Source organism: Mesorhizobium sp. P2_F8 (genome assembly GCF_056403655.1).
Genome location: NZ_JBFUFB010000005.1, coordinates 287,731 through 345,401, shown reverse-complemented (window position 1 = coordinate 345,401; position 57,671 = coordinate 287,731). Strand labels below are relative to the sequence as shown.

Here is a 57,671-nt window from a genome sequence, read left to right as displayed (position 1 = left end):
CGCAGCCAGAAGCTGCCGACGACCGGCATGATGCTGAAATGCGAATCGTCGGTATGGGAGGCATTTTCGCGTGGCGACGGTTCGTCCTATCTGAGGAAAGTCAAGGACACGCTGACCGAATCCGCAGGTCAGGCCGAGCAGCAGGATCCGGCCGATCCCGAATGCAAGGATCCGGTCAAGACCCAGTCCTATGCCGACTTCGACGCGTTCAACATGGCAGCTTCGGAGACGGTGCGGGTGCGAGACGTCCCTGGCCCGGAGAACCTTACAGTTCCCGGTTTCAGCCGCACGACCCAGACAGACTACGCTCAGTCGCGCACCGATCTCGCTGCGCTCGGCATCGTCAATGCCGCGTCCGAGCGGCGTATCCTCGCCGGGACGCGGCTGCTCAGCCGCGAGAGCTTCACCTACCTGCCGAATTCCGGCGGCAGGATGGGATCGCGCTCGCTTGAGGTCCTTTCAGGCCTGGGCGCGCTGCCGCCCGCACTGGAGCAGTTCCGCAGCGCCAGCCGCAAGCTGGCGAAGACGATGGGCTATGATGTTTTCGGCAACAGCATTTCGGTTGCCGACGAACTCGGAACGACCGAGCTTGCGGTCTACGACGCCACCGGCACGCTGCTGCTTAGCCACACCAAGCCGTCCGGTGTTGCACCAGAACTCGACCAGACGACGAAGATGACCTATGACGGCCCGCGGCAGGGTGCGGTCGCGACAACTACCAGCCCGCTGGGAATGGTCGTCACGACCAGTTACGACGCGCTCGGACGCAAGACCCGGGAAGCGGCCGCAGACGGCGCCGAGAAGTTCTATACCTACAAGATCGGCGAGAATGGACGACCGTCGCTGATCCTGACTGCCCGCCGGCGCTACGCGAGCGCTGCCGAGACACCGGACGGTGAGAGCGAGTTCATAGCCGATCTCGCCGCCTATGATGCGCGCAGCCAGAAGATCGCCGACCTCGAGAACGTTGCGGAAGGCGGCGTGCGGGTGTTCCATTTCTCACTCTACAACCGCAACGCGAAGCAGGTCTTCCGCTGGACGCCCTTCGTGGTGAAGAGCTTCGGCGGGGTCGACGACTTGAACCTGCAGAAAGTTTTCGATCTTGGCGAGATTCCGCGCCCGGATCACGAAGTCGGCAACGCATACACCTACGACGCAGCCGATCGGATGGTCCGTGAAACCCACCCTTCGGGAAAGACATCCGACATGGATTTCGGTCCGTGGGGCACGCACACCGTCACAACCTACAATGATCAGTTCGACGGCACCGTTCACAGCGGTGAGTACTCCTTGCGCAACGAGAATGGTGTGACTGCCTTCGTCGCCACCGACGGCAATGGTACGACACATATCTCCCGTTTTGTGCGCGATACATTTGGCTATTTGAGCGAGATCTGGCTACCAGGCGAAGCAACGCCTCGGAAGCTTATCTACAACTCGGTCGGCGATATCGAATTCCAGGCGATCCCCGGGATGGGCGACCGATACGCCTTCTATGACGGGCGCGGCAGGCAGTCGGTGATCGCTCGCGTGGGAACCAATGGCGAAAGCTCGATCCAGACTTACACCTACGACTTCCTCAACCGAAAACTCACCGAAGTGAACGACGGCGTCCTTCACCTCGAATATCAGTACGACAGAGGTGTCCAGGTCGCATCCGCGGCCGGTTTCGACACGCCGATCGATCTTCCGCTCGGAGACACGACGCAGATTACCATTCACGATCCCAACGGCGCGTTCGATGCGATCCAGCGTTACGCGTATGACCGGAACGGCCGGATGGTGACGCACGAAGTGGAGATTAACGGCGCGAAATACGCCGACCATTTCCACCATACGCTCGACGGACGCATCGATTCGTCCGAGGGTCCGCGCGGCCTGGCGTCGAAATTCGCGCTGGGGCCCGACAAGAACCTGCGGTCGGTGACGGTCACGCATCCCGATTTTTCGGAGTCCCAAAAAATCATCGAGAATATCACCTACAATGCCGAGTCGCGCATCGAGCGGGTCGATTACCGCCTCGGCGCATTCACGCAGATGTCGTACGACCCGGCGACCCTGTTCCTCACCCACATCGTAACGCAGGCCGGAGACAAGCCGTTGCAGGATCTGACCATGACCTTCAACGGCAATGGATCGATCACCCAGATCGTCGATGGACTGCCGCAAGGCGCGGGCGATCAGGGGCATGTCGACCGGTCTGGAACGTTCCACTACAATTTCAAGAACGAGCTCGTCCGCATCGATCGCTACGGCCAGCCGGCCGAATTCGCCTATTCACCCGCCGGAACGTTCGCGCGCAATGACGAGTTGGAACCTGGCGCGCCAATCGCGCCAGCGACCGGTTCGGCAACAGGGCTCATACCGACTGGAACCGYGGCAAAGCCCTATGCTTTCGACGGTTTCGCGCAGTTGGCAAAATCGCCGACATTGACCGGGACGGTGTTCGACATCAACGGACGGCTGATCCGCGCGCAGACGGCAACGAACGAAGTGCTCTACGGCTACGACCAGACCGGTCGTCGCCTCTACAAGAAGGTGACGCCGACGAATGGGCCGGAACAGCTCTATCTCTACCCGGTCGAGACGTTCGAAATCGGCCCCAAGGGCGAGGAGAGCTACGTCAACATCGCCGACTCCAAGCTTGTGCGGCTGGAACATGGCACAGGCAAGTGGTTCTACTACCTGAAGGATCACATTGAGAGCAGCGACTACGTCATTGCTTCAGACGGCGTCCCGGTCGAGCAGATGCTCTACAAAGCCTACGGCACGGAACATAAGCCCGAGATGCTGTCTCCCGCCTGGGCGACGCATCTGACGGATGTCGCGGCCGACCTGCCGCGTGAAAAGACCCATCATCGTTTCACCGGCAAGTATCTCGATGACGACACAGGCCTCTACTACTATGGTGCCCGATACTACGATCCGGCGCTCGGACGCTTCATCTCGCCCGATCCGCTGTATGTCGGTGATCCAGAGCGATGCACGAGCAACCCAACGTCGTGCAATCTATTCGCCTACGCCAACAACAACCCGATGGCCTTCGTCGACCCAACAGGTCTCAAGGAGATCGTGGCCGACGATGCCGCCTACAAACGCCAGGTGGAGCAAGATCTACAGCGAACCGACCCAACTGCTCGTGTCGACAGCAAGACCGGCGAAGTGTCGCAAAGCTTCCTGCATGGCGTTTGGCTGGACGTGAAGGGCTTCGTTACCGGGTCGAATTCGTTCGACGCGGGCCGTGAGCTCACGCGCCGGGTGATCGACGACCCGCAGACGACCACGATTACGAATGTCGCTGGCCACACTGAAGCCGACGTGAAAGATCCGAAAACCAACCCGGAGACGACCGCCGGGGACGTCGTCATCAGGTATGACCCGGCGACAGCGAGAACTCGAACCTCGGATGAATTCGACAAGTCGACGGGCAAAGTTGTGCTCGATGCGCCGGCAGATCCGGGTATCGTGCTGGCGCACGAACAGATTCACGCCACGCACATGATGGCCGGTAAGGACACCGGCATGGCAGAAGTCCGCTATACCGGTGTCGACGGCAAGCCATACAAAGCCCCTGACGCCGAAGCTCGCACCGTCGGAGTCGGCGGTACGATGCGGACGGACGACATAACAGAGAACCAGTTGCGGGACATGCTCGGTATCAGGCCGCGCAACAACTACTAGTAGTGGCTGGTCGCCATAGAGGAATGGAGGCATGACATGCTCAAGAACCGATGGCTTCCGGCCATTCTCGCCGGGGTCACACTCATGACCGCAGCGACATTTTCGACGCAATCCATGGGCGAGGAAGTTCGACCGCCGGCTGCTGTGCCATTGGACTTCCTGGCCTGGATCGATCGCGATCGGGCCTGGCTGGAGCAGCAGATTCTCGCGATCAGCGGCTCCAGCAGTATCAAGATCGGGGCTACCGCTCTTGAGACCACGGACCTTGACGCGCTGAAGGCGGCCAACCGCATACGGACCTTCGCCTACCTCGCGGCCAAGGGGCTGCGGCCCCCCTATTTCGATCTGCCGGTGGCGGCCGCGGATAGAACGGTCCGGTGCATTACAAAGTATCCGACTAGCATTGCCCCCGACATCGGGCCGATGGACTTCGCGAGGGCGTCGTTTCCGGCGGAGGCCGCCGACCAAACCGAACTGAAATCCTGCACGGTCGCAGGCAAGGGCGGAGACTATGCCGAGCTTAACCGGGCGGCCTTTCGCGATCGCTACTTCAACGCGTCAGGCACATTGAAGCCGGAATTCCGGGACCTGCGCGACGATTCTGCTTTCAAGGCGAAGGCGATCGACGAGGGCTTCTTCCTGACGACGGAGGACTATAGCGGCCTGCTGCAACTGGATCTGCGGTAGGCGGCCAAGACGTAGCAGGCACAATGGCCGCGCCGGTGAAGGCAAGTCGGACAGTCGCTCCGTCCCACGGCCTGGCTGCTGAGCAGCCAGGCATCGCATCGCGAAAGCTGGGGCTCCGTCATGACTTGACCAGGTGTCGAGCGCCAGTTGCCCGTTGCGTGCGCCGCAGCGGCGATTGTCTGGTGCCTGAAGGAGACTTGGTTGCCCGAGGGAGACTTGGCGTAAGAGTGTCTACTCCACGCCTGTGGCCGGCACCCCGAAGACGCACCATACCCCGGCCTTCTTGGTCGCTTCAAGCGGATGCACCACAGTCGTGCGCGCGCTGAACGTGACGACCGCGAAGGAGCCTGCCGCCCCCGGCCATTCAGTGCGGGTCCAATAATCGGTTTCGCTGCGCGCGAGCGGCGGCAGCTTGTATTCCGCGAACGCGTCGTGCTGCCTTGGCCAGTCCGCCGAATCGAGACTCGTCAGTTCCGCCATCGTCGGAAGCTGCCAGCCCATGTCACCGTTCGGACCGCCTTGTCCGAGGGTAGCACAGTGCCCCATCGCATCGCTCAGCGTAAGCGGCTGATCAACTCTGTCCAGCCTGGCGACAAGGCATGTGCGCTGGTCGACGAAAGCCTTGCCGTCATGTTCAGCGAGCAGCCAGAAAGTCTGGTCACTCAGCGGCTGGCGGGTCAGTTTGTGGACGGTGCCACATGGTTCGGCCTGGGATGGCGGCACTGACACCATGGCGAAAAGGGCAAGCGCAGCGTTGAAAGTCGCAAGAGACGCGATCCGAAACATGCCTTCCTCCTCGCTGGTTTGGCATCATGACGGCGTTCGATATGGCAACCGGATAAGTATACTTTAAGTGACGAACAATGGAAAGTCCTGTCACTTCCCGATGCGTCAACTTTTCAGGCAGATTTCCGCCCGCGGGCCGCTAATTTACATTAAATCATGGTGAACAACGCCGCAGCCACTACCCCACACGCGACTACGAAAATCAAGAACCTGATCGGCTCGACGTCTCGGTCTCCATTCGCCCTTCAACATGAAGCGCCTAGGCAGACCGACAATGACGATCGTCGTCGTCACAATCATGGTCACGATGACAAAGCGAATTTACTCTAAGTTTGGCTCTGGTTGACCAAAAAATGGTCGTCGACGGTCACGGCGTTCGTCCTCAGGGTGCGACCGAACAATCCCACAATCATCCTTCGGGCTGGAACCTCGGCCAGATGCAGTGCGGTTGATGCGGCGAGAACCGTAATCAGAAAGACCCCAATCGCCGTCCGCTGCGACACCCCTTCCAAGATCTGTGGGTGCATGACAAAAAACCTGATGACGAGTTGGTGTGTCAGGTAAATGGCGAACGAAATCTCGCCAAGGAACCTCACGGGGCGGCAGGCGAGCACCTTCGCCAACGGCCCGGTGCTCGATGCGAGAATAATGAGCAGCAAGGCCGCCGGAACGACAGGAGAAAGTGTCTGGGCCGTCCAATACTGCATCGCACCCGAGCCCATGACGGGCTGCAGGATCGCGTTGATCCAGCCAGATCCCCAAATCAGCAGCAGGACGCCGATCAACTCGATCGCCGCCCATGTGCCAAAGCGAAGATGGGCAAGACGGTCGCGGAAGCGCGTCCACAGCAACGCCGCCGTCATGCCGAGGCAGAATTCGAAGACCCTTGCGACCGGGTTGACCATCACGATGCCCTGGATGACAGCATCTTTTCCGCCACTGTAAAAAGGCAGCCCGAGTTGCCAGGCAAGGAGACCCATCGCCGAAGAGGCGACAAAGCATGCGGCGAGTTTCCAAGGCCATGTCGATTCGAAATTGCGGATCAGAAACGGGAAGGCGAGATAAAAAGACATCTCGGTAGAGATGCTCCAGCTGACCGCATTGTAGCTGAAAAAATAGTCGCCGGTTGGAAACCAGCTTTGCAGCAACAAGGCATTTGCGAGGAAATACGGAGCCGCAAATGGCACGCCCAACGCGACTGCCGCCAGCAACGTCACCAGATGAGCCGGAAAAATCCTGGCAATTCTGCCGATATAGAACTGACGTGTTTCACCCGGTTCATTGAGAGCAGGATAGGAATAGGTCAGTACGAACCCTGATAAGACAAAGAAAACGGTGACGCCATTGGCGAGGTTCCAGCCTTGAAACACAGTGGGCGATACACCGAAACTCCCCTGGATGTGGTGGAGTACAATGGCAAAGGCGGCGAAGAACCGCAGTCCAGTGAGCGGAAAGATCAACGCCTTCGGATGTATTTGTCCGCCCATACTCGCTCGCATCAACTTGCCTGGCTGGTTCGAACGGACAGCGGCGCGGTCACCGGTCGATTTTGCAGTGCGAGAATATCATGGTGGTTATCCCATGCTCGTTCACTCATCAGGACCAGGCGAGTGCCCTCCAGCCGTTCCGCCAGCGAACTGGCCCAACTTGGCTTCGAGAGCGAGATCCCATATGCGTCCTGACCAGGATAGTCGGCATAGCCATAGCCTTCTGCAAGATACTGCCTCTCGATGTCCTCCCACCCAGAGGCGACGCCATAGTAGTTGAACTGGGGGCCTCGGAAATGGACGAAACGTCCATGCAGGCTGACGATAAGGACGCCGTCTGATCGCAGCCATGAAAGCAGCTTCCTGACCAGACGCTCGGATATGTTCGCGGGCAGGTGCGTCAAAACCGAACCAACCCAGATCAGGTCGTACCGCGAGGGAGCGTCGAGGCCGTCCACATCGGTGCCAGACAGCCACGTCCGCGCACCAAACTCGCGTGCACAGAATTCGAGATCCTCAGCGCGCGTGTCTGTCGCCGAAATCTCGGCGCTGGCGTACGCAGCCCGCAGCCAACGGGTGACGCGTCCGGCACCAGCCCCGAAATCGAGGATTTTTTTTGGCTCTATTCCAGCCAGGCCGACCGCCGCCGCGATAACGTTTAGCGCTGATCCCCCGCAGGTTAGATAGTGCCGGCCGTTCCCATGAAACATCCCGTCGTTCTCATGGAGGTTCAGCGACACCATTTCATGCAGTGTCGCAGCGAAGCCGCTGAAAGCAGCACGGTCCTGTCGGTCCAGGTTTTTCATTTTTGCGCGAAATCGCCGCTCTCCATAACCGCTGACGGCATAGCACGCGAAGCACCTAGCATCTACATTACTAAATTATGAACAAGTAAACCATGAACAACTTGCGCGCGAGGACGGTGCAGGCGATGCACTTAATCCGGCGTTTCCGCCCCGGCGCATGCTCTGGCTGGTAGCCGGCAAAAGTTGTCATCTACGACCCAGCCGAACAAGTGCTGAGCGCAATAGCAACACATCCTTCCGTCAACCCGATAAGCTTTGACGCACTCGCGAAGTCAGAGTACGGACCTACTTGGGAATTGCGGTTCGCTATTCTGATTCCCACAACCGCAGTTAACCATATTCGGGAGCGGCCGAGCATATCCGGATGTCATCAAAAACAGAAAAATCGGACATCGTCGAACGACATCTGATTCTCGGTGGAAGTGGCTTCATTGGCCGACATGTTGCTGCAATCCTGGTACAAAGCGGGTGTGAGGTCGTTTTGGCCGGGCGCTCGCTTTCGAAGCCGACATTTACTCCTGCACTTGACGAGCGAGTCGCATGGCGCAGTTTCGATCTTGCCAACGCGCAATGGGATAGCTTGATCGACGGGGTCACCGTCATTCACCATTATGCATGGTCATCCGTCCCTGCCAGCGCCAACAACGATCCCACCCTCGATCTGTCGACCAATGTCGCGCCGACGCTGGGTTTGCTGGATGCGCTTCGGAAAAAAGGGGCGCAGGCGCCAAGGCTGATCTTCGCTTCGTCCGGCGGTACGGTTTATGGCAAACTGCTACGCGTTCCGGTGCATGAAGATCACCGTCTAAACCCGATTACCGCCTACGGTGCCGGCAAAGCCGCTGTTGAACTGTATCTGGGCACCTATCGAGCTCTCTACGGGCTCGATTGTCGTGTGGCGCGTCTAGCCAATCCTTTTGGAGCAGGGCAGAATTTGGCTAGAGGCCAAGGCGTGGTAACGACGTTCCTACACCGCGCGTTGTCGCAACGGCCAATAATCGTCTGGGGCGATGGGGAAGTCGTGCGTGATTTCATTCACATCTCCGATGCCGCAGCAGGCTTGGTTGCACTGGCACGCGCAGCACCGCTCGACGGCCATCAGGTTTTCAATATCGGCAGCGGTGAGGGAATCAGCCTTAACGGTGTCATTGCCGAACTTGAATCAAAACTCTGCCAAAGACTGGACGTTCGCTATGAGCGCGGACGGAAATTCGATGTTCCAGTGAGCGTGCTCGATATTTCGCTCATTCGGGAGGCGCTGGGGTGGCGACCTACTCTCTCATTTTCCGAAGGCTTGAGCCAAACACTCGCGGATCTTGGTGGTAGCGTAGCGCATCGTGACAGGTCAGCGGTAAGTGGCGCCGCCCATTAGACCAGTGAGAGGGATTGGCGACAATCAAATGGGAGAAATATTCGAACGGGTCCTGCCGCGGCAAGCACTAGAGTGGACCGGCGAACGGTTGACAACCGCTACGGCGGGTCAGGTGGAGATCGAGCACCTTCATCGCTATTTTCTTGCCCGGGCTCTTTGCCGCGACCTTGATGTTGTCGATGTCGCCTCAGGCGAGGGCTACGGCTCCGCTCTCCTGGCCCAGGTCGCGCGATCGGTTGTTGGCATCGAGTTGTCCGAGGAGGCGGTAGCGCACGCCCAGGGGAGCTATGTCGCTCCCAACCTTCGCTATCAGCAAGGAGACGCTCGCAAGTTGCCTTTGGGAGATGCGAGTGTCGACGTGGTCGTATCGTTCGAAACGCTCGAGCATTTTTTTGAACATGATCTGTTTATCGCAGAGGTTCAGCGCGTTTTGCGGCCAGCCGGTCTTCTCATCCTTTCGTCTCCTGAACGAGACGTCTATTCCCCACTCGGAAGCCCTGCCAATCCCTATCATGTGCACGAACTCTCGCGTGTGGAGTTCGAGGCCCTGCTGAAGGGGGCGTTCCGCAATGTCTTGATACTCCTTCAAAGACCGCTGCTCGGATCAACGCTTATCGTGGACGACGAGGCCGGAATATCGAGAACGCTAACGTTCGAGCGACGAGGAGAGACGCACTACGAGGTCAGTCATGGCTTGCCTCGACCGCCTTACAATATTGCGATTGCGTCCCAATCAGAACTTCCAGCTATTCCCAATTCGTTGTTCATCGAAACAAGCGACATCGGTGAAATCCTGGCGCGAGCAGAAAGTGCCGCTGCCGCTCGCGCGGAGCTTCGCAATCACGTGGAGCAGACGGAATTGCTGGCTTCCGGTCTCCGCCGGGAAATTGAAACGGCTGGTGAAACCATCAAAGCTCAAGTCGAACGGGCCGAAAAAGCGGAAGCCGCTTTGACATTGGCCCAGTCTGGAAGCCATGCCGCTCAGGCAGAGCTTCGCAGTCACATGGAGCAGACGGAATTGCTGGCTTCCGGTTTCCGCCGCGAAATTGAAACGGCTAGTGAAACCATTAAAGCTCAAGTCGAACGGGCCCAGAATGCGGAAGCCGCTTTGGCCTCGGTTCAGTCGGAAAACCGTACTGTCATTGACGACCTGCGATCCGAGTTGACGCAAGTAAGCTCCGAACTGGCCATTGCAGGCGTGCAGCGGGACGTGTTGAGAACGTCGTTCCGGGGCCACGCCAACCTCCTCACTGAATCGCGTCTCAGACAAGATGCCGAGGCCAAAGAACTGCGACAGCGAAATGCCGAATACGAAGGTCGGATTGCGGAGTTGGAGCGCAAGGCCGCCGAATGGGAGCAACGCTACTTGAGCCTGCGCAACCGCCTCGAGGCCATTYTGAGGCGCTTTGGGATACTTGGCGCGTCGCGGCTCTTTCCTCGCCCCCTCCGCGCCTTTGTCCGCAATCGTGTCCTTGGACCGGGACGCACACAATGAATAGTCGYGAGAGCGTAATGGCTGATGAAATTCGCCGTGAATTCGTCGCTATGCTGGAAATGACGGGGTTCGTAGATGCCGACYATTACCGCTCCTCCCTTAATCGGCCGGAACTGCGGGATCCAGTGGGGCACTATGCCGAAATYGGCTGGCGGATTGGGTTGGAGCCAAATGCGCGATTCAACGGTGATTTCTTGCGTCCCTTCTACGAGACGGCAGGGATGTTCAAGCCGCCTGCTTATGTCTGGCTGGAACTTTCGGCTCTRGGGGAACCGCTGCCCGCGAACAAACATGAAGCCGAAGAACTTGCTGCAGCCTTCCGACGGTCGCCGTGCTTCGATGCTGAATTCTACGCTGACCGTTTGCCGGCCGGTATGGACCCAGCGTTGCACTATGCAGTGGTCGGTGAGCCGATGGGCTGGCGCGCATCGCCTCTTTTTGATTCGGCTTATTATCGGGAACGTTATCCAGATGTCGCGAGCGCYGGGATTTCGCCTYTACTGCATTACCAGCACGATGGCAGGCGCGAAGGTCGGCGAGGAGTTTCTGTCGTTGAYAGGCTAGAGTTTTCGCCCTTGCCGCAGTCGGAAAAACCGGTTGTGCTTCTGATTTCGCATGAGGTTTCGAGGACGGGCGCGCCGATGCTGGGCTGGAACCTTGCCCGGGAACTCGCGAAAGGGGCAACGCTGGTCTCCCTGATGATGCGCGGTGGAGAACTGGAAAGCGACTTCATCGCCATTGCCGCCTCGTCCGTCGGTCCGTTGACTTGGGAAGATTGGAACCCTGTGGATGCGGCCCGGCTGGCCAAGCGGATCACAGAGGAATTCAGGCCGCTTTATGCCATCGCCAACAGCATAGAAACGCAGATCATGGTGCCTGCCTTGGCGTCTTGTGGAGTGCCGAGCGTCGCTTTGGTGCATGAGTTTGCCGCCTACACTCGCCCTGTGGCCAAGATGCGTAACGTTTATGACTGGGCGCATCATGTCGTATTTCCTGCCGAGATCGTTGCGCAGTCTTCGTACGATGCCTTTCCTGGCCTCGAAAGGCGCCCCGGAATTCATATCATGGCTCAGGGGCGCAGCGATCCGCCGCCAGCGTCCTCAGTCGATCAGCCGGCTGACAAAAAAGGCGACGAGTTCCTGCTTCGTTTGCGGCCCGAGGGTGAGGAAGCTTCCTTTCTCGTGCTCGGCGCCGGCTCGGTGAACATTCGCAAAGGCGTTGATCTTTTCATAAGCGCTGCCGCCACGGCGAAACGACTGCGACCGGATGTTCGCTTTCGATTTGTCTGGATCGGTGATGGGTACGATCCGGAGAATGACAGTGGCTACTCCGCGTATCTCGCCTACCAGATAGCCCAGTCGGATCTGGGAGATAGCCTGGTGATGCTTGATCCGGTATCGGATTTGGAGCCCGCATATACCGTTGCAGACGCCTTCTTTCTCAGTTCCCGCCTGGACCCGCAGCCAAACGTGGCCATCGATACGGTTGTGCGCGGGATACCGACCGTATGCTTCCAGGGAGCCTGTGGAACGGCGGAAATCTTAGGGGCCGACGCTGCAACACGTCCTCTCATTGCACCTCACCTCGATACCCATGCCGCAGCCGTCATCTTGTGCGGGCTGGCGGACGACCGCGACAAGGCAAAGGCCCTGGGAGCGGAAGTGGCGCGAGTAGGACATGCGGCCTACAACATGAGTGCCTATGTTCAACAAATCGATGAGTGGGGCAAAACATCTGCGGCGGCACTTCATGAGGAGGACCTTGCCACCCTGATGGCGGCCGCYGCTGTCGATCTCGAAATGGTTCTTCCTCCARGTACCGCGCCAATTGCCGAGTTGGAAGCCGGGCGGCGCACGCTCCAGCAATGGAGCATCATGGGCCTTTCGGCCGATTCGACMGCCAAYCCACAGTTCCGCCGTCCTTGTGCAGGCTTCAATCCGCAAAGCTATGCACAAGCCAATCCRGACGARTGCGGACCGGGAAAAGCCCATCCCYTRGCCCAYTGGSTCCGCGCCGGGCGCSCSSCCGGCCCCTGGTCSCGGGACGTTTTCAATCCYGTCAACRGCACTKACCGRCCGTCGGAGCAGCGTGTGGCCCTTCATGCCCATTTTTACTATGAAGATCTGGCTGATRATCTGGCCTTCCGGCTCAAGCGTAACCGCACGCGCTGCGATCTGTTCCTGTCCACGGACACCGACGCCAAAGCCAGACATCTTCGAGCSGTGTTTGAYGACCACCACGGKTCCRTYGAAATGGCAATCGTTCCCAACAGGGGGCGCGATGTCGGACCGCTTCTTACTGAATTCCTGCCACGGCTGCTTGATGGCCGCTACGATCTGATCGGCCATGTGCACGCCAAGAGGAGCGTGGGCACGGACGCGGCTATGGGTGAGGCGTGGCGCCACTTCCTTTGGGAGAACCTGGTTGGTGGCGAACACGCGATGCTCGATCTCGCTGCCGAGGTCTTCGCATCGAAACCGGCGATAGGTCTTTTGATGGCGGAGGATCCACACCTCGTCGGTTGGAACGACAACAGGGAGATCGCTGAAGATTTGGCGAGACGGATGGGCATCGCCATGCCGCTGGCGGACTTTTTCGACTTTCCGCTGGGAACCATGTTCTGGTGCCGTCCAAGCGTGTTGCTTCCGTTACGCGAACTGGGTCTCGATTGGAATGATTACCCATCGGAGCCCGTTCCTTATGACGGCACCGTCCTCCATGCGGTCGAGCGCTTGATGCCGTTTGTTGCGCGCAAGGCCGGATTCGATACCGCTGGTTTGCGCGCGCCCGGCACGAGTTGGTAACAGGCGAGGCGTGCTCACATGTTCGATGCAGGCGAGAATGAGGGGAGTGCCCCGGTTTGTATTCTGAGGTGGGATAGCGTTCCGGTTGAGTAGATCGGATCAACCCTCAGCGTCATGCCGGCAAAATCCTCCGGCAATACAAGCCAGAAGTCGCGCGGTCCCGGCGCGTCGGTGAGCATCAACGAGAACCCTTCGAAGTATGGCCCGTTCTGATTGACCTGGTCTTTGATCGGTAAATAGACATAGGTGTTCTGTCTTGCCGTAGTTTCGAACGAGATCCGCACGCAAGGCCTGCCATGCTCAGCCAATCGCACGAGGATCTGGGGATCGACTCCCGCGGTGAAATCGCCCGACGGCTGTTTGCTCAGGTTCTCGAATTTCAGCCCATCTTTCGCAGCGTCCGCCATTTTGCACCCGCCAGCAGCCTTTGCGTTGGCGTCCAGGAACGCCTTGCCGAGCACTCCTGTCCAGGACATCTCACCGTGGAGAATTTTGGACAGCATGTTCCGCTCGACGGTGTTCACCAGGACATGCTTGGGGGATTTCGCCAATGCATTGCGGACTTCCTGTTCGATATTCTCGTTCCCGTAGGATAGAAAAAGGGGATTCAGGAAGACATGCTTTAACAAATCATAGCTTACGCCATAAAATGAGTCGTGAAGTATAAACGTATCTGCGATCTTTTGATTGCTATCATCAGGAAATGTTCGAGATACGTAGTCGTCATAAGTTTCTTCGGCTTCCTCGTGGTCGATTCTCAGCAGCCTGTTTGGCATGTCGGTGGCGTGCATGACTTGGCCGCTTGCGAGGATCGGGCCGTCCACTTTTCTGCCGGTCAACTCGAAGACGAGTTGCCTGACGGCTTTGAGTTTCCCAAGCTCGTTCCAGTGGGTATCCGTTCTGAAGTAGAGCAGGTCATCGGTTACGTCATGACGCATCACATCGAAATGGTCTATTATGCTCGATTTGCTGGTCTTTGCGATGCGGCGCCACAAACGCGATGAAAGGATCTTACAGCCGGCAGCGGCTGCGGCGGCAGGCCCAAGTTTCTCGGGATACACAACTTCCTTGTCTGGTGAGACCGACGTACGAAAGTCTATGCCAATCCCCTTCGCTATCATTCGCAACGCTTCAACATGCCCCAGCATGACGCCAATATCGTGCTCTGACATACATGCGCCGTTCTGGAACCCAGGCTTGTAAAACAGCCATCCATCTGCGCCGGAGATGACTTGGGATGTATTGACGAAGCCGAACACTTTGACATCCAGGGCATTCTTCGCGCGGATGGCGTCCATTCCGACTGGAGAATTGCTGACAAGCCTTCTGGCTACGTCGTTCCGATACTTCTCGTCATTTGGCGTCAGCAGTTTTGCCGACGTGAGTTCGGTCAAGGTGATCGCTCTTTCGGCGGCCGGGTCGAGTCCCATCGTTACGAGGCTGCCGACGGGCGCAGCGAGAAAGACTGCGAAGGCTCCGATGGTTGCGAGATTCGCCAATTTCATACTCAGAACCTGAAATAGAGGAACGGTGAGAAGGCCTGAGGTACGATGTATATCGCGCAGATGATTGCTGCGACGCTGACGAAGACAAGCCGGGCGAAGCACGCGGCACTGCCCGTCGCTCCGGCTACGACCACACCCAAGGGCCTTACCTGCCCCTGGATGACTATGAGGAGGCAGGCCAACAGCATAGCAACTTTGCCCTGAGGCGAAAGCGCGAGATCCATCGACCCGGGCAGCCCGAACGCCCCGTCCGCCAGCGGCAACAGCATGGCGCGTGCATGGTTGGCGAAGACTGCCAGGTCGTTTGCGCGGAACAGGACCCATCCGAAAATCACGACGGGAAAGAAATAGATCATCCGAACGACCTGTGATGAAAACGCCCTTCCTCCAAGGATCAGGCGTTCCGCAATAAGAAAAATTCCGTGGTATGCGCCCCACAAGACGAACGTCCATGCCGCCCCATGCCATATCCCGGTCGCAAGGAACACGATCATCAGGTTTGCGTAAGTTCGCACCAGGCCCGCCCTGTTTCCGCCCAGAGGGATATAGAGGTAGTCGCGAAACCAGCTCGACAGCGAGATGTGCCAGCGACGCCAAAACTCGGTGATTGTAGACGCGGCGTAGGGGTGGTTGAAGTTCTCCTTGAACCGGATTCCAAACATCATGGCGAGGCCGATCGCCATGTCCGAATAGCCCGAAAAGTCGAAATAGATCTGGATCGAATAGGCGATTGCCCCGAGCCAGGCAGAGGCAAAGGTTTGCTCCGCGCCGGCAAGGGCAAAGGACGCGTCCGCGACGCCCGCGACGCTGTCCGCGATAAGGACCTTTTTGCAAAGGCCGACCATGAACCGACCGGCCCCGGCGGCAAAGATATCCGCGTTGAGATCAGGATGGTGGAAGTCCTTCTCGACGTCCCGATACCGTACGATCGGGCCGGCAATCAGCTGCGGGAAGAAGGCCTTGTAGGCGCCAAACAACACCAAGTTGCGCTCAGCCTTTACCTCGCCACGCCACACGTCGATCACATAGGAGATGCCCTGGAACGTGAAAAACGAGATCCCTATCGGGAGAATGATGGTTTGCGCGAAGTGTTGCAGACTCTCGGAACCGAAAAATCCGACAGAGCCAAGAAGGAAGGCCGTATACTTGTAATAACAGAGGACCAACACGTTCAGTGTGACGACGGCGGTGACCACTAGTTTGTGATGCCAGCGCTCCACCGCGATCGCGCCCGCGAAATTCAGCACAATGCTGAAGAGCAGCAGCAGAACGTAAAGGCCAGAAGACCAGTAGAAGAAGATCAGGCTTGATAGGAAGATAAACGGCGAGAATAATCTCGTTCGATTAAGGATCGAACCTAGCAAGAGCGTGATCGGCAGGTAAAGGAAGAGAAATGCCTGGTCGGAAAATACCATTGCGCGCCGATCGGTTTCGCCCATTTGTCCTTCCGGATCGCAAATGGATGGATTGAAGTCAATACGCAGGACTTGGCCTGAATTCCTTCCCGAACCGGCGCCGCGCTCCCCTGTGACGACGGGCTATCTGCGAATTGAGTTCGGCAAGTTGGCCGGCGCCGCTTGGGAGTTGCCTCGCGATAACCCAAGCCGGGCGGAATCAGGTCCACCGCAGCAAGAAAATAATCGATTTGCTGGCGCAGTGCATGGCGATTTCGTGCCGAAGCACCATTGGATTCGACAGCACGGATGCCGCGGGCACGGTCACCACCTACACCTATCCCCGCGGCATGAACCACCTCAGACAATTGGAAAGTTTCGAAACCACGCTGTGCATGATGGCGATAGCCTGGTCCAGCGGCGAACTGCTACTATTATACGTCTGGCCCTCTGCGCGAATGCCCTGAGTATGTGCCTTATGGAGGATTCCTTTGTTGGCGTGCACAGTTTGCGGGAATGATGAGTTTCGGGACAGCAAAGTTCTTTGGCCTCGGCTGATCGCTGAGTGGAATTTATCGTCCGCCGAGGTTGCCAATATCGACCGGCAGCAAGGCACGCAATGCACGCATTGCGGCTCAAATCTAAGGGGGATTGCTTTAGCCAATGCAATTCGCGAAGCCGTCTCCACCCCCAACACTTTGGTCGAGTTTGTCAATACAAGTGAAGCGCGCCGTCTCCGCATTCTCGATATCAACGGCTCGTCATTGTCTGAGACACTTTCGGTTCTCCCACTGTATATCCGTGCCGACTACCCCTCAGTCGATATGCAGTCCATGCCCTATGAGGACGATCGGTTTGATCTCGTCGTTCATTCCGATACGCTGGAACACGTGCCATTTCCGATTGAAGCTCTGAGGGAATGCGGGCGCGTTCTCTCAGATGATGGATGCCTATGTTATACTGTCCCAACGATTGTCGGTCGTTTGACGCGCGACAGAGAAGGGCTTCCGCCAAGTTACCATGGGGATTCGAACCAAGGCGGGTATGACTTCATGGTGCACACCGAGTTTGGGGCCGACGCTTGGACATTTCCAATTCGAGCCGGCTTCGCGTCGGTCAACATAAATACGGTTTCATACCCAGACGCCACAGCAATAACTGCTCGCAAAAAACTATTTACTACGTAGTATTACTTCTAAGTTCGTATAGTCGCCTTCCTCACGCGACATATCGTTTGTACAGCAAGCTTATTGATCGAGCTTGCGGACGACATAAAGGTCTTGGTGCCCCCACCAAAACGCCTGCTGGAAGCGGATCAAGTCGACCCCTTCGACGTCGGACACTGCTTTTTGAACATAACCAAGGGAAACGGCGCTTGTTCCATAGTCGCGAGCGTCCAGATCGCGCTGATCGCTTTTCGAGTTCCAATAGAATCCGGTGCCATCAAATTGCGCAGGCAAACCCCCGGCTCTCATGTTTCGGAGAGTGACGGCTCCGTGCGTTGTGAAAATCAAGATACCCCCCGGCTTCACCGCCGTGAGAACGCGAGAAAGCCACGGCGCGAAGGTGGCGTCTGGCATGTGCGAAAAAAACGATAGGGCAAAGACAACATCAAACTCGTCGTCGATGCTCCAGTCCTCCGGTTTTGTCGACGAGAGGTGTGCCCTGACGCCGATCTTGTTTGATAGGAATTCGACGGCATTTGGGTGAACGTCGCTGCAAACCCATGCTGCGTCCGGCAGAACGTGCATCGCATAACGTGCGACGCGGCCATAACCCGACGCGAACTCAAGGACGCTGGCTGGGCCAGATGAAAGGTGCTCGCGGCAAAGGTTGGCGAAGCGTTTGGCGCAATCTTCTCCCCCTGTGAAATAGGGTTCAATCGCTTTTCGGTGATCTGTCGGAAAGACGGCCCGGACGAAGAAATCGAGCAGCATGTCATCCTTGCTGATCTCATAGGCGACCTTTTTCGCTTCGGCGATCGACCGGGCGAGTGGTTCATGCTCTGCCAGTATGCCGGCAATATCGATATCTGACATCGATTCTCTCTGAGCCGTCCGCCGCCAACCCACAAGCCGCCCTACCACCAACTTACGATCTGGAGACAATTAAACAATCTGCAGCCTGCCTTTTAGGTCGCGTTTGTGCCGCATGCCTGGCGTCGAGGAGCTCCGACACGAATTTGCGTCGCGGCGAGTCCGGGGCATCCGAGCCCTGCGGGAATCGCTTGTCGGTCAAAGCGGAGCGCGAGAACGGACAGGCAGCATCGACCGTTGCTCAACCGGGCCGACTAGGCGTAGGAAGAGTGAACAAGTCCTCCATAGAGCTGGCACTCATGCCCAGGGCAATCCTTCATATCGGCCTCGCCAAGACTGGAACCACGTTCCTGCAGAACTGGCTCCGATACAACAGTGTTGTCCTGCAGCCGGCCGGCTTCTACGTCGCTCCTGACATGGCCTCGCATCAAGTCGCCGCAAGCCTGGTCCAGGACGTGTCGCGGCGCGCCTTGGACGACATCAGGGGTCTCGCCAACCTTCCTGACGAGAAGGAGACGCTGTTCTCGTCCGACCCCGATCTGGTGTCGATCATATCGTCAGAATACTTTCATATCTGCGAGCCGCTGCATGTGGCGGAATATTTCAGGCAGGAGAATGTGGACGTCGTCATGATCGTCTGTGTCCTGAGGCGGCAGGACATCCTGTCAGCTAGCGGCTACGCGCAGGACATCAAGTCGCTCGGGCGCAGCGATATTGTAGACGGCGCCGAATATCATCCCCATCTTGACTGGAATTGCCTCTACGAGAGCTGGACCGGCGCATTTCCCGATGCCGCCATGCGGATGATCAACTATAGCCCGCGTTCGCTGCTGAGCGCGTTCAAGGTGCGGCTGGGTATTGGCATCGAAACGATCGATCAGGTGCAGGAAATTCATGCCAACCGGAGCCTTAACGCCGAAATGACCGAGGTTGCGCGAATGCTCAACGAGCGGGGTCTGCCACCGATGTCAGAAGCGCTTTTGGCTCTTCAACGACACCTGCCAGGGCCGCCGTTCGGGTTGCCGGCATATGTCGTAAAGCAGTTTGAAGACGCCTATCTCGTTTGCAATCGCAGGCTGGCCGACCGGCTGCGGGATCCTGAATTCGAGGAAATGTCACGGCCCGGATGGCATACGGACGGCGTGTGCATGGCCGGACAGATCGACGACGCCAGATTCGCCGAAATCATCAAACTGGCAGAACGGGAAGGCGCCGGCATTGGCGATCTCGAGACATCGACCTGAAATTCGGTCGAGCTTCTTAGCGCTAGCGGTCGCGCTGTTGGTAGGTTGGCGGCAACATAAATAAAGACAGTGGCGTTGTGAATTGAGCCGCCTAGCTGGGCATGGCGGGGCGACTAATGTCGGCAGCGGCACGTTGCTCGTCAATGGCGACCAGACCGGCGCGGCAGGCCTGACGTCGGTGGCTAGCGGGGCAACGCTTGGCGGCAGCGGCACCATCGCTTGCGCTTTGCGCATAGTTGGCGACTCACGTTCCATCGAGACTTTTGTGGATGCTTGCCGAAACCCATCCCGATGTTTCTCGTGCGAATCTGGCTGACTCGCTAAGTAGCTCGATGAGCGGCTGGGTCACGTGTGGATTTCGCGTTTGGCATGCTTGGCCAGTAGCTCGTGAACCATATCCAGTCGGCGGCAGTGTACTGTCCTTCGCTGGGTGCCTGGACCGATGCCTATCCAACCCCGCCTGGTGCCTGGGTTGAAACGTTGACTGCCGCCACGGCCCGGTTCACGCTCAGAATCAACCCTTGGCCGTAGGGCAGACAATTGCCAGCGCACCCTGATCGAGGACTACGCAAAAATGAGGCGGAAGATATTGTGAGGCAGCCCGCAAAAAGCGGCGAACGGCATTCTATTGCGGCGGAACTGATTGCAGTGCTGGTCGCGGTGACGATTGGCCAGCCGCGCGTCATGACCATCGAGCGAGGTCAATCCCTGCCTTCCGGCCCGTTCGAACTTGGACATCGTTCGCTACAGTCCGGTCTAAGGGATTGGGTCGAACACCAGACACGCCACCCTTTGGGCTATATCGAGCAGCTCTACACTTTCGCCGATCGCGACAGGACAGCAAACGGGAGCGCGCAACGCGTGGTTTCCATCAGCTACCTGGCCTTGACCCGGGAGGAGCAGGCGGCACCCGCCGACAAAGCCGCCTGGCGCAACTGGTACGACTATTTCCCCTGGGAAGATCACCGTGCAGGTGTTCCCTCTGCATTGCCGGACGTGATCGTTCCGCACCTGAAGGCCTGGGCGGATGGCGCCGACGATCGCCCTACGCACGATGACCGCTGGCAGCGAGCAGCGATCGCCTTCGGTCTTGATGGTAATGGCTGGAATGAGGAACTGGTGCTGCAACGCTACGAGTTGCTCTACGAAGCGGCCCTTGTCGGGGAAGCGCATCGCCGCCAAGGCGAAAACGGCACTCTATCGGCCTTCGGCCTTGCAATGGCGGCCGATCACCGCCGTATCCTGGCAACCGGCATCGCCAGGTTGCGCGCCAAGATCAAATATCGTCCCGTCGTCTTCGAACTCATGCCGTCGGTCTTCACGCTCCTGCAACTCCAGCGCAGCGTCGAGGCGCTCGCCGGTCGGCTCGTCCACAAGCAGAATTTCAGGCGGCTGGTAGAGCAGCAGGAACTTGTCGAAGAGACCGGATCATCAACAACCGACACAGGCGGCCGACCGGCCAAGCTGTTTCGCTTCCGGCACGGCGTTCTGGCCGAGCGGGCGGTCGCAGGGACGAAATTGCCACTTTCGCGTGCTTGACAATCCTTATGCTCCATATAAGCATATGCCCCATATATACTCAAAACGAGCATATGTGAGGGACAAGAATGACGCTGAGCTCCGCACTCTACGACCGGGTACGGCGAGTCATTCCGCCCATTGAATGGCCGGCATTTGCGGATGATATCGACGCCATTCTCGATCTGAAGCGGCAGCGAAATGCCGTCATCCTGGCGCACAACTACCAGACGCCGGAGATCTTCCACTGTGTGGCCGACATCGTCGGCGACAGCCTGGCGCTTGCGCGCAAGGCGATGACGGCCGAAGCCGATGTCATCGTGCTGGCAGGCGTGCATTTCATGGCCGAGACGGCGAAGCTGCTCAATCCGCAAAAGACCGTGCTCATTCCCGACCTGCGGGCGGGCTGTTCGCTGGCCGACTCGATTACCGCCGAGGATGTCCGACTGCTTCGGCAGCGCTATCCCGGTGTGCCGGTCGTCACCTATGTCAACACCTCGGCCGAAGTGAAAGCCGAGTCCGATATCTGCTGTACCTCCGGCAATGCGAAGGCCGTCGTGGAGTCGCTGGGCGTTGCCCGGGTGATCATGCTGCCGGACGAGTATCTGGCCCAGAACATCGCCACCCAGACCGACGTGCAGATCATCGCCTGGAAAGGGCATTGCGAGGTGCATGAGCGCTTCACGCCAGCCGATATCCGGCAGTTGCGCGAGGACCATCCGGGTGTGACGGTTTTGGCACATCCCGAGTGCCCGCCAGAAGTGGTGGCCGAGGCCGATTTCTCCGGCTCGACCGCAGCGATGTCCGACTATGTCGGGCGGCAAAAGCCGCCCCGCGTCGTGCTGATGACGGAATGTTCGATGAGCGACAATGTCGCGGTCGACCATTCCGATGTGGAATTCATCCGCCCCTGCAATCTATGCCCGCACATGAAGCGGATAACGCTCGCCAACATCCGTACGGCGCTCGAGCAGAACCGCCATGTGGTAACCATCGCGCCCGAGATCGCCGGGCGCGCGCGTCTGGCCGTCGAGCGGATGCTGGCGGTATGAGCATGGACGTCCGCAATCTCGCCGGCCAACCGGTCATCATCGGCGGCGGCATAGCCGGATTGATGACCGCGTTGCACATGGCACCGGAGCCGGTGCTTCTGCTGTCGAGATCGCCGCTTGGCGCGGAAGCGTCGAGTGCGTGGGCGCAGGGCGGGTTGGCCGCGAGCCTAGGCGACGACGATGAACCGGCGCTTCATCTTTCCGAAACGCTCGCCGCAGGCGACGGCCTTTGCGATGCGGAAGCAGCAAGGCGCATGGTGTACGCGGCGCCGGCCGCGATCGAGGACCTGTCGCGCCTTGGAGTTCGCTTCGATCGGACACCCGAAGGCGCGCTATGTCTCGGGCTGGAGGCCGCGCATGGCCGGCGGCGCATCGTTCATGCCGGGGGTGACGGCAGCGGTCGCGAGATTATGCGCGCCCTTGCCGCCGCCGTGCGCTCCACGCCGTCGATTGTGGTCGTCGAGGGCATCGAAGCGCGCCGGCTGGTCGTGGAGGACGGCAGGGTCACCGGGGTGCTGGCGGGTTGTTCTACGGGTCCGGTGTTCGTCGCCACAGGACGGGTCGTTCTCGCCACAGGCGGGATCGGCGGCCTGTTCCACGACACGACAAACCCGCTCGGCAGCTGCGGACAAGGCCTGGCACTCGCCGCACGCGCCGGTGCAATTTTTGCCGACCTCGAATTCATCCAGTTCCACCCGACCGCGCTTGACGGGCCCTGCCGCCCGATGCCGCTGATCAGCGAGGCGGTTCGCGGCGAAGGCGCGACAATCGTTGACGAGACAGGCCGACGTTTCCTCGATGGCGTGCCCGGGGCGGAACTCGCACCGCGCGACATCGTTGCGCGCGCCGTCTGGCGGCATCTTGCCGACGGCCATCGCGTCTTCCTCGATGCGCGCGAAAAGCCGGGCGCGACATTCGCGCGGCAATTTCCAACGATCGCTTCGGCCTGCAGCAAGGCCCGTATCGATCCGGCGCGGGATCTCATCCCTATCCGGCCGGCCCAACACTATCACATGGGTGGTGTCGCCGTGGATCTGGCCGGGCGCACATCGATTCCGGGACTTTGGGCTTGCGGAGAGGTTGCCTCGACCGGCCTGCACGGCGCCAACCGGCTTGCCAGCAACTCGCTGACCGAAGCCGTCGTTTGCGCGCGCTGGGTTGCCGAGAGCGTAGCCGCTTCGCCTGAGCACCGCGGAAAGCCAGCGAGGGCCTCTGACCTGCCTGCGCCAGATCCAGGGCCTGTGCGCCCCCTCCTGTCACATGCCCTCGGCGTCACGCGGGACGGCAAAGGGTTGAAGCAGGCTGCCCGGACCCTGCTGGCGCTGTCGCAGCGACACGAAACGGCGTCGGATCCCGCCGCCGTCGGGCTGATGATCACAGTTGCCGCCTTGCTGCGCCGGGAAAGCCGCGGCGCTCATTTCCGGACGGACTTCCCCCACGATGTTGCCGTGGCCCGCCGCTCCCAGATGACGCTCGACGCAGCCATTGCCGCAGCGCTGGAATTCGAATCCTCCCCAATGCTGGAAAGCGTCGCGTGATGAACCTCTCACCACTTCCCGCAATCATGCTCGAACCCCTTGTGCGTGCAGCTCTGCTCGAAGACCTCGGCAGGGCCGGCGACGTGACCACCGATGCCATCGTGCCGAAGGACCTTTGGGCAACGACCGTCCTTTCGGCACGCCAGGCTGGAACTGTCGCCGGGCTTGATCTGGCGATGCTCGCCTTCCGGCTTATCGACCAGAATGTGGAAATGAAGGTGGAACGAGCGGACGGCAGCGACGTCGCGCAAGGAGAGATCATTGCATCGGTCAGCGGTCCGGCCCGGGCCATTCTCACGGGGGAGCGCACGGCGCTCAATTTCCTGTGCCATTTGAGTGGCATCGCCACGGCGACGGCGTCGGTCGTCGCCGCGGTTCGCGGCCACGGCGCAAAGATCGTCTGCACGCGCAAGACGACCCCCGGCTTGCGGGCTATCGAAAAACATGCCGTGCGCGCCGGTGGCGGCTCCAATCACCGCTTCGGCCTCGACGACGCGATCCTGATCAAGGACAATCATATTGCCATGGCCGGTGGAATTCGTACAGCAATCGAGCGGGCGCGAAGCAGCTCCGGCCATCTCGTCAAGATCGAAGTCGAGGTCGATACGCTGGCCCAACTGGAAGAGGTGCTTGCTCTGGCCCCCGACGCCGTGCTGCTCGACAATATGTCGGTCGACGAGCTTCGCCAGGCGGTAGCCATGGTTGCCGGCCGGGCCACAACCGAGGCGTCGGGCAGGATCACCGCCGCGATTGCGCCAGCCGTTGCCGCAACCGGTATCGATTTGATTTCCATCGGCTGGTTGACTCACAGCGCGCCGATCCTCGATATCGGTCTCGACTATCGTGAGCCTTAACCGTCGGGGCTGACCATCCAGCCGACCCAGCTTCTTTCGACCGTGTCCGCCATTTCAAGAGGCGCCTGTGTCGCACAACGCAAGGAACAGCATGGAAATGCATACAGCGATTTCGGAAAAGACCATGCCTGAGGCTCGATCCTTCGACGGCGGCCGGACGTGGACCCTTGAAGAGGCTCGGGCGCTGCATGATGCCCCTTTCAATGACCTGCTGTTTCAGGCGCAGACCGTTCACCGTCAGAATTTCGATCCGAACAAGGTCCAGCTCAGCCGGCTTCTCAGCATCAAGACAGGCGGATGCCCGGAGGATTGCGGCTATTGCAGTCAGTCGGCGCATCACGAAACCGGCCTGAAGGCGTCGAAGCTGATGGAGGTCAGGCGCGTCATCGCCGAGGCAACCAAGGCGCGCGACGCCGGCGCCACCCGCTATTGCATGGGTGCCGCGTGGCGAAACCCCAAGGCGCGCGACATGGACGCGGTGGTGGCGATGATCGAAGGGGTCAAGGCGCTCGGCATGGAAACCTGCATGACACTCGGCATGCTCGATCTCGAGCAGACAACTCGTCTGAAACAGGCTGGTCTCGACTACTACAACCACAACATCGATACGTCGGAACGCTACTACAGCGAGATTATCAGCACGCGCAGCTTTGCCGACCGGCTCGATACGCTCGAACAGGTTCGCCAATCCGGCATCAAGGTCTGCTGCGGCGGCATTGTCGGCATGGGCGAAGAGCCGGTGGACCGGATCGACATGCTGGTGACGCTGGCCAATCTGCCGGAACATCCGCAAAGCGTTCCGATCAACATGCTGATCCCGATCGCCGGTACCCCGCTTGCCGACGCCAGGCCGATCGAGCCGATCGAATTCGTGCGCGTGATCGCACTGGCGCGCATCATGATGCCGAAATCGCATGTCCGGCTTTCAGCCGGCCGCACCGCCATGACCGACGAGATGCAGGCGCTATGCTTCTTTGCCGGCGCCAACTCGATCTTCGTCGGCGACACGCTGCTGACGGCGGACAATCCCGGCGAGGACAAGGATAGTCTGCTGTTCCGCCGTCTCGGCATCGAGCCGATGGAACTTGAGGCGCAATGAACGGGGTACCGCTTGCCCGCTATGACGCGACCTTGCAGGGGCTGGCGCGCAAGGACCGGTTGCGGACACTGTCGCCGCGTGCCGGCCTCGACTTCTCGTCGAATGACTATCTCGGGCTTGCCGCTTCGAGAAGACTAGGCGACGCGGTTGCGGCGGCGATCGCGCAGGGCACGCCGGTCGGCGCCACCGGGTCGCGGTTGTTGCGCGGCAACGCGCCGGAGCATGAGGCTCTGGAGGCGGACGCTGCGGCGTTCTTCGGAGCTGAACGCGCGCTGTTCTTCGGTAGCGGCTACATCGCCAACTTCGCTCTCCTGACCGCGCTGCCGCAGAAGGGCGACCTTTTGGTCCTCGACGAGCTCGCTCATGCCAGCATGAATGAGGGGGCCCGCGCTGGCCGCGCTGAGTTCAAGCTCGCCGCGCACAACGACGTCGATGCTGTCGAGGATGCGATCACGCGCTGGCGCGCCGAAGGCGGCACCGGGCGCGTCTGGATCGTCGTCGAAAGCCTCTACAGCATGGATGGCGACCGCGCGCCGCTGGAAAGCCTGGTCGCGCTCGCCGATCGGCACGAGGCATTCATCGTCGTCGACGAGGCGCATGCCACCGGCGTTTGGGGACCGGAGGGCCGCGGCCTTGCCGCCGGTTTCGAGGGCCGCGACAACATCATCGCACTCCACACTTGCGGCAAGGCACTCGGAGCGTCGGGCGCGCTTGTCACCGCTCCACGAACGCTGTGCGACTATCTCGTCAACCGGTGCCGGCCATTCATCTACGCCACCGCACCGTCGCCGCTGATGGCGGTCGCGGCGCGCGAAGCGCTCGCCATGCTGTCCGATGAGCCGATGCGCTGTCTCCAGTTGCAGGAGCGTGTTGGCTTCGCGGGTCGCCAATTGGCCGGGCGCTGCGGCGTGATACCGAGCGGCTCACAGATCCAGCCCTTTGTCATCGGCGACGTCAGGCGCACCATGGCGGTGGCGGCAGCACTGCAGGCGCGCGGTTTCGACATTCGCGGCATTCGTCCGCCGACGGTTCCCGAGGGCACGTCGCGCCTGCGCATTTCGCTGACGCTCAACGTCGACGAAGCCGACATTTCGGCCATGGTCGAGGCGCTCGTCGAGGTGTTGGCCTCGGCATGACCAAGCGCATCGTCATCACCGGAACGGATACCGGCATCGGCAAGACGGTGTTTTCGGCCGGGCTCGCCGGCCAGCTCGACGGCTTCTACTGGAAGCCGGTGCAATCGGGACTCGACGACGAGACTGACAGTGAGGTCGTCGCCCGGCTTTCCGGTTTGCCGGCCGGGCGCGTCCTGCCGGAAGTTTACCGTCTGAGAACGCCGCTGTCGCCGCATCGTTCAGCGGAAATCGACGGCGTTGCGATCGAGGCGGCAAAGCTCTCGCTTCCAGCCTTGCCGGGTCCGCTTGTCATCGAAGGCGCTGGCGGGCTGATGGTGCCACTCAACCGACAGACAAGGTTCATTGACATATTCGCGCAATGGCGGATGCCGGTTATCCTGTGCGCCCGTACCACGCTCGGCACGATCAACCACACCCTGCTGTCAATCGAGGCGCTCAGGGCCCGTTCCATCCCGCTCATCGGCATTGCCTTCATCGGTGATGAGGTGGCCGATACGCAAAGAACAATCGTGGAGTTCAGCGGTGTGCGCCAGCTTGGCAGACTGCCGCACATCGATCCTCTGACGAGTGAAACGCTGAGAGATGCCATGGTTGCCGGCTTCGACCTTGCTCTGATCGCCGGAGGCGAGTGATGTCGCAATCTCAAGTCTGGCATCCGTTCACACAGCACGCGCTCGAACCGACGATCCCTGAAATCGTCCGGACGGACGGCGCCTACCTCCACAAGGCCGACGGCACGCGCATCCTGGATGCCATTTCCTCCTGGTGGGTCGTCACCCACGGCCACCGCCATCCCCATATCATGAAGGCCATCGAAACGACCGCGGCGAGCCTCGACCAGATCATCTTCGCCGGCTTCACCCACGAGCCGGCCGAACGCCTGGCCAGGGCGCTTGTCGGCCTCGCTCCGGCCGGCCTTGACTGGGTGTTCTACTCCGACAGCGGCTCGACCTCCGTCGAGGTCGCGCTGAAGATGGCGCTCGGCTATTTCCGCAACATCGGCGCGGCGCGCTCGCGCATCGTCGTCATGGAGCACAGCTATCATGGCGACACCATCGGCACGATGAGCGTCGGCGCCCGCGGTGTGTTCAACGCTGCCTACGAGCCGTTGCTGTTCGAGGTCGATACCATCCCCTTCCCGGCCGCCGGGCGAGAGCAGGAGACGCTGGATCGGTTCGAGGCCGTCAGCCGCGACCGGCACGCCGCCGCGCTGATCGTCGAGCCGCTGGTGCTTGGCGCCGGCGGCATGCTGATGTATCCGGCCTCGGTTCTGACCGAACTGAAGAAGATCGCCGAGGCCTCCGGCACGCTGCTGATCGCCGACGAGGTTATGACCGGCTGGGGCCGCACCGGAACCATGTTCGCCTGCGAGCAGGCATCCATCTCTCCGGACATCCTGTGCACCTCGAAGGGCTTGACCGGAGGCGCCATCCCGCTGGCGGCGACGCTTGCCACCGACGCCATCTTCCGGGCCCATTTTTCCGACGACCGCAAGAAGACCTTCTTCCACTCGAGTTCCTACACCGCCAATCCGATTGCCTGCGCGGCCGCACTCGCCAATGTCGAGATCTGGCGCGACGAGCCGGTAGCCGAGCGGGTCGCGGCCCTGAGTGCAAAGCAGGCCGCCGGGCTTCAACGCTTTCGTGATAACCCTCGCTTCACCGACAGCCGGGCGACCGGGACGATCACGGCTCTCGATCTGCGCACCGGCTCCGCCGGCTATCTGGCCGAGATCGGGCCAAAACTGCGCGCTTTTTTCCTCGAGCGCGGCCTGCTCGTGCGTCCGCTTGGCAATGTCCTCTATCTTCTGCCGCCCTATTGCATCACCAGCGAGGAACTGGACGGTCTCTATGACGCCATCGAGGAGGCCAGCGAACGCTTCGGTTCGGGGCCATGAGCCGGTCGTCGCGCATTCTCGGGTTTGGCCATCATGCGCCGGCGCGCAAGGTCGAGAATCCGGAGATTGAAGATCGTCTCGGGCTCGAGCCAGGCTGGATCGAGCGGCGCACCGGAATTCGTTCGCGCTTCTGGGCGACAGATGAAGACACGCTGTCCGGCCTTGCTGTGCGTGCAGGCGACATGGCGCTGGCGAACGCCGCTATTGATCGCAGCGACATCGGTCTCCTGTTGCTTGCCACCTCGACGCCCGACCACCTTCTGCCGCCCAGCGCACCCCTCGTCGCGCACAAGCTGGGACTTGGACGAGCAGGTGCGATCGATCTGACCGGCGCCTGCGCCGGCTTCATCTATGCGCTGATGTTCGCGGACGGCTTCACCCGCCTGCATGGCAAGGCGACCCTTGTGATTGCCGCCAACATCCTCAGCCGTCGCATCAATCCGGCCGAGCGCGCAAGCTCGGTCCTTTTCGCCGATGCCGCCGGCGCCCTGGTGATCGGTCCGTGCGAGGACCCTGATCGGGGCATTCTCGGTGCCTCGGTGGATTCGGACGGCTCACGCTACGGGCTGATCCAGATCCCGGCGGGCGGAAGCAACATCCCGTTCCATGGCGACCTCGACCTCGGGCAAACCCGCATGACGATGACCGACGGCCGCGAAGTGTTCGCCAAGGCTGTCGAGATGATGACCGATTGCTCGATAAACGCGCTTGCCGCTGCCGGGGTGCGACCACAGGATGTCGGCCGGTTCGTGCCGCACCAGGCCAATGCCCGCATTTTCGACGCGGTCGGGAGGAGCCTCGGCATTGCAGATCAAGCAATCGTCAAGACAATCGCCGACTACGGCAACTCCTCCGCCGCGACGATCCCGCTCTCACTGTCGCTCGCCCATCGCACGGAACCGTTCCGGCCGGGCGAGAAAATTCTCCTGGCGGCAGCGGGTGCGGGTCTCAGCGGCGGGGCACTGGTAGTCGGAATCTAGCTGAGCCATCTACAGCGCGAACCGACTGATCATGAATGGTGGATAGGACAAAGGCATTTGGGTCATTGCGAGTGCGAAGCGGACAACACCTCGCGTTGGCCGGCAGCGAGCGCTCGACTGGCTGCCGCGTTATCCACTTTTCAGGTTTCGGTGTTCAGACGTCCCCGGGGAATGGGGTGCCGCTCGGTTTTCCCAACCCGTTGCCGCAAGGTGCGAATTGGAAACAGGACACCTGCCATCGCCGCCAAAAAGATGATGCCTACCGCAATCAGGCTGGGCAGGTGCCAGAGGATGTTCCCCCAGATCGGGATGACCAGCGACGCCGTATTGAAGGTCTCGCCGCTGAACTGACACATGACGAACGACGCGCGGTTCCGCACCATGTCTGCGTCGATCCGTGATATCAGCGCCTCGACGGCCGGTTTATCTGCCGACATCTCGCGCAGATGCGTCAGCGCTGCCTGCATCGCGGACAGATAGGCATGGCTGCATTCATTGAAGGGGCTTGTTTCATCTACAATGCTGCCGGGCATCAGTCCCCAAAGACAGGCGGCATACTGCAGATTGGCGAAATTCAGCAGCCTGCGAAACTTTTGATCCGTACGATCTTGGTTGGCCGCCAGATCAAGAACTTCGCTGCGATAGTTGGCGATCACGGCCATTTGGCCGTGAGTTAAAGCTGGGATTTGAAGACCTGATCTGTCCAGGTCTGACTTCTGGCGATGCGCCTGCGCCGATTCCGCAATCATCGAGAGCAGCAAAAGACAGAAACACCATGCCGCGGCGCGCGTGGACACCCGGATGCTCCGCGGCATCCCGGAATGGCCTAGCGGACCGCCACGCTTGCCACCGGTCGACCGTCGCGACGCTCGACCAGCCTGCGCTTGGCGACCACTCCGAAAAGCACGCCGATCGCAGTCCAAAGAACCGTCTGGATACCGAGTGAGGCAAAGCGGAAATTCCACAGTACAGTGGCAGAAAACTGCTCCGGAACTTCATTGATCGGCGGCAGCGCATATTCGGCAAGAGACATCACGAGAAAATAGGCACCCCCCGCCGCTATCCAGGCATTCCAGGTTCCGTATCGTGATGCCAAGTGTCTGGCGAGGCCGATCGAGGCCACTGCCGCCAAGATCGACACGGTCAGCAGTACAAAGAAGAGCTGGGTGCGCGCCTGGATCGTTTCGGGATCACCCACGGAAGGTGGGTTGGCCGGATATTTGAACTGCGGCACCAGGATGATCGCGACGAATCCGGCCAGCGCGATTAGTGCTGCCGTGCCGCGCGGTCCAAAGCCACTGACCCGTCCCTGGACATAGGAGAAGACCAGCGCGAAAAGCCCGCCTATGGATGCGCCATAGACGAGAATGCCAGTGAGCAGGCCGATACCGGCCTGGGTAGAGCGACTGACGAGTTCGGGCTCCGGCGCCTCGCCTGCGGCCTGCGCCTGCTGTTCCTCGAAAGCGATCGCGTGATCGACCTGCGGCTCGCCGAACGCACGGGCGAAACCGAATGCAAGCAGGCCGGCTATGATGCCAACCAGCATGCCCCGCACCAAAAGACTCCCAACCATGTCAGTGTTCCTTGGCTAGTGGCAGGGAAAGCCGAGCAGATGGCGGCCGTCGTGGACGAATTCGTGGACGTACATGCCACGGATCAGCGACGTCGCGCCCTCTTCGGCACCGATGAAATAGATCGCCAGCATCAGCATCAGCCCGCCAAAGATGGCCCAGGGCAGAAGCTCGCGAACCGGAATGGGTGCCGGCAGGGCAACGGGTTTAAGAGCGATTTCGGACATGGAAGTTCTCCAGAACGGTGTTTGTTGGAATGACTTGGCAACGAAATGTTCGTCCGCCCCCACTCTGCGGTTGCGGCGCTGCTGCCGGCTTGTGGTTCACGCCAGCCGGGTCGCTGGCGCGCGGCAACTGTGATCGTGGTCATGAGAATGATCGTGATGATGATGGTGGTGGTGAGAATGACCATGATCATGTCCGTCAAGGCTGAGCGGTTCGCCAAAGCTGCGGTGTTCGTCAGCGTGACGCCATTGTTCCTTGCGCGCCATCAGCTCATCGAAGCTTGACAGCTTCTTGTCGGTCACCAGTTTCTCGAGCGCGGCAAGCCATTGATGATAGTAGATCCCGTTGTGGTTTTCCGGGTCGAGGCCATAGGTCTTGCCGAGTTCGATTTCGGCGCTGATGTAGTTCACCCATTCCCGCCACTGAAAATAGCCGTTGCGGTGAAGTGCGAGAACGATCCCGAACGCGGTGAGTTGCCAAGGCTCGGCAAAGAGCGGTCCGCCTTCATTGCGTGGAAGGCCGGGAAGCTGATCGAAACTGCTATTCTGGTCCATGGAAAGATCCTCTTCAAGCCGGAGTGGATGAGAAGCTGGAAAGCGCGCTAGTCCGCGCTCTCGAGGTAATCGTCCCAGGCGTCGACATACATCCGGTCCTGCGGATGGCCGGCGTCGCCCCACAACTCGCGAGCTGTGAAGACCACTGTGTAGACGTGCTGTGGCTTGGGGCCATTCCGGTGGGCGCTGGTGTCCGGGAACACGAACACGCCGTGATCGAAAGTAACGGTTCCGGCCTTGCCCCTGATATAGGCAGGCAGCCGGTTGTGCGCGACCTGGTTCAAATTGACGACCGTTACCCGATCGCCGGCCTTGAACTTCGGCGGGATGTTTGCATCGACGCGGGCCGGATCGCCTGTGGCCAGAACTGTCGGCACCATATCGGGGGTGAGCATGTTCATGCTGCTTTTCCTTTCATGAGCTGGGCATGGCGGGCATCGACTTCCTCGCGGGTAACGATGCCGGCATCGATGCAGTTCTGTTCGACGGTGCAGAGCCACTTCTCGTAGTAGCTCGACATCAGATAATGGCGCGGATCCATCTTCTCGATCGGATGCCGGAACTGGTCCACGTTGTAGATGCCGGCTGCGAAGCACGCGATCATCATCGATAGCATCCGCCCCTCCCATTCCTCGTGGAAATAGGGTTCGTTCTGTTCAACCARCACCGGACCGAAGCCGTGCTTGCCGCCAACGTCATGAATTCCATTCATGGTCTGATCCTTTTGCCAGAGCCTAGTGCGAAGGTGATTGCGCTACGCCGGTTCCGATCATGGAATCGCGGGTAACGAGAGCGGCCAATTCCTGTTCGGTCAGGCTTTCAGTGCCTGCTGGACGCATCGGCAGCACCAGGTAGCGGAGCTCGGCCGTGCTGTCCCAGACCCGCACCTCGACATCATCGGCGATATCGAGCCCGAATTCCTTGAGGACGCTTCGCGGTTCGATCACCACCCGTGCCCGGTAGGGCGCCGACTTGAACCAGATGGGAGGCAAGCCGAGCGTCGGCCAAGGATAGCAGGAGCAGAGCGTACAGACGACGACGTTGTGCACCTTTGGCGTGTTCTCAAGGACAACCATGTTCTCGCCCTGCACGCCGATATAACCAAGGCTCTTGATGGCGGCGGTGCCGTCCTCCAGCAGCCAGTTCCTGTATTGCGGATCGGTCCATGCCTTGGCGACGACCTTCGCACCGTTCTTGGGTCCCATCTGCGTCTCGAAGGTTTCGACGATCAGATCGAGGGTCGCAGGATCTATCGCCTTCTTCTCGGCGAGCAGAGATTCCAGCGCTTTGACGCGCAGGCCGACCTCGGGGATCAGCACGTTAGCATGAGTGTGACTGTTGTTTTTCATGACTTACCTCACTGATATTGTTCGAAGATTTCCGTCTGGGATGGCAGCTTGCGGTCAGGCGACGGCCAGCGCCGGCTTGGTCAAGGCGGCGGCGAGCTTGGCCGATGCGAAACCGAACAGGGCGCCGCCGATCATCGATACCGGAACCACCACCAGCGAGTTCTCGAAAGACGCCGAGAGCAGTTTCGCCAAAGCGAGCCGGTCAGGCGTCTGCAGCAGGAACGCGAATGTGCAGGCATAGCCGAACGTCGTGCCCGGCACGGAAGCCAGGGCCGGAACCTGCGATGCCAGGATGTAGATCACAACCGTGATGAACACCACGATGGCAGGCCAGATTTGGGGCCCAACAAAGTTGCCGAAAGGCAGGCCGAGGATCATGACAGCGCCTAGCCAGCCCATGAAACAGCCGAAGATATTCGAGACGATCGTGCTCTTGAGCGCGGCTTCGTCGCCGCCCGACTGGAAGAAGCAGGCCCAGGCGACAAAAGCCGCCCAGACCAGAATTGTGCCGATGGAAAGAAACGCCCAGGTGCAGATCGCGCCGAGGACGCCAACGCTCAGAGCCGTTGCTATGACAGGTTTCATTGCCGGGTTCCCCATTGTCTTTTTTCAGAACTAAAAAGGCCCGCCACCGTCACCGGTGAGCGGGCCTCATCGCCATAAGCTCGCATTTTCACGAGCTTTATCTGTTCATGCTGCGCCTCTTTTGGGCGCTCGCTTTTTGTTCCTATTTAGCGTCGCTGAGGAATTTTTCTTTGTCAACCGTTATTCATGCGAATTCTGCAAAATCAACAAATCACCTGAGTTTTGTAAAACAAAACAGATACTTAAGTGATGCCCGTAGCGCCGTGACAAACCGTCGGAAATAGAATTTGACATTTTTGCCGATCTGACGGACGATTTGATTGGATTTGCCGGCTAGCCGGTTTGAACTAAAAATTGAGGGATCAGGACGATCCTTCGCGGCAACGAAGCCCTGACGCCTTCCAAGGCCTCAGGGCTTATTTTTTTGGGGCTGAGCTATTTTGGGCGAAAAAGCGAAAATCCCGGTCGGCGTGCTGTTTTCCACGACCGGGCCATACGCCACGGTCGGCGAGGCGATGCTCAATGGAACGCTGCTCGCCGTCGAGGAAGTCAACAGATCGCCGGACTTCGATTTCGAGCTGGCACCGCTTGTTCGAAATCCTGGAGGCGAAACGGCTGAATACGCTTCGATCTGCCGGGATCTCATCATCAACTCCGATGTTGCACACATCGTCGGCTGCTACACCTCTTCCAGCCGCAAGGCGATCGTGCCTGTCGTTGAGAAATACGATGCGCTGCTTTGGTATCCCTCGCACTACGAAGGCTTCGAAAGCAGCGACAATGTCGTCTATCTTGGTGCGTCGCCGAACCAGCACATAGTGCCCCTGGCACAATATATGGCCTCAAGGTTCGGCGCTCGCGTCTATTGTTGCGGCTCGGACTATATTTGGCCTTGGGAAAGCAATCGCGTCATGCGCGAAATCGCCGAGAATTTTGGCGGCGAGGTGCTCGCTGAGCGCTACCTGGCTGTCGGATCGACCGAGGTTACCGGGCTCGTTGAGGAAATCCGTCTCCTACGGCCCGATTTCGTGTTCAACACGCTTATCGGCGAATCCAGCTACGCATTCTTGCGTACTTTTCGTGAAGCTGGACTAGGAACCCAATCTCCAGGCGACGTTTCCATTCCCATCGCCAGTTGCACGCTCTCCGAACCGGAACTTCGCACGATCGGCGATCCCGCAGCGCTCGGCCACATTACCTCCAGTGTCTACTTCCAGTCGCTGGACAACCTGCAAAATCATGCCTTTGTCGAAAATTACAGAACGCGTTTCGGCCAGCAGAAGGTGACCTCGGCAGACGCCGAAGCTTCGTACAATTCCGTTCACATGCTTGCACTCGCGCTTCGGTCTGCAGCCTCGACGAAAGCATCCGACATACTCGCCGTACTCGGCGACTGTGTTTACGATGCACCGCAAGGACGGATCCGCATCGACACGGAAAACAACCATTGTTACCTGACGCCGCGCATCGGCGTATCGAGCGCCGGCGCGGAGTTCACTATCGTCGCGGCCGCGCAAAAGCCTATCAAGCCCGATCCGTTTCTGGCTTCGTTGAAAGGGGCGGCTTTCATGCTGGATTCTCGCGACCAGGATCAGCCGCCAGGTGACCGGCAGCAACTGAAGCTGAGAGTCGTGTCGTGACCAAGCAAGTGATCCCAAACTTCAGCAACAAAACGGCGCTGATCATCCACAGGGCGGATAGCAACGTGGACGCCCTGTTGAGCCAGCTCCGCAGGTTCAACATCGAAGCCATATGCCAATGGCCGCCGCGAGCCAAGGATTTTGGCCCTGTCGATATCGTGTTCTTCGACGTCGACAACGGGTTCGACGGCATGTTCCCGTGGTCGCAGGCGCCGATCCCGCTGATCGCCATCATCGGCTCGGAAACGCCGGGCCGGCTTGCGTGGGCCATCAGCCAGAATCCAAGCGCCTACCTCATTACGCCCATAGGTTCGAAAGGTGTGTTTCAGGCACTGGTCACGGCGTTCCACAACCATAATGACCGTACCGACCTTCAGCGCGAGGTCGCCGACCTGCGCGAACGGCTGCGATGCCGCCCGCTGGTGGTTCACACGATCCTGCGCATCATGAGTGTGTTGGGCATCGATGACGACGCGGCATTTCACCTAATTCGGGACGAGAGTATGCGCCGGCGCATCTCCGTCGAAGCATGCTGCCACGAACTCGAAGCACAAGCAGACAGCTTTTTGTCGACAATTCCCGAAATCAGCAGATCCGCCGCCCGCAAATAGGCGGCACGGCTGAGCCTCAATATCGAAATTGAATACGCACAGCGCCGTGCGAACGCCAGCGAAAGCGGCGCTCGCGCGGCTTTGTCTTTTGGAGGAGAAAAAGATGAATACGCAGACCGCAAAGCCACCCTTGCCATTCACGCATCCATGGGTCGAGGGATCGATCATGGCAACGCGCGGGGTCGGGCGCGGCGAGGCACGAAACACGCACCACCTGACTGAGGAAAAGCAGGGGAAATTTCACTATACGATGGGACCATATTCCGAGCCGGTCCTCAAAATTTCTCCCGGCGACAGGATCGTCGTCGAAACCCGTGACGCCTTCGAGGGCGCCATCAGGCACGAAACCGACAAGCCTTCGCAACTCTTGCGAATGCCGTTTCTCAATCCTCAGAACGGACCGATCATGGTCGAAGGGGCGGAAAAAGGCGACACCGTTGCGGTCTATATCGAGTCGATGGTGCCACGCGGCCAGAACCCGCGCGGCACGTGCTGCATGATCGAGGAGTTCGGTGCCCTGACCGGTACGACGTACACGGCCATGCTCAACGAGCCGCTGCCCGAGGTGGTCCGCAAGATCAACCTCGACGAGGAGCATGTTTACTGGAGCGATCGGGTCACGCTCCCTTACAAGCCTCATATCGGGACGCTGAGCTGCTCACCAGAGATCGATTCCATCAACTCGCTGACGCCCGACAACCACGGCGGCAACATGGACCTGCCGGATATGGGACCTGGCAGTGTCACCTACCTGCCCGTTCGCTCGCCCGGCGCGCGCGTGTTCATAGGTGATGCGCATGCCTGCCAAGGCGACGGCGAAGTTTGCGGCGTGGCGGTCGAGTATTCGGCGACCGTCACCATCCGTGTCGACTTGATCAAGGGCTGGACAATCGATTGGCCTCGGCTCGAGACCGCCGATCTCATTATGGCGATCGGCAGTGCCAGACCCCTTGAGGATGCAACACGCATCGCTTACCGCGAACTGATCCGCTGGATGGTCGCTGAGTTCGGCTTCGACAAGTGGGACGCCTACATGCTGCTGAGCCAATGCGGCATCGTGCGGCTGGGCAATTTTGTCGACCCGAAATATTCCGTCGCGGCGGCTGTAAGGAAAACGATTATTACCTGTTAGGTTGGTTGCTGCAGGCTTTGGCCGCGAAGACAGCTATCATCGAACCGAAACGCGGACGCGCGGTATGAGAGCGACACGCCTGACGCTGGTTTGCAGCGGCATCACGCAGAGAATGCGCAAAGCGGGGTTCCCGCTGTTTGACGAGACACTGGAAAAGCGCTCGGTTGAGCTCGCTCGCGCGCTTGGTCAGCAGCTTTCGAACACGAACCGCGTGTTGGTGGCTCCATCGCTACGCGCCCAGCAAACAGCCCATTTCATGGGGCTCCGCGCAACGGTCCACGACAGCTTGCGAGACCAGAACTACGGCGCCTGGGAGGGCAAGACGCCAGATGAGATTGAAGCCGCGCAGCCCGGTTCGCTTGCCGCATGGCGAGCCGATCCCGCCTATAGTCCCGGAGGCGGTGAAGCGCTGACGGAAGTGGCCACCCGAACTGCAGGGTTCCTCGATTCAATGCTGTCGGCAGGCGGACAACTGATAGCGGTTACTCACCCGGCGGTGGTGCGGACAGCCATGATCCACATATTGGGGGCACCGCTAACTTCATACTGGCGAATCGATACCCCGCCAATTTCCTTGATTGGTCTCTATTCGGACGGTACGCGCTGGGTCCTTCGCACGTGCGGTTGACGCCTCATTTGGGCCGGAACCCGATAATTTGGACTCATCGCTTCATATGTCGTGTTTCGTGGCCAGCGCTCCGTTTGTCTCGTGGAGCAATACAAGGCCCGCGGAGACGGGACCTGGTCCGTCCCCGGCGTCGTATCTGTTCTGAGCGATCCGCGAAGGCGGTGCGATATCCGGATCCAGGACATCGGAAGAGCACATAGAGGGCGTCGATCTTTTCGGCCCGATGCGCTTCGTCGAGACCTTCGAACCGCATGAAGGCGGCCAGTCGCGCCCGCGGCGAAGCCATTGACGGCGTATAGGTGGAGTGCAAGCCGGCATCGGAGGTGCCCCCAGCGCCTAAAATCTCAATACCCAGGCTTCCACTTTTCCCTTGCCTTTGACTTCGATAGCGCCGCGCGGCTCGAAGACGAATTGGTCCTTGAGCTGTTCGTAGACGGGGCGCGTCACCTGAACAGAGTCGGGAACTCCGGCAGACTCCATGCGGCTCGCCAAGTTCACTGTGTCACCCCATAAATCATAGATGTACTTACTCTTCCCAATGACGCCGGCGACCACTGGCCCGCTGTTGACGCCAACCCTGAGCTTCATCGAGACCTTGTGTTCCATCGCGTGCTCGCGAGTAATGTGGACCATGCGGATGGCCATGCGGACCATGCGCTCGGCGTGGTTGGCTACCGGTACGGGTAGGCCGCACACCGCCATATAGGAGTCGCCCACCGTCTTGATCTTTTCGATGCCGAGATCATTGGCGGCAACGTCGAAACGCGTGAAGAGTCCGTTGAGAAACATCACGACATCGTGCGGCGGCATTTCCGATGTCAGTGCCGTGAACCCGACCAGGTCTGCGAAGGCGACCGTGACCTCGGCGAAGCCGTCGGCGATCCTCTCCTCGCCAGCGCGCAGCCGATTGGCGATCGGTGCCGGCAGGACGTTGAGCAGCAGCTGCTCGTTCTCGCGGTTCTTGTTCTCTATCACGAGATTCTTCTTGTGCAGATCCTCAACCATGCCATTGAAGGCCGAGCAGAGTTCGCCAATCTCGTCGCGCGTGCGGACCGGGACGCTGGTCGCATAGTCGCCAGCAGAGAAGCGTTTCACCCCGGCAGTGAGATCGCGGAGCGGTCCGAGCAGCGCGCGCGAAAGCCAGGCGGCGATGGCGGCCACCACGAGCAGCGCCAGTCCCCCGACAAGCAGCAGATCCCGGCGGAGTTCCGCAATCGGTGCGAAGGCCTCGGCGCTGTCGATCTTTGCGACGAGAGCCCACTTGACACCGGAAATCGCGAGCGGTCCCCATGAAGCGAGCGTCGGGACGCCACGGTATCCGATGATCTCGCCCGTGCCCTCGACACCGGCGAGCGCGGCACGGGTGGCCTTGGTGTCGGCGCGCTGATGCAGCACTGGTGTCCCGTAGCGCTGAATGGCGGCGATCTCCTCGTCCGAAGCGCCGGCGAATTTGAGGTCGGCGAAGTAGTTTTCCCGGTTCTCGTAGAACACCCGCGAGCCTGAGCGCGCCAGATAATCGGGTCCGACGAGATAGGCCTCACCCGTGTCGCCGAACCCTTCCTGCCGCCAGCGGCGGTTACCAGTGACAACGTTGTCGATCTCATCATTCGACAGTTGCGCGACCAGCGCGCCGATGACGACGCCCTGGGCAATCACCGGTGCTGCCATAAAGGCGATCGGTGCGCCGCCAGATGGCGCATAAGAGGAGAAATCTTCGAGGCAGATGGCTGACGGATCTGCGATCTGCGAGCAGCGGGCGACGGCGGCCGCGACGTTGGTGCGACGGTACGGACCCAATTGAAGAGACGTGGTGAAATCCACCTCCTTCTCGACCGTATAGATCAGGCGACCTGATTTGGGATCGGCAATCATGAGATCGAAAAAGCCGACCGTGGTCGCCGCAGCGCGCATCAACGGATGATATATGGCATGCAGCCTGGTGTATTCGCTTCCGTCGCCGGCGTCGTCGAGAAGCTTGCGCCGCTCCGGCGAGTTGGGATTATCCACAATGTAGTGATACTGCAGATAGTAGGGGGCACCACCGACCGGCAGGTAGTCCGACAGGGCTGGTTCCCTGCCTAGGGTGCGCGTCATTCCGGGGATGAAGTTCTCAGCGTACCAAACGCCGACCTTCTGCCGCAGGTCAGGCGGCGCGCCTGCCCGGTCGAGTTGGTCGACCGCGATCCGGAACTCGCGTGTTGCATCGACCACCATCTTGGAAGTGGCAAGCAGGCGCAGCTCCGCCTGGATTGTGCGGAAGTAGGTTTCAACCTGGCGCGCCTTGGTCTGACGGGCGGCCGTGAGTTGGTCGAAGACTGCTTTTTCGAGGGCGTCGCGGGCGCGGAAGTAACCGAGCACCCCGGTCACCAGGACCGCGGTCGCGCCAAGAAGGACGAGGGTTGTAAACAGCTTTGCGGCCAAGCCCCAGCCCGCGGGGCGGGATGAGCCGGTCACATCTTGAGAAGACATGAGATCTGACATTGCTTTTGCATCACGTCTTCGGAAACAGGAGCGTCGGCGTCGAGTCGGACGGCAGGCCAAGAATATGTTTCATCTGTTACCCTCTCCCTCGCGTATGCATACCAACTTTACTGCGAGACGTGTGCGGGAATGCGTTGTCGATTTGCCCGTGGGACCGCACTGCGCAGAAACGTCGCGGTCGCACCGACACCGTCCCCTCGTTCGATCGCTGGGTTTAGCAACTATACTCACCAACTGCATAGCGCCGCTCCGTGCGCCGTGCCACCCCGGCGAGCAAACGGTCACGCGGACCATCCGACCAATGGCTCGGAGCTATCTTCCTTTGGCTCGGCAGTAATGCCAGACTGGATGGAGGGAGCACGACATGAGTGAGGCCCGCAAAATTGCAGCGATCCTGGTCTCGGATGTGGTCGGCTACAGCCGGTTAGCCGGCGCAGATGAAGATCGCATCTTGGCACGGTTGCGGGCGCTGCGCAGCGATCTCATCGATCCCACCATCGCTGTTCATCGTGGTCGCGTCGTCAAGCGCACAGGCGACGGGAGCCTCGTCGAGTTCAGCAGCGTGGTGGAAGCAGTGCGCTGCGCGATCGAAGTGCAGAACGCCATGCTTGAGCGCAATGCCGGGGTTCCGGATGATCGCCGCATCGAGTTCCGGATCGGCATTCACTTGGGCGACGTTGTGCAAGAACGCGATGGCGACCTGATGGGCGATGGCGTCAATATCGCCGCGCGCCTTGAAGGCATATGCGAGCCCGGCAATATCTGTCTTTCCGAGCAAGCCTATTGGCAGGTAAAGTCAAGGCTCGATATCGCAATCTACGATCGCGGCGCGGTTCAGTTGAAGAACATCGCCGAGCCGATCCGGGTCTATTCGCTGCAGGTCGGCGTTCCCGCCAAGACCAAGCCCGCGGCACCGGCGGACGCCCTCGTGCCAGAGAAATCTTCGCACCCGCTCGCGCTGCCCGACAAGCCTTCGATTGCCGTGCTGCCCTTCGTCAACATGAGTGGCGATGCCGAACAGGAATTCTTCACCGACGGGCTGACAGAGGACATCATCACCGATTTGTCGAACGTGTCCGGATTCTTCGTCATCGCCCGCAACTCCACCTTCGCCTACAAGGGCAAGCCCACCGACGTCCGTCAGATCGCTCGCGATCTGGGCGTCAAATATATTCTTGAGGGCAGCGCACGGCGATCCAACAAGCGGTTGCGTGTCAATGTGCAGCTAATCAATGCGGCCGAAGGCGGCAATCACGTGTGGGCCGAGCGCTTCGATCGCGATATCGCCGACATCTTCGACGTTCAGGACGAGGTCACGCGACGCGTCGTTGAAGCGATTTCTGGTAAGCTTGGTGACAAGAATATTGTTGCCCATTCCCGACCGTCAAATCTGGAAGCCTATGATCTTTGTGTCAGGTCGCGAGGCAAATGGAGTATTTCCAGATCAAACAACAGCGAGGCGCGTTCAGCTTTGGAACGTGCCGTTGCACTCGATCCAAACTATTGCGAAGCGCACAGCAATCTTGCGCTTGCACTGCTATTTGGCTGGGTTGATTGGGGAGAACCACAGATACCCAATCGCGGAAATGCTTTGATGCATGCGCAACGAGCCATGGAAATCGATCCCGGCGATTCCAACGCTCGCAGGATCCTGGGCTGCGTTCAGCTTTTTGAGCGCAATTGGGATGAAGCAAAATCTCAGTTCGATGCTGCCATTCGGATAAATCCCAACAATGCAGATGCAGTTGCATGGATTGGTGAGCTTCAAATCTACCTAGGCAAGCCGCAAGCGGCGCTGATAGCTTGTGCAGAGGCGCTCCGTCTAAATCCTCATCCACCCGGTTGGTATTTCTGGATCGTGGGAATGGCGCAGATTTCCACCGGTCACTACGAAGAAGCGGTTGTGTCCTTGAGCCGGGAAGAAACCTACGGGACCGGTTCGAGGGAGCACCTGATTGCCGCGCTTGCCCTCGCCGGCCGCCTGCCTGAGGCACAGGAGGAAGCCGGTCTTTTTCTAGCTGGCAATCCAGATTGGGCGATCGGCGAGTTGGCAGCGAACTTGCCCTTTAGGAGCATGAGCACTGCGCAGCCGTTTGTTGATGGCTGGCGTCTGGCGGGCCTGCCAGATTAGGCATGGCAAGGGGCCGTTTTCCAAGGGACCTGGCAATTAAATCTATGCCGAAAGACTCGAACAGTCGCGACTCTTCCCCTTCCACAAGCTCCAGGCCAGTTCCTCGCCGTCACGCGCAAGATTGCTACGCCACGCGTGGTTGAGCCGGCCTGGGTTTGACGACGGTGGCGAGTACGATGCCGGCGACGATGAGGGCCGCACCGACCAGATCGTAATCGTGCAAGTCCTCGCCGAGCAGCAGATAGGCGAGTATGGCGACGAACACCGTCTGCAGATAGAGCAACATGCTCGCCCGGCTCGCGCCGAGCGTTTCCACGCTTTTGTTGTAGAGATAGTACATCAAGGCGCCGCCCGGACCTGCCAGATAGGCGAGCGCGAGAATGCTGTGGACGTCCAAGGCGGAGCGTTCGTCGTTGAACAATTCCCACAAATGGAAAGGCAATGCGACCAGCGCACCGGCGCCGAGCAGCAGCACGACCATCGGCAGGAGTTCGATGCCGAATTTGGCACGGCGCAAAAGCACGGTGTAAAGGCCCCAGCAGAACGCGCTGCCGACGATCCACAATTCGCCGGCGTTGAACTTGAGTTGCAGCAGCGCCGTCAGGTTCCCGTGGGCAACGATGAAAATCATCCCGGCGAGTGCAACCAGCGCGCCAAGCGACTTCCAGAGGCCGAGCGGCTCGCCGAGCACGAAACGGGCGAGCACCATCGTCATGACAGGCGAAAGCGCCATGATGATGCCGGCCGTGGTGGCGTCAGTGTCGTTGAGGCCATGGTAGATCATACCCTGGCACAGCGTGAGGCCGATCGTCCCCACGGCGACGACCTCCACGGCGCGAGTTCGCAAAAGCCCGATCATCGCGTCGTGATGATGGTGCACAATCGGCAGCAGGATTGCGCAAGCGAGCGTCAGCCGCCAGAAGCACAGGCCCCAGGGCGGCATTTCGGGCGCCACCCATTTGGCCGCGATATAGACCCCAGCCGAAAGCAGCCAGCACAGGACGGCGGTCGGATAGCCGGTCAAGGAGGATACGGGCCCGACCACGGGTTGCGCGGCTTGATGCGCTATCGGCATTGCCTGCATGTCATGCCCTCCCCTTCGATGACGTCGGCCCGAGGGGCAATATAGCCTGCGTCGTTGGGTCGTGCATTCGTTTTGAAATGATGGGGTCGAAAGGGAATCTGCGCTCGGCCGCCATATGTCTTTCGAGGGAGCGAAGAGGCTCTTTCCCGCACCATCCTCAGCGGGCTGCAATCACAGGGTCTTGCGCGGTCGCTCTCACAAAATCAAACAGTGCCGGCGTCTGGGCGTGTCGGGTGGTGTCTTCGAGAAGATTGGCATCGGGGCTGGAGTCCTTGGTCTTCTCGATCTTGCCGGCGAGCACATCCTGGTAGAGGCCGGGCACCCGGGTTTCGGCATAGGTCAGCCATTCCTTCATGGTGACCGTGCCATCGCCGTCTGTGTCGGCAAGCTTGTGCGTGCTGGTTCCGGTCGTCAACCCCTCCTTGAGCGCATAGGTCAGCAGCCCCTGGCCGAGTGAACCGCTCTCCAGGGCAACGTCGTCGGCCTGGGTGGCCGCAAGGATGCGCATGCCCTTGTCATAGGCCAGTTGACCAAGCCCGTGATCGCCCATCGGACCAGGCTTGAAGCCTTCCGGCACCCCCGCCGCGGAGTGACAGGCGTCGACGATCATCACCATCTCGCCGGCATCGACATCGCGCAGCCACGCCGTCAGTTCCTCGCTCGAGATCATTCTGTCCAGCTTCGTCAGGTCGTTGCCCGAATCCGACGGCAGGATGTAGAAGCGGCCCTGCTCGTTGTGGCCATGACCGGAGAAGGCAAGGATCACAACATCGTCCGGCGTCGCCTTCGCCAGATGGTCGATGACCGGGCCGATCTCCTGCCGCAGCCGCGACCGTTCCACCTCCCCCTTGCCCGCCAGAAGATACAGCACCGCCTGGATGTCGGCCTTGCTGGCGTGGTCGACCGCGGGGATCTGTTTATCCCCTTCCGTGCGCGCGTAGTCGGTGGTCAGCAGCACCGGCACCACGTCGTAGCCCTTGATTCCCCGCAGCGCCGTCTCGATCGCCCTGGCGTCGGCCACCGCGAAGTTCAGCCGCAGCGCTTCGTTCTCGTACTCGTTCACTCCGACCGTCACCACATAGGCCCGCGGCTTCGCCGGAACGGCTATGTCCTGCGGCACCGTGTAGCTGTCGTCGGTAGCTGTCGCGCTCTTCACCCGGTCCTCGTTGAACCCATAGGCCGTGAACGTCACCTTCTTGCCCTTGTCACCGCCTGCAAGCCGGACCGGGAAGACGTGCCTCGCCAGGATCTTTCCCGGCGTCATCGCCACGCGCGAAGCGCTGCGCCACGCACCAAGATCTTCGCCGACCACCGCCGCATTGTCCTTCGGCTCGGGCCACTGGCCCACCAGTTGCCCTTCACGGAACAGCCGTACGTCGTAAATCCCGGTGCTCGTCTTGCCATTCGGCTGTGAGGCATCTTCCTTGCCCGATGCCTCAACCTCCACCAGGGCAACACCAGGTGTCGGCCCCGCCTTCACACTCACAATCCGTACATCCGGCTGGATCCGATTCAGCGAGGCCAGCGGCCGTACCGGCTTGAACGCGTCGGCGCACGCGTTCGCATTCTTTCCGTTCACCTCAGCCCCATGGCACGCCAGCAGCCGGCCAAGCAGGTTCGGCTCGTAATAATCCCGCATGAATATCTCGGGCAGAAGGGCCTTGAAGGGATCATCGCTGACCACCCAGCTGACCAGCGGCATGGACTCCAGGGCCGATGAATCAAATCGCCCGTCAGCGTCAAAGCTCATCCAACAAGATGTCGGGACCGAACGATCCGCCTGCCCATTGCCTGCGTGGCTGCCCTCCACGTCGCTCCGGCAGGTACCCTCACGGCCAAAGACGATCGTCTGCATCAGCTTGCCGCTTGGAATGTCCCATATTTTCGCGGAGCCATCGTCACTTGCCGAAACCAGCAGCGTTCCGTCGCCGGACACGTTCAGTGAAGAAATCCTCGCGACGTGGCCAAAGAAGGATCGCTCGACCTTGCCGGCGACATAGTCGAAAATTGCGATCTCGCCGTCATCCTTGCCGAATGCAAGTCGCCTGCCGTCCGGCAGAAACGTCAATCCCAGCAACGGGATATCCACGCTCTTGAGCTTCTCCCCCGTGCGTATGTCCAACAGGCTGAAACCTTCTGCAGGACTGACCACCGCAATCTTCGAACCATCCGGTGAAAACGCCACGCCTCCGATGTTGCTCGACAAGCCAGCGAGATTTCTGATCCGCTTTCGGTTTCCTGCATCCCAGAGCGAGATCGTTGCCTTGGTTTCGTCCGAGACTGCGATCATGGCTCCGTCGGTGGAGACGGCGATACAACGGCGTCTGTCGGCGGCACTCTCGTCCAGCATAAGCCGAGCACGAGAGTCCAGATCCCATATCAACACGCGCCCCGCGCTGTCGGTCGTCACCAGTTGATGGGTATTGGGAAGGAACACTTGAGCCCCGTTGCATCCACCGTGATGGTCCAGATTACCTTTTTGAAGGGGTGAACCAATTTTTGAGTCGACGCTCCAGAGACGCGTATCGCTTTTTGAATCGACAACCAGGAGTTGACCGTCCGAGGACAAGGCGATGGATCCCGAATATATCGGCCCATTGCCCAGGTTCTCGAACACGCCTCGGCCATCGTCGTCGCGCCATAGCGCAACCGGGCCTGCCACGGGAGCGAGTATCAGGTGGTTTCTGGAGGGCCGGAACGCCGCAGACCCAATTGGATCGATCGATGCGCCGACGATCTCGTCGCCCTTGTCGGAACCGGCGCTCAGCAAAAAAATCGGAGAGCCGTTCGATCGCAGCCCGACCGCCAGAAGCGATGGTTGCGCAGGCGAGAAATTGAGTGAATCGAGGTCGCCGTCGACGGGAACGGTGCGCAGAAGCCTAAGCGTGCTCGCGTCCAGGAATTCAACAAGGCCCATGCGGTATCCGAGGGCCACGTAGTGCCCATCGGAAGACATTGCGGATTCCGTCGGCACGTTCTTTCGAACCGGAACTCTGGCCAGGACGTGGTTGCTCTGGTCCCTGATCGACACGTCCTGGGACGTGGTTACCAGTATCTTGCCGACACTGTCCGAGAACGACACGCTGGTGGTGTCATCCCCCAGATCAACCTCTGTGTCGTTGCCGCGCCTGGGGTCAAGGAACAGGACCCTGCCGGGGCTCCATGATATGGCCGCCCATCCAGTTCCATGGCGTTCGATCTTGCCGTAACTTATGTCGGGCGTCTTGCGGTAAAAGATCGGCTTTGCGACCGCAATGTCAAATATCTCAATGCCGCCCTCCTCGACGAGGGCCACCTCTTTTCCATCAGTCGAGATCGCAATCGAATAGATCGCCTGGTGTTGCGTCGCGTATTCCTGCAGCACTCGACCGCCCTTCAGGTCCCACAACAGAAGCCGCCCCTCATCGTCTCCTGTCACAGCGGTCAGCCCGTCGTCGGAGAAGCCAAAAGCACTGACGTGCACTCCGATCGAAGCGCTGCTGTTGCTGCCGTCAATAACGCGCAAAAAACGTCCGGTGTCCGCGTCCCAGAGCCTTGCTGCCGGCTCACCATACCCGCCACCTGTGGCCAGCAGCTTGCCATTGGGTGAGAACGTCACGAACGAAGCCTCCTGCGGCCGCAGGTTGGGCACCAGGGCAGCGAAATTGTCTGGGCCGCGACTACCAATGTCCTGTGCAAAGGCGGCGCCGCACAACACCGAACAAATCAGGAAAAAGTACAGGACCTCGAAAATTACCCGGTGTGGTCTCATGCGCAGCCCTCATTGAAAGCTGTCGCGGCCTGCCGCGAACTCTCTTCGCAACTGGGTCGGTGACAGTCGTCGCTTGCCTTCGAAGATCGACACGCCCTACGCCGCGCGACGCGTCGCAGCGTAGGGGCGCCGATGCTCTCGCTATAACCCGTTGCGCGGTACTGCCTCCAGAGTCGGCACGGATGTGGAATGATGCATCCTAGTTTGCCGTCTTTTCGGCAACAACATCGATATTGAGAGGCGACAGATCCTCACCCGGTATGGGCGCCGGCTTCGGAACCGGCTTTCCATCAAAGAACACCTTGATCTCGTCTTTGCGGCGGTTCTTCAATCCTACCAGTTCGACGCCTGCCGCACGTGTCCATCTGAGGAGCTGTTCGGGGACGCGATCAAACTGCTTTTTCTTGACGACCGCGAGAAGGGTCGAGGTCTTGAAGTTGTTGCCGCCAACATTGAAGGTAAAATCGACAAGCGCGGCATAGGCGCCGTCGTCGATATCTTTTGGCACGGCCAGCTGCACAGTGATCTGGGCCTTCGACATGTCCTCGATAAGCAGGTCTTCACCGCGCTTTTTCGAGATGCCTTTCAGGAACTCCACTTCGTTGCCCGTACCGTCGCAGTTCTTCTTCTTCAGGAGATGGCCGTAACCGACGGTGCAGTAACCAACGGCATCATTATAGCGCTTGGGGACCCACCCTTCCCATTTCTTGGTCAATTCAATGCCGGGCCGGTATACCTTGCGCAATTCCACACCCTGCGGCAGTACATCCTTGGTGTCTTCCAGGAGGATGCCCGGCGCATGTTTGTCCTTGAGGGTTTTCACCGCCTGACCGGCTTGGACGTGCGCGATCGAGACTGTTGTCACGCATAACGCCAGAAGAACAGCCTGCGACCAAGGCTTATGCTTGAACCCTTGCCTGTCCGATTGTGCTTTCTTGAAAACTGTCATTGTCTGTCCTTCTCCGACTTGCCGAGTTAAGGTTGAATTTCAATATCCATCCGCATGGTTGCCCAGGAATTCAGATCAAAATCCGGAACCTGGGCGGAGTCCCTGAAACCAGGATTAGAGAGCCCAGCGAGAAGCCAGCCAAGGGGGCCGGCATCTCTGGGATCTATGCCCTGCTGCTCGAGGAAATGGACGTTGACTGGCGAAGTCGTCGCAAGCACCAGGTAGGATTCAAGGCCGGCGGGCGGCCCGACCTTCAGTGGCGGTTTTGTGCTGATCGTGACGCCAGCCTGCAATTTGTCCCCTGATCCGCCATCTCCCAAGACATACACAGATCCGCTGCTCCCCAATCCGATAATTGAATAGTAGAGATCTTGTGATCCTGTATTTGTGAGGCTGAAGCGAAAATATTCTCCCTGCTTCATCGGCTCTATGCCCGATGACACCACCGGAGCCTCGCCCTCCACGCTTGGCTTGCCGTTCTCGGTCTTAACTGTCACACGGACAAGAGAAACCGTGACCGCACCTGCCAGCGGGGAAACGCTGTTCGTCAGCGCGCGCAGGTTTTCCTGTCGGGCTATCTTCTCGAGCGCGCCCGTAATGCCATCGACAGCGGCACCGTCGTCCTTTGCCGAAACCGTGTAGCCATGCATGGCCCCAACCTGGTCTCGCGGCGTGATATAGTAGACCTTGTCGCAGCCGGGGCTGAGCGTTTTGCGTTCCTCCATCGGAATAAGCTTGCCACCGTTCAGGCACCCCATGGCGATCACCATCGTCGCCTGGCCTAAATCCTGCACCGGCCGCACCAGCGCATTGTCGCGTAGTCGATCAGCGAGCGCTGCCTTTATCGGCAGGACCGCCGCAGCGATGCCCAGCTCTGGAGGTGGATCGGCAATAGCCACCGCAATCTTTTGCTCAACGGAATAGGGCGAGACGATTCGAACTTTCGACGCAGTGGTCACAGGCTCGTTCGGGGCTTTGACCAGTTTGGCAACCGAAGTCGCGATGTCGGACGAAATCACGACCGCGTTCGCGATCTTGCCGTCCTCACCGACGAGCTTGGTTGCCTTGCTGGAATACACGGCCAGGATTGCTCCTGGTTGAATCCCCTGCGCCTGGCCAACTGCGACCGAAATCTGGTCCTGCGTCACATTTGTGATCGAAATGAAGGGGGGCTGGCGGGTTCCTATTCCGCCCAAAACCACCCTGTCGAAGTCTCCTTCCGCCTGTGGATGCTGGGATGGCGCACGTTTTTGGACATACCTCTCGGTTTGCATCACTGCTTCGCGATAGGTCAGCTGTGGAGATCGCTTGAGCGTCTGGACCAGATAGTAGGTCAGCAGCCCATGATACTGCGAACCCGATGCGGTACCGACAAGATCCTCGTTGGACACTTCATCGGCCCGGGACCCTTCGATGATCGAGTATGAGCGGCCTGAATCCGCGATCGACGCATCCTTGCCGTGACGCTCAGCAGGCGCATCCTTCAGCAGTCTACCGTCTAGCGGCGCCATGCGGGCAGCAAGTGTGGGCTCTTTTGAAATCGTGCCTGAGTGGCAGCTGTCAAAGATCAGCACGATGTTATGGGAGTATTGCTTGAGCTGGGTCAGCCAGGCCTCGATTTCATCGTCGCGTATGTCGGTGCCACCCGGACCACGGCTGTCCTGTGCAACGATGGTCTCATCATAGCCATCGCCCTCGTCGCCATTGTCATCGATGGCCAGGGAGCCGTGACCGCTGAAGTAAAACAGGAACGTCGCATCCGGATGCGCTTTTGCCTTCTCGATCAATTGCTCCGCAAATGCCTCTCGAATGCCGGCGTGGGTCGCCTGGGCGTCCAGCAAAACCCGGTAATGATCGCCGTCGTCGGGAACGCCGTAGGTGCCGGTCAGCAGGTCCTTAACGAGGGCAACGTCGTTTGCGGTTCCATGAAGGTCCGATGCGTTGTAGGCGGAGCCTGGCGTCTTTGCGTAGCTGTTTATGCCAACAAGGAGCGCGAACACGCCCGGCTCCTCTGCGAATACGACGCGAGGACACACCAAGAGAAGCAACGCCACCAAAAGCGCCCGGCAATGCCGCTTGCCTACTGTGAACATCGTTTCGCTCCAGAGAAATCCACAAAGACCTGGGCAAGGCAGCCCGTTATTCGAAGCCTATTGTGCCGGCCAGTCGCTTGCGCTGAGCGGCAAATTCAGTGCGCTCAGGTCTTCAACCAAATCGCCCCTGCCGCAGCTTACGCCATCCTTGTATTGCACCAGCGCCGCATGGAAGCTTCGAAGGAAGGACCAGTAGACCAATGCCGCATCCCTTGAGGTGACAAATTTGTTGAGTTTGTTCTTGAGGGCGACGCAACTGTCGTGGATTTCCGTCTCGGATGCGGGCTTGGGGGATCCAAGCGGCGCGCCGTCCGTGATCGCCTTTACAAATCCGGCAACCCTGTCGGTTCCTGCCGTTATCAGATCGATCACTGGTGCCCGTGCTGCCCCAACACCGCTCTTCACCTCAGTCAGCGGCAGGCCGAAATTGGAGATCTTGAACCCTTCAGGCGAAAAGTTCGTCGGCAGTTGCGAGTTCAGCGTCTTCAGGTAGATGTTAACCTTGAAGTTGGTCCCGTTATATCGCAGCTGATTGGGAAATCCGTCATCCAGCAACGTGAACGCGCCCGTTGTGTTGTCGACGATCGAGACGTCGGTATATTTGCTCAGGAGCTTGCTGAGGATGGTCGCGAACGGAGCATAGGCATCCGAAACCGCCTGAACACCCGGCGACAAACCGGCCAGAGAGGCGGTTCTAGACAGTTGCGACAGCTCGGTCAGCAACGACATGTCCACCGACGTATTGGAACTATATCTGACCTTCATCGAGAACGAGATTGTATTTGTCTCAGAATCCACGACGATGTCGTCGATGAGGATACCGTTCCTGTTGATGACGATGTTCGACTTCTCGGATGTCGTGACGAAGAGGAATTTGCTCTCTTCCCACGTTGCCGACATGATCGGCTCGGTGGCAATGATCTTGTCGCCAATCGCCACATCGAGACTTACGATGTAGTTTCCCGACTTGTTTTGGAACCTCGACTTTATCAACGATTGCAGGAACGCCGAAGCCGATTGACTTCTTGCAGCGCCGTCCTTTCCAGTAAACGCAAAATCGTAGGTGATCAGCCCATAAACCAGCCGCGGCTCTACGGCTGAGAAGCTCGGGTGCGTTACGGCGGCAAACTCATCGGCCAGTGCGCCAAAAGGTTGGGAAAGTACTAGAACAAGAGCTGCAATCAGTTGCCTGAAGCGCATTTCACCCCCCCGGATGGCTTCTTAAACCGTACTCTCCATTTCTATAATTAGGAAGGGGAACGCATACTAGATGAAGCGATTTCTGTTTGCCTATCCGCACTAAGGATCGGCGGGTTGCCGTCGAAATCTGCGTTCCAAAAGATGAATGGCGAAGCCGCGCCGTCCATGTATCGCTATGTGAAATTGAGCCCCTACCACGAAACGCACTGACGGACGTGCAGGCATCCATGCCTGCGAGGTCAAGGCATTGGTGCCGAAAAAATCTGAGGCGCCGCTTGAAGTGATCCTTTTTCATGGAACTGCGCTTGTGCCCAATCGGATCTGTTAGGCCAAAGGCTGGATGTGGGACGATGACGATCGCGATCATCGACTTGATCCGGCCCACAGCAAACATTGACTAAGCCATACTGCATAGCGTCCCGCCTAGCGACGTTGCCACACTTTGCCGGAACGGCTGCAATGCGTTAGCCTGCAAACATGCGCAGTCGCTGATAGATCATTTCGCTGAGGGGGCGAAGATTCATGGAGATGCAGCAAGTCCGCTATTTCCTTGCCCTGTCCAGCACGCTTAATTTCACCAGAGCAGCCGAAGAGTGCAACGTTACCCAACCCGCGCTGACTCGAGCGATCAAGACGCTCGAAGAGGAGTTGGGGGGCGAGCTTCTCCGGCGCGAGCGCCAGCACTCTCACCTGACCGAACTCGGCAGGCGTATGCTGCCTCTGTTGCAACAGTGCTACGACGCTGCCACTTCCGCAAAATCACTCGCCAAGGCTGTGCAAAGCAGCGACGTGGCGCCTCTTAACGTCACCATTTCCAACAGCGTCAACATTGCGCTGCTGGTATCGCCGTTTACGGAGCTTTTTCGCGCCTATCCCGGAGTCCATCTCAAGATCAACCGGGGCTCGCCGAGCGCTGTCGTTGAGGCTCTCAAGAACGGTGAGGTTGAGCTAGCCGTTGCCGGTCCGTTGGGGCAGGCCTGGGATCGGCTCGACACCTGGCCGCTCTTCCAGGAGGGCATAGAGCTCGTCGTGAACTCCGATCACCCACTTGCCCGCCGCAACGAGGCCGATGTCGCGCTGAGCCAACTGGCGGCGGAACCTGTGCTCAGCCGCATCGATTGGGAAACCAGCGAGGAACTGTCCCGCTGCCTTTCCGCGAAAGGCCTGACGCCTCGCACTGCGCATGAAGTCGAGACCGACCACGATTTGCTGGCATTGCTGGAGGCCAACGCCGGCGTGGGCTTCGTCTCCGTGACGGCACCGCGGACGCCAAATATCCGCAGGCTCAAGCTGCGGGATTTGGAAATCTCTCGGGTCGTCGCCGTCTACGCGGTCGCTGGTCGGCATCGTTCGCCCGTGGCCACGACGCTGCTCAACCTGTTGCGGTCGACGGACTGGTCATCTTTTGGCGTCAGCGAGCCCGCCTGAGCGCCGCGATCAGATCGTCGATGTCCATCCGCCGACGATAGTCGGGATCGACGAAGCGATCGGTGATGATCCCGTCGGTTCCAATGATGAAGGTTGCAGGGATTGGCAGGAACCAGCTGCTGTTGCCCTGATAGTTGGGGAGATCGAGGCCTAGCCCCATCAGCCGCTCCATCTCCGCCCCGACCCAGATCGCAAGATTGAGAGACAGGGCGTAGCCATTGTCCATGTCGGTCAGGAAGGGAAACGTCGCGCCGACGGCAGTCTTCATCGCCTTCGCGAATTTGCGCCGCTCGGGCATGATCACCACGATCTGGCCGCCCAGGGTGGCAATCTCGGGCTGGGCTTCGACGATGCCAATCGCGTTCAAACGGCAATAGGGGCACCAATGCCCGCGCTGAAAGGTGATCACCGCTGGCCCCCTTTGCAGCACGTCGGCCAGACTGACCAGCTTGCCATCGTCGTCAGGAAGCAGGAACGCCGGCATGATATCGCCTGGCATCGGCGCCACTGCGCCTGCCCCTTGTTTCTCCAGGCGCTCCACCAAGCGATCCACCGCATCGGCGAAATTCGCGTCCAGGCGGCGCACCGCGGCGGCAATCACCGCCAGCCGCTCGTTCAGGGGTGCATCAAGTTCTATGGCAGCCTGGACGGACTGTTCAAATGTCATTGCCTGGTCGTCGTCGGCCATTTCTGCACTTTCATGGATTGCGTGCACCCTATCATTGGAGCTCGTCGGGCGGGGTCATGCTTTCCTTGCATCGTTTCGATGCCCAAGATGCATCGAGGCAAGTTGGGTTCGCATTCTGTTCGTGGCTCGTCCTCAATTCGTTACAGTATGACATCGTGTTCCTGGTATCCGACGAGAAGGCCGGGATCACGACCACCATACTTTTCCAAGTCGCCACCTGCACGTGTTCAATGGAGCTTGATGCGAGGCCGGGTGCGCCTCGCAAACATCTCGCTGATCGAGTCCAGGGTGGTCTTCACAAGGCCATGCACCGCCTGGAGATGCAGCTTGTGGAGAGAGCGATACATCAGCCGGGCGAGCAGACCTTCGATCCTCAGCCCGCCAATCAGGCTGCCGAACGAACCGTAATCGGCGAGCGAAACGAGGGAGCCGTAGTCACGGTAGTGGAATGCCGGCGCAGCCTGCCCCGCAAGGCGCGCTGAAACGACTTTCACAAAATGATCTGCCTGCTGGTGCGCTGTCTGAGCTCGTGGCGGCAGGGCATTGCCGTCGCCTGGCAGGACGCAGTTCGCGCAATCTCCGATCGCGAAAACGTTCTCGTCCCCTCTGGCTTGCAGTGTCTCATCCACGACCAGCCGGTTGATGCGGTCCGTTTCGAGGCCATCAAGCTCGTTCAGGAAATCCGGGGCCTTGATCCCAGCGGACCAGACGACGAGTTCGGCCGCCACAAACAATTTCTCGCCAAGCTTGATGCCGTCCTCCGTCACCTCGCTCACCCTGATGCCGCACCGTATCTGCACGCCGAGCTTGACCAGCAGACGTGCCGAAGCGCGTGCTATGTGCTCCGGCAGGGCCGGAAGGATCCGCGGCCCGGCTTCGACGATGGTGATGCGGATCAATCTCTCGAAATCGATGTTGTCGAGATTGTGCGATGCAATCTCCCGCATCGACTTGTGCAGTTCCGCGGCAAGTTCAACGCCAGTGGCCCCGGCGCCGACGATGACGCAATGAAGCTGACCGGGCGAAAGCTGCTCGTATTGCGCGTTGGCGCGCAGGCACGCGTCTATCATGCGCTTGTTGAAACGGGCAGCCTGCTCCGCCGTATCCAGCGAAATGGCGTGACGCGCGGCGCCCGGCGTGCCGAAATCGTTGCTGACGCTGCCGACGGCCAGCACCAGCGTGTCATAGCCCAGAAGACGCGGCGGGATGATCTGCCTGCCATCGTCATCAAAGCTGGGAGCGACAAAGACCTGGCGTTTGGCACGGTCGATGCCAACGACCTCGCCGATGCGATATCGGTAGCCGTGCCGGCTGGCATGGGCGATGTATTCGACAGCATCGTGCGACGCGTTCAGCGCGCCGGATGCCACTTCATGCAGCAGGGGCTTCCAGATATGGGTGCGGTTGCGGTCGACCAGCGTGACGGAAAGCCGCCGCTTGCCGAACTTGCGACCAAGACGCGTCGCCAGCTCCAGTCCGCCCGCACCGCCGCCGACGATAACCACGCGATGCAGCGACGTATCCGCATGGGAAGGCGTCTCCGGAATGGTACGGAAAAGGGCGGCATTGTTGGCAAGCACCGCCTCGGGGATCAGCCGCATGCCGGGGGTGATGATCTGCATCGGTATTCTCCATCGGTTCCGAGGCGCTGGTCCGTCATTCCTGCGATTCGTGGATCACGATGCCCTGCAGCATGTCGACCTCGCATTCCCAAGGCTTTTCCGAGAGGACGCGCTGGCCATGTTCGTATCCCGCCTGCCAGCGCGTGTGGATTCCTGTGCGCGTGAAGTCGATGTCCTTGGTGTGGTCCTCGCCGTCGAGGCGCGGCGAAAGCAGCCGAACGAGATGCATCACCGAAGGGCAGCCATAGGAGGCCAGTTCCTTGAACATCGGATCGTCGCGCCGCTCCTCGGGTACCAGCTTTCCCATTTCGCGCACGACGTGGCGCAGACGATGCAGTTGCTCCTGACGGGCAACGTGGCTTCTGCCGCGGCTGGCGTATTGGAGATCCTTCTGCCGTCCCATGACCTGCCAGATCGATTTCGGCTCCGTCGCGCGCGGCTGCCACATGTTGACGGCGAAGATCAGCGCGTCGCGCCGCGGACGCTCGTCCAGCACGACTTCGATTGGCGTGTTCGAATAGATGCCGCCATCCCAATAGGGCTCGCCGTCGATGCAGACTGCCGGAAAGGCCGGCGGCAGGGCGCCCGACGCCATGATGTGCGCCACCGACAACGGCATCAGACTGCTATCGAAATACTTGAGCTCGCTGGTGTTGACGTTGACCGCGCCGACTGTCAGCCGCGTATGGCGGCGGTTGAGGCATTCGAAGTCGATCAGGCTATCCAGCGTCTGCTTGAGTGGATCGGTGGTGTAGTAGGAAGCATTCTCCACCCCCACTTCGCGATTGACCCCGAACATGGCGCTTGGGTTCGGTTCGAAAAACCCCGGTATGCCGCGCATCACCGTGCCCATATTGGCAAAGATGTTGCTCGGAACCATCATCCGGAAGAACTCGTCGAGCGGGCTGCTGCGGCTGACGCCGTCCCAGAACTCGCGCAGCCTAGGCAGGCGGTCCTGCGGCTCGTTTCCGGCGATCAGCGCCGCATTGATGGCGCCGATCGAGGTGCCTATGACCCAATCGGGTTCGACCCCGCCCTCGACGAGCGCCTGGTAGACGCCGGCCTGATAGGCGCCGAGAGCGCCGCCGCCCTGCAGCACCAATACGGTCTGTCGCTTGACCGAACCGTCAGCCATACGAACGGCCTCCGGCACGGGTTCCGACGTTGAGGGGTTCCGGGTGATCTTGTTCATGGGCTTTGCGCTCCTCGTTGCCGGTTTCAGTGGGCGGTCCAGCCGCCTTCGATCGGCAAGATCGCGCCGGTGATCGAGGCCGCATCGTCGGAGGCCAAGAAAAGACAGAGCGACGCAACCTGCTCGACCGTTACGAACTGCTTGGTCGGCTGTGCGGCCAAAAGCACATCCTTGATGACTTGCTGTTCGGTGATCCCGCGCGCCTTGGCCGTGTCCGGTATCTGCTTTTCGACCAGTGGCGTGAGCACGTAGCCGGGGCAAACCGCATTGACCGTGATGCCCTGCTCGGCCACTTCCAGCGCTACCGTCTTGGTCAGGCCGGCGACGCCGTGTTTGGCGGCGACATAGGCGGATTTGTATGGCGAAGCGACAAGCGCATGGGCGGACGCAACGTTGATGATGCGACCCCATTTGCGCTCCTTCATCGCCTGCAGGGCGCGCCGGATTGTGTAGAATGACGACATCAGATCGATCGCCACGACCGCCTCCCATTTCTCGATCGGGAAGTCGTCGATCGGCGCCACATGCTGGATGCCGGCATTGTTGACCAGGATGTCGATCGCCCCGAACTCCGCGATGGCCTTGTCCATCATGGCGGTGATTGCGCCCCCCTTGCTCATGTCCGCATTGTCGTAACGAACGGTGACCTCGTAGTCGGCGGCCAGCTTCGCCCGCAAGCGTTCGATCTCATCCGCATCGCCGAAGCCATTGAGAACGATGTTGCAGCCCTTTGCCGCGAAGGCTTCGGCAATGCCTTGGCCGATGCCGCTGGTCGAGCCTGTTATCAGCGCCGTCTTTCCTTTGAGCATCGTCGTTTCCTTCTGTTGGAGCCGCAGCAAAACCATCGAGCAATGGCTGCGGGCAACGGGCCTGCACGCGCCCCGGTTTGAAATTCTGGATCAAGTATGGCCAGCAGCCGAAGGCGACGGAAATGCCGTTGAGACATGGATTCGATAGCCGACGGTCTGATCGCTGCCGCGACGATGTAGATCTCCAGGCCGGGTTGTTTGACGTAGGGGCAGCTAGTAAGATCGCGCCGCAACACGGGTCGTGCGGTATATGCCCGCCCGCCGAGGGGAGTTGCCGTGGAGATCAGCCAGGTCAGATATTTCTTGGCCGTTGCCAAGGAGCTGAATTTCACCAGGGCTGCCGAGCAGTGCAACGTCACGCAGCCGGCGCTGTCGCGCGCAATCAAGCTGCTCGAGGATGAATTCGGCGGGGCGCTTTTCCACCGCGAGCGCCGCTTCACCCATCTCACCGAGCTCGGTCGCATGGTGGAGACCTATCTCGAGGGTGTCTTCGAGAACTCCCGCCAGGCAAAGCAGATTGCCGAGCAATATGTGCATCTGAAGAAGACGCCGCTCAAGGTCGGCATCATGAGCACGA

47 protein-coding genes (2 of these 47 only partly in view) are annotated in these 57,671 nt (G+C 59.8%); 23 read left to right on the top strand and 24 right to left on the bottom strand.

Translation table 11 applies throughout. The features are described from left to right. Together AC1DZP_RS14985 and AC1DZP_RS14980 are read left to right on the top strand one after the other, a co-directional pair. Positions 1-3,681: the 3' portion of an RHS repeat-associated core domain-containing protein gene (locus AC1DZP_RS14985; RefSeq protein WP_477303386.1), read on the top strand. The gene continues 2,775 nt to the left of window position 1, outside the view; only the last 3,681 of its 6,456 coding nucleotides appear in the window; its start codon lies off the left edge, out of view; it ends in the stop codon at positions 3,679-3,681. A gap of 36 nt (positions 3,682-3,717) precedes the next feature. Then, entirely contained in the window at positions 3,718-4,368 is a 651-nt protein-coding gene (locus AC1DZP_RS14980) for a hypothetical protein (protein WP_477303384.1), read from the top strand. 231 nt (positions 4,369-4,599) lie between these two features. On the opposite strand, the gene AC1DZP_RS14975 is transcribed toward AC1DZP_RS14980, so the two are convergent. From AC1DZP_RS14975 to AC1DZP_RS14965, 3 genes are all read right to left on the bottom strand, one after another. Further along, a complete protein-coding gene (locus AC1DZP_RS14975) occupies positions 4,600-5,154 on the bottom strand; it encodes an Lcl domain-containing protein (RefSeq protein ID WP_477303382.1) in 555 nt (184 codons plus the stop codon). Positions 5,155-5,480: 326 nt separating this feature from the next. Beyond that, positions 5,481-6,641 (bottom strand): acyltransferase family protein, encoded by a 1,161-nt coding sequence (locus tag AC1DZP_RS14970; protein WP_477303380.1) that lies wholly within the window; start codon positions 6,639-6,641, stop codon positions 5,481-5,483. Between the two features lie 11 nt (positions 6,642-6,652). Continuing rightward, on the bottom strand, positions 6,653-7,447 hold the full coding sequence (locus AC1DZP_RS14965) for a class I SAM-dependent methyltransferase (protein ID WP_477303378.1): 795 nt from the start codon (positions 7,445-7,447) through the stop codon (positions 6,653-6,655). 364 nt (positions 7,448-7,811) lie between these two features. On the opposite strand from AC1DZP_RS14965, the gene AC1DZP_RS14960 reads away from it, so the two are divergent. Genes AC1DZP_RS14960 through AC1DZP_RS14950 form a run of 3 tightly spaced genes read left to right on the top strand, consistent with a single transcriptional unit; the run spans position 7,812 to position 13,118 of the window. After that, positions 7,812-8,819, top strand: coding sequence for an NAD-dependent epimerase/dehydratase family protein (locus AC1DZP_RS14960; protein ID WP_477303376.1), 1,008 nt, complete (start codon positions 7,812-7,814; stop codon positions 8,817-8,819). Positions 8,820-8,847: 28 nt separating this feature from the next. After that, complete coding sequence (locus tag AC1DZP_RS14955) at positions 8,848-10,314, top strand: class I SAM-dependent methyltransferase (protein ID WP_477303374.1); 1,467 nt, start codon at positions 8,848-8,850, stop codon at positions 10,312-10,314. Between the two features lie 17 nt (positions 10,315-10,331). Next, entirely contained in the window at positions 10,332-13,118 is a 2,787-nt protein-coding gene (locus tag AC1DZP_RS14950) for a rhamnan synthesis F family protein (protein WP_477303372.1), read from the top strand. A 14-nt stretch (positions 13,119-13,132) separates the two neighbouring features. On the opposite strand, the gene AC1DZP_RS14945 is transcribed toward AC1DZP_RS14950, so the two are convergent. Beyond that, positions 13,133-14,623, bottom strand: a complete 1,491-nt coding sequence (locus AC1DZP_RS14945; RefSeq protein ID WP_477303370.1) for an alginate O-acetyltransferase AlgX-related protein — start codon at positions 14,621-14,623, stop codon at positions 13,133-13,135. Between the two features lie 2 nt (positions 14,624-14,625). After that, a complete protein-coding gene (locus AC1DZP_RS14940) occupies positions 14,626-16,062 on the bottom strand; it encodes an MBOAT family O-acyltransferase (protein WP_477303368.1) in 1,437 nt (478 codons plus the stop codon). 449 nt (positions 16,063-16,511) lie between these two features. Between AC1DZP_RS14940 and AC1DZP_RS14935 the strand changes: the two genes are divergently transcribed. Next, positions 16,512-17,204, top strand: coding sequence for a class I SAM-dependent methyltransferase (locus AC1DZP_RS14935; protein ID WP_477303366.1), 693 nt, complete (start codon positions 16,512-16,514; stop codon positions 17,202-17,204). A gap of 60 nt (positions 17,205-17,264) precedes the next feature. Here AC1DZP_RS14935 and AC1DZP_RS14930 read toward each other — a convergent pair whose 3' ends face one another. Continuing rightward, positions 17,265-18,056: a class I SAM-dependent methyltransferase gene (locus AC1DZP_RS14930; protein WP_477303364.1), complete on the bottom strand. Its 792-nt coding sequence runs from the start codon at positions 18,054-18,056 to the stop codon at positions 17,265-17,267. Here AC1DZP_RS14930 and AC1DZP_RS14925 point away from each other — a divergent pair. From AC1DZP_RS14925 to AC1DZP_RS14880, 10 genes are all read left to right on the top strand, one after another. Then, on the top strand, positions 18,011-19,297 hold the full coding sequence (locus AC1DZP_RS14925; RefSeq protein ID WP_477303362.1) for a hypothetical protein: 1,287 nt from the start codon (positions 18,011-18,013) through the stop codon (positions 19,295-19,297). The two genes, AC1DZP_RS14930 and AC1DZP_RS14925, sit on opposite strands and share 46 nt — an antisense overlap. Positions 19,298-19,885: 588 nt before the next feature. Next, positions 19,886-20,836, top strand: a complete 951-nt coding sequence (locus AC1DZP_RS14920) for an NUDIX hydrolase (protein WP_477303544.1) — start codon at positions 19,886-19,888, stop codon at positions 20,834-20,836. Positions 20,837-20,904: 68 nt separating this feature from the next. Continuing rightward, positions 20,905-21,867 (top strand): quinolinate synthase NadA, encoded by a 963-nt coding sequence (nadA, locus tag AC1DZP_RS14915; RefSeq protein ID WP_477303360.1) that lies wholly within the window; start codon positions 20,905-20,907, stop codon positions 21,865-21,867. Next, positions 21,864-23,405 (top strand): L-aspartate oxidase, encoded by a 1,542-nt coding sequence (locus AC1DZP_RS14910; RefSeq protein WP_477303358.1) that lies wholly within the window; start codon positions 21,864-21,866, stop codon positions 23,403-23,405. The genes nadA and AC1DZP_RS14910 overlap by 4 nt, the downstream gene beginning before the upstream one ends. Beyond that, the gene (nadC, locus tag AC1DZP_RS14905; RefSeq protein ID WP_477303356.1) at positions 23,405-24,259 is read left to right on the top strand and encodes a carboxylating nicotinate-nucleotide diphosphorylase; all 855 of its coding nucleotides are present in this window, start codon (positions 23,405-23,407) and stop codon (positions 24,257-24,259) included. Before AC1DZP_RS14910 ends, nadC begins: the two co-directional genes overlap by 1 nt. A 124-nt stretch (positions 24,260-24,383) precedes the next feature. Beyond that, positions 24,384-25,358, top strand: a complete 975-nt coding sequence (gene bioB / locus AC1DZP_RS14900) for a biotin synthase BioB (protein ID WP_477303354.1) — start codon at positions 24,384-24,386, stop codon at positions 25,356-25,358. Further along, entirely contained in the window at positions 25,355-26,494 is a 1,140-nt protein-coding gene (locus AC1DZP_RS14895; protein WP_477303352.1) for an 8-amino-7-oxononanoate synthase, read from the top strand. Before bioB ends, AC1DZP_RS14895 begins: the two co-directional genes overlap by 4 nt. Continuing rightward, the gene (gene bioD / locus AC1DZP_RS14890; RefSeq protein WP_095080348.1) at positions 26,491-27,126 is read left to right on the top strand and encodes a dethiobiotin synthase; all 636 of its coding nucleotides are present in this window, start codon (positions 26,491-26,493) and stop codon (positions 27,124-27,126) included. The genes AC1DZP_RS14895 and bioD overlap by 4 nt, the downstream gene beginning before the upstream one ends. Further along, positions 27,126-28,391, top strand: coding sequence for an adenosylmethionine--8-amino-7-oxononanoate transaminase (locus AC1DZP_RS14885; protein WP_477303350.1), 1,266 nt, complete (start codon positions 27,126-27,128; stop codon positions 28,389-28,391). Before bioD ends, AC1DZP_RS14885 begins: the two co-directional genes overlap by 1 nt. Continuing rightward, the gene (locus tag AC1DZP_RS14880; RefSeq protein WP_477303348.1) at positions 28,388-29,371 is read left to right on the top strand and encodes a beta-ketoacyl-ACP synthase III; all 984 of its coding nucleotides are present in this window, start codon (positions 28,388-28,390) and stop codon (positions 29,369-29,371) included. Before AC1DZP_RS14885 ends, AC1DZP_RS14880 begins: the two co-directional genes overlap by 4 nt. 140 nt (positions 29,372-29,511) lie before the next feature. Here AC1DZP_RS14880 and AC1DZP_RS14875 read toward each other — a convergent pair whose 3' ends face one another. The 8 genes from AC1DZP_RS14875 to AC1DZP_RS14840 form a co-directional block, all read right to left on the bottom strand. Beyond that, positions 29,512-30,168 (bottom strand): hypothetical protein, encoded by a 657-nt coding sequence (locus AC1DZP_RS14875; protein WP_477303346.1) that lies wholly within the window; start codon positions 30,166-30,168, stop codon positions 29,512-29,514. A gap of 29 nt (positions 30,169-30,197) precedes the next feature. Further along, positions 30,198-30,944 (bottom strand): CbtA family protein, encoded by a 747-nt coding sequence (locus tag AC1DZP_RS14870; protein WP_477303344.1) that lies wholly within the window; start codon positions 30,942-30,944, stop codon positions 30,198-30,200. 15 nt (positions 30,945-30,959) lie between these two features. Further along, the gene (locus tag AC1DZP_RS14865) at positions 30,960-31,169 is read right to left on the bottom strand and encodes a CbtB domain-containing protein (RefSeq protein WP_457154031.1); all 210 of its coding nucleotides are present in this window, start codon (positions 31,167-31,169) and stop codon (positions 30,960-30,962) included. Positions 31,170-31,265: 96 nt separating this feature from the next. Next, on the bottom strand, positions 31,266-31,721 hold the full coding sequence (locus AC1DZP_RS14860) for a nitrile hydratase accessory protein (protein WP_477225620.1): 456 nt from the start codon (positions 31,719-31,721) through the stop codon (positions 31,266-31,268). Between the two features lie 47 nt (positions 31,722-31,768). Then, the gene (locus AC1DZP_RS14855) at positions 31,769-32,122 is read right to left on the bottom strand and encodes an SH3-like domain-containing protein (protein WP_477225619.1); all 354 of its coding nucleotides are present in this window, start codon (positions 32,120-32,122) and stop codon (positions 31,769-31,771) included. Further along, positions 32,119-32,433: an SH3-like domain-containing protein gene (locus tag AC1DZP_RS14850; protein ID WP_269904301.1), complete on the bottom strand. Its 315-nt coding sequence runs from the start codon at positions 32,431-32,433 to the stop codon at positions 32,119-32,121. Before AC1DZP_RS14850 ends, AC1DZP_RS14855 begins: the two co-directional genes overlap by 4 nt. Positions 32,434-32,455: 22 nt before the next feature. Continuing rightward, positions 32,456-33,070: a nitrile hydratase subunit alpha gene (gene nthA / locus AC1DZP_RS14845; protein ID WP_457154034.1), complete on the bottom strand. Its 615-nt coding sequence runs from the start codon at positions 33,068-33,070 to the stop codon at positions 32,456-32,458. A 54-nt stretch (positions 33,071-33,124) separates the two neighbouring features. Then, positions 33,125-33,655 carry a DUF1097 domain-containing protein gene (locus AC1DZP_RS14840; RefSeq protein WP_477225617.1) on the bottom strand — a complete coding sequence of 177 codons (531 nt, stop codon included), beginning with the start codon at positions 33,653-33,655 and terminating at the stop codon, positions 33,125-33,127. A 515-nt stretch (positions 33,656-34,170) separates the two neighbouring features. Here AC1DZP_RS14840 and AC1DZP_RS14835 point away from each other — a divergent pair. The 4 genes from AC1DZP_RS14835 (at position 34,171) to AC1DZP_RS14820 (ending at position 37,666) form a co-directional block, all read left to right on the top strand. Then, the gene (locus AC1DZP_RS14835; RefSeq protein ID WP_477303542.1) at positions 34,171-35,295 is read left to right on the top strand and encodes a transporter substrate-binding domain-containing protein; all 1,125 of its coding nucleotides are present in this window, start codon (positions 34,171-34,173) and stop codon (positions 35,293-35,295) included. Continuing rightward, positions 35,292-35,906, top strand: a complete 615-nt coding sequence (locus AC1DZP_RS14830; protein ID WP_477303341.1) for an ANTAR domain-containing response regulator — start codon at positions 35,292-35,294, stop codon at positions 35,904-35,906. Before AC1DZP_RS14835 ends, AC1DZP_RS14830 begins: the two co-directional genes overlap by 4 nt. Positions 35,907-36,009: 103 nt before the next feature. Further along, complete coding sequence (locus AC1DZP_RS14825; protein WP_477303339.1) at positions 36,010-37,038, top strand: acetamidase/formamidase family protein; 1,029 nt, start codon at positions 36,010-36,012, stop codon at positions 37,036-37,038. Between the two features lie 64 nt (positions 37,039-37,102). After that, positions 37,103-37,666, top strand: a complete 564-nt coding sequence (locus AC1DZP_RS14820; RefSeq protein WP_457153308.1) for a histidine phosphatase family protein — start codon at positions 37,103-37,105, stop codon at positions 37,664-37,666. Positions 37,667-38,002: 336 nt separating this feature from the next. On the opposite strand, the gene AC1DZP_RS14815 is transcribed toward AC1DZP_RS14820, so the two are convergent. Further along, positions 38,003-40,135 (bottom strand): adenylate/guanylate cyclase domain-containing protein, encoded by a 2,133-nt coding sequence (locus AC1DZP_RS14815; protein WP_477303540.1) that lies wholly within the window; start codon positions 40,133-40,135, stop codon positions 38,003-38,005. Positions 40,136-40,511: 376 nt separating this feature from the next. Here AC1DZP_RS14815 and AC1DZP_RS14810 point away from each other — a divergent pair, with 376 nt between their 5' ends. Beyond that, positions 40,512-42,278 carry an adenylate/guanylate cyclase domain-containing protein gene (locus AC1DZP_RS14810; protein ID WP_477303337.1) on the top strand — a complete coding sequence of 589 codons (1,767 nt, stop codon included), beginning with the start codon at positions 40,512-40,514 and terminating at the stop codon, positions 42,276-42,278. 124 nt (positions 42,279-42,402) lie between these two features. Here AC1DZP_RS14810 and AC1DZP_RS14805 read toward each other — a convergent pair whose 3' ends face one another. From AC1DZP_RS14805 to AC1DZP_RS14785, 5 genes are all read right to left on the bottom strand, one after another. Continuing rightward, a complete protein-coding gene (locus tag AC1DZP_RS14805; protein ID WP_477303335.1) occupies positions 42,403-43,362 on the bottom strand; it encodes a DMT family transporter in 960 nt (319 codons plus the stop codon). A 157-nt stretch (positions 43,363-43,519) separates the two neighbouring features. Further along, positions 43,520-47,113 carry a caspase family protein gene (locus AC1DZP_RS14800; RefSeq protein WP_477303333.1) on the bottom strand — a complete coding sequence of 1,198 codons (3,594 nt, stop codon included), beginning with the start codon at positions 47,111-47,113 and terminating at the stop codon, positions 43,520-43,522. Positions 47,114-47,312: 199 nt separating this feature from the next. Continuing rightward, positions 47,313-48,062 carry a lysozyme gene (locus AC1DZP_RS14795; protein WP_477303331.1) on the bottom strand — a complete coding sequence of 250 codons (750 nt, stop codon included), beginning with the start codon at positions 48,060-48,062 and terminating at the stop codon, positions 47,313-47,315. 26 nt (positions 48,063-48,088) lie between these two features. Continuing rightward, positions 48,089-50,155 carry a caspase family protein gene (locus tag AC1DZP_RS14790; protein WP_477303329.1) on the bottom strand — a complete coding sequence of 689 codons (2,067 nt, stop codon included), beginning with the start codon at positions 50,153-50,155 and terminating at the stop codon, positions 48,089-48,091. 57 nt (positions 50,156-50,212) lie between these two features. After that, positions 50,213-51,355 carry a hypothetical protein gene (locus tag AC1DZP_RS14785; RefSeq protein WP_477303327.1) on the bottom strand — a complete coding sequence of 381 codons (1,143 nt, stop codon included), beginning with the start codon at positions 51,353-51,355 and terminating at the stop codon, positions 50,213-50,215. A 522-nt stretch (positions 51,356-51,877) separates the two neighbouring features. Here AC1DZP_RS14785 and AC1DZP_RS14780 point away from each other — a divergent pair. Then, positions 51,878-52,783 carry a LysR substrate-binding domain-containing protein gene (locus AC1DZP_RS14780; RefSeq protein WP_477303325.1) on the top strand — a complete coding sequence of 302 codons (906 nt, stop codon included), beginning with the start codon at positions 51,878-51,880 and terminating at the stop codon, positions 52,781-52,783. Here the strand turns inward: AC1DZP_RS14780 and AC1DZP_RS14775 are convergent. The 4 genes from AC1DZP_RS14775 to AC1DZP_RS14760 form a co-directional block, all read right to left on the bottom strand. After that, on the bottom strand, positions 52,767-53,471 hold the full coding sequence (locus AC1DZP_RS14775) for a peroxiredoxin-like family protein (protein ID WP_477303323.1): 705 nt from the start codon (positions 53,469-53,471) through the stop codon (positions 52,767-52,769). The genes AC1DZP_RS14780 and AC1DZP_RS14775 overlap by 17 nt on opposite strands. 227 nt (positions 53,472-53,698) lie before the next feature. Further along, positions 53,699-55,093, bottom strand: coding sequence for an NAD(P)/FAD-dependent oxidoreductase (locus AC1DZP_RS14770; RefSeq protein ID WP_477303321.1), 1,395 nt, complete (start codon positions 55,091-55,093; stop codon positions 53,699-53,701). 34 nt (positions 55,094-55,127) lie between these two features. Next, the gene (locus tag AC1DZP_RS14765; RefSeq protein WP_477303319.1) at positions 55,128-56,285 is read right to left on the bottom strand and encodes a patatin-like phospholipase family protein; all 1,158 of its coding nucleotides are present in this window, start codon (positions 56,283-56,285) and stop codon (positions 55,128-55,130) included. 26 nt (positions 56,286-56,311) lie between these two features. Continuing rightward, the gene (locus AC1DZP_RS14760; RefSeq protein ID WP_457152713.1) at positions 56,312-57,094 is read right to left on the bottom strand and encodes a 3-hydroxybutyrate dehydrogenase; all 783 of its coding nucleotides are present in this window, start codon (positions 57,092-57,094) and stop codon (positions 56,312-56,314) included. A gap of 276 nt (positions 57,095-57,370) precedes the next feature. On the opposite strand from AC1DZP_RS14760, the gene AC1DZP_RS14755 reads away from it, so the two are divergent. Beyond that, positions 57,371-57,671: the start of a LysR family transcriptional regulator gene (locus tag AC1DZP_RS14755; protein ID WP_095080328.1), read on the top strand. 611 nt of this gene lie beyond the right edge of the window; only the first 301 of its 912 coding nucleotides appear in the window; the start codon lies at positions 57,371-57,373; its stop codon lies off the right edge, out of view.

Excerpts from the sequence above, each read along its gene's own strand:
- AC1DZP_RS14980 (WP_477303384.1), top strand. The coding sequence starts at position 3,718 with ATGCTCAAGAACCGATGGCTTCCGGCCATTCTCGCCGGGGTCACACTC.
- AC1DZP_RS14975 (WP_477303382.1), bottom strand. The coding sequence starts at position 5,154 with ATGTTTCGGATCGCGTCTCTTGCGACTTTCAACGCTGCGCTTGCCCTT.
- AC1DZP_RS14970 (WP_477303380.1), bottom strand. The coding sequence starts at position 6,641 with ATGGGCGGACAAATACATCCGAAGGCGTTGATCTTTCCGCTCACTGGA.
- AC1DZP_RS14965 (WP_477303378.1), bottom strand. The coding sequence starts at position 7,447 with ATGAAAAACCTGGACCGACAGGACCGTGCTGCTTTCAGCGGCTTCGCT.
- AC1DZP_RS14960 (WP_477303376.1), top strand. The coding sequence starts at position 7,812 with ATGTCATCAAAAACAGAAAAATCGGACATCGTCGAACGACATCTGATT.
- AC1DZP_RS14945 (WP_477303370.1), bottom strand. The coding sequence starts at position 14,623 with ATGAAATTGGCGAATCTCGCAACCATCGGAGCCTTCGCAGTCTTTCTC.
- AC1DZP_RS14940 (WP_477303368.1), bottom strand. The coding sequence starts at position 16,062 with ATGGGCGAAACCGATCGGCGCGCAATGGTATTTTCCGACCAGGCATTT.
- AC1DZP_RS14930 (WP_477303364.1), bottom strand. The coding sequence starts at position 18,056 with ATGTCAGATATCGATATTGCCGGCATACTGGCAGAGCATGAACCACTC.
- nadA (WP_477303360.1), top strand. The coding sequence starts at position 20,905 with ATGACGCTGAGCTCCGCACTCTACGACCGGGTACGGCGAGTCATTCCG.
- AC1DZP_RS14910 (WP_477303358.1), top strand. The coding sequence starts at position 21,864 with ATGAGCATGGACGTCCGCAATCTCGCCGGCCAACCGGTCATCATCGGC.
- nadC (WP_477303356.1), top strand. The coding sequence starts at position 23,405 with ATGAACCTCTCACCACTTCCCGCAATCATGCTCGAACCCCTTGTGCGT.
- bioB (WP_477303354.1), top strand. The coding sequence starts at position 24,384 with ATGCCTGAGGCTCGATCCTTCGACGGCGGCCGGACGTGGACCCTTGAA.
- AC1DZP_RS14895 (WP_477303352.1), top strand. The coding sequence starts at position 25,355 with ATGAACGGGGTACCGCTTGCCCGCTATGACGCGACCTTGCAGGGGCTG.
- bioD (WP_095080348.1), top strand. The coding sequence starts at position 26,491 with ATGACCAAGCGCATCGTCATCACCGGAACGGATACCGGCATCGGCAAG.
- AC1DZP_RS14885 (WP_477303350.1), top strand. The coding sequence starts at position 27,126 with ATGTCGCAATCTCAAGTCTGGCATCCGTTCACACAGCACGCGCTCGAA.
- AC1DZP_RS14880 (WP_477303348.1), top strand. The coding sequence starts at position 28,388 with ATGAGCCGGTCGTCGCGCATTCTCGGGTTTGGCCATCATGCGCCGGCG.
- AC1DZP_RS14870 (WP_477303344.1), bottom strand. The coding sequence starts at position 30,944 with ATGGTTGGGAGTCTTTTGGTGCGGGGCATGCTGGTTGGCATCATAGCC.
- AC1DZP_RS14865 (WP_457154031.1), bottom strand. The coding sequence starts at position 31,169 with ATGTCCGAAATCGCTCTTAAACCCGTTGCCCTGCCGGCACCCATTCCG.
- AC1DZP_RS14860 (WP_477225620.1), bottom strand. The coding sequence starts at position 31,721 with ATGGACCAGAATAGCAGTTTCGATCAGCTTCCCGGCCTTCCACGCAAT.
- AC1DZP_RS14855 (WP_477225619.1), bottom strand. The coding sequence starts at position 32,122 with ATGAACATGCTCACCCCCGATATGGTGCCGACAGTTCTGGCCACAGGC.
- nthA (WP_457154034.1), bottom strand. The coding sequence starts at position 33,070 with ATGAAAAACAACAGTCACACTCATGCTAACGTGCTGATCCCCGAGGTC.
- AC1DZP_RS14840 (WP_477225617.1), bottom strand. The coding sequence starts at position 33,655 with ATGAAACCTGTCATAGCAACGGCTCTGAGCGTTGGCGTCCTCGGCGCG.
- AC1DZP_RS14835 (WP_477303542.1), top strand. The coding sequence starts at position 34,171 with ATGCTCAATGGAACGCTGCTCGCCGTCGAGGAAGTCAACAGATCGCCG.
- AC1DZP_RS14825 (WP_477303339.1), top strand. The coding sequence starts at position 36,010 with ATGAATACGCAGACCGCAAAGCCACCCTTGCCATTCACGCATCCATGG.
- AC1DZP_RS14820 (WP_457153308.1), top strand. The coding sequence starts at position 37,103 with ATGAGAGCGACACGCCTGACGCTGGTTTGCAGCGGCATCACGCAGAGA.
- AC1DZP_RS14815 (WP_477303540.1), bottom strand. The coding sequence starts at position 40,135 with ATGTCTTCTCAAGATGTGACCGGCTCATCCCGCCCCGCGGGCTGGGGC.
- AC1DZP_RS14810 (WP_477303337.1), top strand. The coding sequence starts at position 40,512 with ATGAGTGAGGCCCGCAAAATTGCAGCGATCCTGGTCTCGGATGTGGTC.
- AC1DZP_RS14805 (WP_477303335.1), bottom strand. The coding sequence starts at position 43,362 with ATGCAGGCAATGCCGATAGCGCATCAAGCCGCGCAACCCGTGGTCGGG.
- AC1DZP_RS14800 (WP_477303333.1), bottom strand. The coding sequence starts at position 47,113 with ATGAGACCACACCGGGTAATTTTCGAGGTCCTGTACTTTTTCCTGATT.
- AC1DZP_RS14795 (WP_477303331.1), bottom strand. The coding sequence starts at position 48,062 with ATGACAGTTTTCAAGAAAGCACAATCGGACAGGCAAGGGTTCAAGCAT.
- AC1DZP_RS14790 (WP_477303329.1), bottom strand. The coding sequence starts at position 50,155 with ATGTTCACAGTAGGCAAGCGGCATTGCCGGGCGCTTTTGGTGGCGTTG.
- AC1DZP_RS14785 (WP_477303327.1), bottom strand. The coding sequence starts at position 51,355 with ATGCGCTTCAGGCAACTGATTGCAGCTCTTGTTCTAGTACTTTCCCAA.
- AC1DZP_RS14780 (WP_477303325.1), top strand. The coding sequence starts at position 51,878 with ATGGAGATGCAGCAAGTCCGCTATTTCCTTGCCCTGTCCAGCACGCTT.
- AC1DZP_RS14775 (WP_477303323.1), bottom strand. The coding sequence starts at position 53,471 with ATGGCCGACGACGACCAGGCAATGACATTTGAACAGTCCGTCCAGGCT.
- AC1DZP_RS14770 (WP_477303321.1), bottom strand. The coding sequence starts at position 55,093 with ATGCAGATCATCACCCCCGGCATGCGGCTGATCCCCGAGGCGGTGCTT.
- AC1DZP_RS14765 (WP_477303319.1), bottom strand. The coding sequence starts at position 56,285 with ATGAACAAGATCACCCGGAACCCCTCAACGTCGGAACCCGTGCCGGAG.
- AC1DZP_RS14760 (WP_457152713.1), bottom strand. The coding sequence starts at position 57,094 with ATGCTCAAAGGAAAGACGGCGCTGATAACAGGCTCGACCAGCGGCATC.